At 52.6% G+C, this 57,671-nt stretch carries 36 protein-coding genes and 1 rRNA gene (1 of these 37 running past the window's edge); 19 read left to right on the top strand and 18 right to left on the bottom strand.

Annotated features, from left to right (window positions below; all coding sequences use genetic code 11):
* The 10 genes from QNM19_RS13985 to QNM19_RS13940 all read left to right on the top strand — a co-directional run.
* Window positions 1-661, top strand: the 3' portion of a protein-coding gene (locus QNM19_RS13985) for an HAD hydrolase family protein (RefSeq protein ID WP_049866290.1). The gene continues 119 nt to the left of window position 1, outside the view; the window shows 661 of its 780 coding nt (coding positions 120-780); its start codon lies beyond the left edge, outside the window; its stop codon occupies window positions 659-661.
* Window positions 648-1,316, top strand: coding sequence for an HAD family hydrolase (locus QNM19_RS13980; protein ID WP_049866289.1), 669 nt, complete (start codon window positions 648-650; stop codon window positions 1,314-1,316). The genes QNM19_RS13985 and QNM19_RS13980 overlap by 14 nt, the downstream gene beginning before the upstream one ends.
* Window positions 1,309-2,517, top strand: coding sequence for a hypothetical protein (locus tag QNM19_RS13975; protein ID WP_049866288.1), 1,209 nt, complete (start codon window positions 1,309-1,311; stop codon window positions 2,515-2,517). The genes QNM19_RS13980 and QNM19_RS13975 overlap by 8 nt, the downstream gene beginning before the upstream one ends.
* The gene (locus tag QNM19_RS13970) at window positions 2,514-3,020 is read left to right on the top strand and encodes an adenine phosphoribosyltransferase (RefSeq protein WP_284026823.1); all 507 of its coding nucleotides are present in this window, start codon (window positions 2,514-2,516) and stop codon (window positions 3,018-3,020) included. Before QNM19_RS13975 ends, QNM19_RS13970 begins: the two co-directional genes overlap by 4 nt.
* 12 nt (window positions 3,021-3,032) lie before the next feature.
* Window positions 3,033-3,884: a nucleotidyltransferase family protein gene (locus QNM19_RS13965; protein WP_284026822.1), complete on the top strand. Its 852-nt coding sequence runs from the start codon at window positions 3,033-3,035 to the stop codon at window positions 3,882-3,884.
* Window positions 3,881-4,963 carry an HlyD family secretion protein gene (locus QNM19_RS13960; RefSeq protein ID WP_049865052.1) on the top strand — a complete coding sequence of 361 codons (1,083 nt, stop codon included), beginning with the start codon at window positions 3,881-3,883 and terminating at the stop codon, window positions 4,961-4,963. The genes QNM19_RS13965 and QNM19_RS13960 overlap by 4 nt, the downstream gene beginning before the upstream one ends.
* A 9-nt stretch (window positions 4,964-4,972) precedes the next feature.
* The gene (locus QNM19_RS13955; protein ID WP_049865051.1) at window positions 4,973-6,490 is read left to right on the top strand and encodes a DHA2 family efflux MFS transporter permease subunit; all 1,518 of its coding nucleotides are present in this window, start codon (window positions 4,973-4,975) and stop codon (window positions 6,488-6,490) included.
* A 171-nt stretch (window positions 6,491-6,661) separates the two neighbouring features.
* Complete coding sequence (locus QNM19_RS13950) at window positions 6,662-8,314, top strand: S41 family peptidase (RefSeq protein WP_049865050.1); 1,653 nt, start codon at window positions 6,662-6,664, stop codon at window positions 8,312-8,314.
* On the top strand, window positions 8,314-8,703 hold the full coding sequence (locus QNM19_RS13945) for a hypothetical protein (RefSeq protein WP_156202326.1): 390 nt from the start codon (window positions 8,314-8,316) through the stop codon (window positions 8,701-8,703). Before QNM19_RS13950 ends, QNM19_RS13945 begins: the two co-directional genes overlap by 1 nt.
* 92 nt (window positions 8,704-8,795) lie before the next feature.
* Window positions 8,796-9,485: a 4'-phosphopantetheinyl transferase family protein gene (locus QNM19_RS13940; RefSeq protein WP_049865048.1), complete on the top strand. Its 690-nt coding sequence runs from the start codon at window positions 8,796-8,798 to the stop codon at window positions 9,483-9,485.
* Here QNM19_RS13940 and QNM19_RS13935 read toward each other — a convergent pair.
* Window positions 9,482-11,122: a cyclic peptide export ABC transporter gene (locus QNM19_RS13935; protein ID WP_284026821.1), complete on the bottom strand. Its 1,641-nt coding sequence runs from the start codon at window positions 11,120-11,122 to the stop codon at window positions 9,482-9,484. The genes QNM19_RS13940 and QNM19_RS13935 overlap by 4 nt on opposite strands.
* Window positions 11,123-11,242: 120 nt before the next feature.
* Here QNM19_RS13935 and fhuF point away from each other — a divergent pair, with 120 nt between their 5' ends.
* The 6 genes from fhuF (at window position 11,243) to QNM19_RS13905 (ending at window position 17,885) form a co-directional block, all read left to right on the top strand.
* Entirely contained in the window at window positions 11,243-12,004 is a 762-nt protein-coding gene (fhuF, locus tag QNM19_RS13930) for a siderophore-iron reductase FhuF (protein ID WP_049865047.1), read from the top strand.
* A 78-nt stretch (window positions 12,005-12,082) separates the two neighbouring features.
* Complete coding sequence (locus tag QNM19_RS13925; protein ID WP_049865046.1) at window positions 12,083-13,321, top strand: isochorismate synthase; 1,239 nt, start codon at window positions 12,083-12,085, stop codon at window positions 13,319-13,321.
* Complete coding sequence (locus tag QNM19_RS13920) at window positions 13,318-14,919, top strand: (2,3-dihydroxybenzoyl)adenylate synthase (protein WP_049865045.1); 1,602 nt, start codon at window positions 13,318-13,320, stop codon at window positions 14,917-14,919. Before QNM19_RS13925 ends, QNM19_RS13920 begins: the two co-directional genes overlap by 4 nt.
* A 23-nt stretch (window positions 14,920-14,942) precedes the next feature.
* A complete protein-coding gene (locus QNM19_RS13915; RefSeq protein WP_049865044.1) occupies window positions 14,943-15,809 on the top strand; it encodes an isochorismatase family protein in 867 nt (288 codons plus the stop codon).
* On the top strand, window positions 15,809-17,131 hold the full coding sequence (locus QNM19_RS13910; RefSeq protein WP_049865043.1) for a condensation domain-containing protein: 1,323 nt from the start codon (window positions 15,809-15,811) through the stop codon (window positions 17,129-17,131). Before QNM19_RS13915 ends, QNM19_RS13910 begins: the two co-directional genes overlap by 1 nt.
* A complete protein-coding gene (locus QNM19_RS13905; RefSeq protein WP_284026820.1) occupies window positions 17,097-17,885 on the top strand; it encodes an SDR family oxidoreductase in 789 nt (262 codons plus the stop codon). The genes QNM19_RS13910 and QNM19_RS13905 overlap by 35 nt, the downstream gene beginning before the upstream one ends.
* A gap of 22 nt (window positions 17,886-17,907) precedes the next feature.
* Here QNM19_RS13905 and dapE read toward each other — a convergent pair whose 3' ends face one another.
* On the bottom strand, window positions 17,908-19,131 hold the full coding sequence (gene dapE / locus QNM19_RS13900; protein ID WP_284026819.1) for a succinyl-diaminopimelate desuccinylase: 1,224 nt from the start codon (window positions 19,129-19,131) through the stop codon (window positions 17,908-17,910).
* Between the two features lie 268 nt (window positions 19,132-19,399).
* Between dapE and QNM19_RS13895 the strand changes: the two genes are divergently transcribed.
* A complete protein-coding gene (locus QNM19_RS13895; RefSeq protein WP_284026818.1) occupies window positions 19,400-20,632 on the top strand; it encodes a lysine N(6)-hydroxylase/L-ornithine N(5)-oxygenase family protein in 1,233 nt (410 codons plus the stop codon).
* Window positions 20,633-20,786: 154 nt separating this feature from the next.
* Here QNM19_RS13895 and QNM19_RS13890 read toward each other — a convergent pair whose 3' ends face one another.
* The 8 genes from QNM19_RS13890 to QNM19_RS13855 form a co-directional block, all read right to left on the bottom strand.
* Entirely contained in the window at window positions 20,787-32,504 is an 11,718-nt protein-coding gene (locus QNM19_RS13890) for a non-ribosomal peptide synthetase (protein WP_284026817.1), read from the bottom strand.
* A gap of 173 nt (window positions 32,505-32,677) precedes the next feature.
* Complete coding sequence (locus tag QNM19_RS13885) at window positions 32,678-34,765, bottom strand: TonB-dependent receptor (protein WP_049864670.1); 2,088 nt, start codon at window positions 34,763-34,765, stop codon at window positions 32,678-32,680.
* A 119-nt stretch (window positions 34,766-34,884) separates the two neighbouring features.
* A complete protein-coding gene (locus tag QNM19_RS13880) occupies window positions 34,885-35,346 on the bottom strand; it encodes a GNAT family N-acetyltransferase (RefSeq protein WP_049864669.1) in 462 nt (153 codons plus the stop codon).
* A 135-nt stretch (window positions 35,347-35,481) separates the two neighbouring features.
* Entirely contained in the window at window positions 35,482-36,855 is a 1,374-nt protein-coding gene (locus QNM19_RS13875; RefSeq protein ID WP_049864668.1) for a hypothetical protein, read from the bottom strand.
* Between the two features lie 164 nt (window positions 36,856-37,019).
* Entirely contained in the window at window positions 37,020-41,414 is a 4,395-nt protein-coding gene (locus QNM19_RS13870) for a type I polyketide synthase (RefSeq protein WP_284026816.1), read from the bottom strand.
* Window positions 41,415-41,416: 2 nt separating this feature from the next.
* The gene (locus QNM19_RS13865) at window positions 41,417-46,651 is read right to left on the bottom strand and encodes a non-ribosomal peptide synthetase (RefSeq protein WP_284026815.1); all 5,235 of its coding nucleotides are present in this window, start codon (window positions 46,649-46,651) and stop codon (window positions 41,417-41,419) included.
* A gap of 106 nt (window positions 46,652-46,757) precedes the next feature.
* Window positions 46,758-46,961 (bottom strand): MbtH family protein, encoded by a 204-nt coding sequence (locus QNM19_RS13860; RefSeq protein WP_049865215.1) that lies wholly within the window; start codon window positions 46,959-46,961, stop codon window positions 46,758-46,760.
* 55 nt (window positions 46,962-47,016) lie between these two features.
* On the bottom strand, window positions 47,017-49,413 hold the full coding sequence (locus QNM19_RS13855; RefSeq protein ID WP_049865216.1) for a penicillin acylase family protein: 2,397 nt from the start codon (window positions 49,411-49,413) through the stop codon (window positions 47,017-47,019).
* A gap of 310 nt (window positions 49,414-49,723) precedes the next feature.
* On the opposite strand from QNM19_RS13855, the gene QNM19_RS13850 reads away from it, so the two are divergent.
* Window positions 49,724-50,248 (top strand): RNA polymerase sigma factor, encoded by a 525-nt coding sequence (locus tag QNM19_RS13850; RefSeq protein ID WP_010383862.1) that lies wholly within the window; start codon window positions 49,724-49,726, stop codon window positions 50,246-50,248.
* Here the strand turns inward: QNM19_RS13850 and QNM19_RS13845 are convergent.
* Window positions 50,242-50,709: a tellurite resistance TerB family protein gene (locus tag QNM19_RS13845; protein ID WP_284026814.1), complete on the bottom strand. Its 468-nt coding sequence runs from the start codon at window positions 50,707-50,709 to the stop codon at window positions 50,242-50,244. The two genes, QNM19_RS13850 and QNM19_RS13845, sit on opposite strands and share 7 nt — an antisense overlap.
* A gap of 70 nt (window positions 50,710-50,779) precedes the next feature.
* Between QNM19_RS13845 and QNM19_RS13840 the strand changes: the two genes are divergently transcribed.
* Entirely contained in the window at window positions 50,780-51,157 is a 378-nt protein-coding gene (locus tag QNM19_RS13840) for a hypothetical protein (RefSeq protein ID WP_049865221.1), read from the top strand.
* Window positions 51,158-51,199: 42 nt separating this feature from the next.
* Here the strand turns inward: QNM19_RS13840 and QNM19_RS13835 are convergent, their stop codons facing one another.
* From QNM19_RS13835 to rrf, 7 genes are all read right to left on the bottom strand, one after another.
* Window positions 51,200-51,787 (bottom strand): hypothetical protein, encoded by a 588-nt coding sequence (locus QNM19_RS13835; protein ID WP_010383865.1) that lies wholly within the window; start codon window positions 51,785-51,787, stop codon window positions 51,200-51,202.
* Between the two features lie 80 nt (window positions 51,788-51,867).
* Window positions 51,868-52,467: a 3-isopropylmalate dehydratase small subunit gene (gene leuD / locus QNM19_RS13830; RefSeq protein ID WP_010383866.1), complete on the bottom strand. Its 600-nt coding sequence runs from the start codon at window positions 52,465-52,467 to the stop codon at window positions 51,868-51,870.
* Window positions 52,464-53,867, bottom strand: a complete 1,404-nt coding sequence (gene leuC, locus QNM19_RS13825) for a 3-isopropylmalate dehydratase large subunit (protein WP_049865218.1) — start codon at window positions 53,865-53,867, stop codon at window positions 52,464-52,466. Before leuC ends, leuD begins: the two co-directional genes overlap by 4 nt.
* A 32-nt stretch (window positions 53,868-53,899) precedes the next feature.
* The gene (leuB, locus tag QNM19_RS13820) at window positions 53,900-54,976 is read right to left on the bottom strand and encodes a 3-isopropylmalate dehydrogenase (protein ID WP_049865219.1); all 1,077 of its coding nucleotides are present in this window, start codon (window positions 54,974-54,976) and stop codon (window positions 53,900-53,902) included.
* Window positions 54,973-56,520, bottom strand: a complete 1,548-nt coding sequence (leuA, locus tag QNM19_RS13815) for a 2-isopropylmalate synthase (RefSeq protein WP_049865220.1) — start codon at window positions 56,518-56,520, stop codon at window positions 54,973-54,975. The genes leuB and leuA overlap by 4 nt, the downstream gene beginning before the upstream one ends.
* A gap of 512 nt (window positions 56,521-57,032) precedes the next feature.
* Window positions 57,033-57,275 (bottom strand): hypothetical protein, encoded by a 243-nt coding sequence (locus QNM19_RS13810; protein ID WP_284026813.1) that lies wholly within the window; start codon window positions 57,273-57,275, stop codon window positions 57,033-57,035.
* A 283-nt stretch (window positions 57,276-57,558) separates the two neighbouring features.
* Window positions 57,559-57,671 (bottom strand): 5S ribosomal RNA (gene rrf / locus QNM19_RS13805); the annotation flags it as partial.

The following is a 57,671-nucleotide window of genomic DNA, read 5'->3' as shown; positions in this document are numbered from 1 at the left end:
CGACGTGATCTTTGCCACTGCCAGGCCGTTTCGAGATGTGTTACAGGTACTGCCAACCGAGCTACGTAACAATACTATCTCTTGTACCAATGGGGCTTTGCTGTTTAAGCAACACAAAGTTTATGCTGAACAACACCTCAGTAAGAACACCAGCATCCGCTTGATACATTTACTCGAGGATTTGGATGCGCCTTATATTCTGGATTGTGCTCAGGGATTTTATCTGAGTCGCACCAGCCATCCCTTTTTTGAGTACACTCAGGGGAGTTACAAAGCCCCCAAAATCTCCCAGCAAGCGGCATTGGCCCAGGGTATCAATAAAATTCAGGTGTTTGATACACAGCTCATTGAACTGCTGAACAGAGATGCTGAGCAACTCAGGATCACGATCTACCCTTATGCTGGCGTCGACTTTTTTGACATCTCTCCAACCGGATGTTGTAAATCCAACCTGTTTCAGCAGCTCAATATCGACCCGCTCAATAGTATCGCCTTTGGTAATGATTCAAACGACCTGCATCTGATCAAGCAAGCACAAGTGGGCGTCTGCATAGGGTCGCACCCGCAACTCAATCAGGCTGCCGATCTGACGCTTAAACAGGCCTGTCCGGAGCAAGCATTAATTAACATCATCAGGGAGAGAGCTTTTGAAAACCTATAAGCTAGTTACGTTCGACTTTGATGGTACCTTGTGTGACACCGCGCCTGCCATTATCAGCACTCTGCAGCAGCTGTTTCCCGGTACTGAACAGGCACACATTGACGCGCAGTTATCCGTGGGTACCCCGCTTAAATCGGTGATTGCCCGGTTACATCAGCACCCTCTGTCTGCCGCTGAGCTGGATGCACTGTGCCGTCAATATCGGGCGCTGTACAATCAGGAACACCATCAGTTACAAGTACCATTTCCTCATGCCAGAGACACCATCACAGCATTCAGACAAGCCGGTGCGCAGTGCCTGATCGTCAGCAATAAGGGCGAAGCCGCACTGAATGCCTTCGTACAGCAGTATGCATTCGCGTCGCTCTTTGACGATGTGATAGGAGAACGCGTCGGCATAGCAGGCAAGCCACAGCCGGATGTCTATGAGCAAGTGATCCGCCCAGCTTACCCAGGCATTAAACCCGAGCACATATTGCATATTGGCGACACCACAGCAGATCTGGCATTTGCTCATGCTATCGGTGCCGACAGCGCCTATCTGACCCATGGCTTTGGCGATGATGAAGCAGCCCTGGCGATGCAGCCGACCTGGTATTGCACTCACTTTGAGGAACTCACCCAACAGTTAGCATTAGGGGGAAAGCATGTTTGATTATAGCCCTGCTAAGCTGCCGTTTGTAAATCAAGCTGACAGAGTGCTGAAGCATAACCATTTCGTCAAATCGCTATTCTGGCAAAGCTGGCATGATTGCTTTGAACAGCATGCACTGCCCAAGCTACCTGAGCCGATTGCAAAGTTATGGAGACACTCCCGGGAAATATTTCAGCTTGCCTTTATCGCCCACCGTTATGGCATGATCTTTTTTGCTTCGCGACGTGAAGTCTCCGCACGGTTGGCGACAATCACAACAAAGAGCCAGCAGATCGATGAGGTTTACCAGGTTTTGTCACAGCGACAACTACTCAATACCATTTACAACCTGACCATCAATCACTTTGTTTTTAGCTGGCCCAGTAAAGCCGCGTGTGCGCAGATGATTGCACCAAACCAGTTTCAGCTCAGCAAAGAACAGGTGCTGTACTATCGCGATGACGCATTTTACAGACACAGTGAGCAGGTAAAGCGGCTCGGTGATGAGGTGGTGTATGATCTGCATGATTTTGCACACCTGGTCAGCACCCTCTGTAAGCCCACCTTATACGGTTGCTATTATCATGACTTGAGTGCCAAGATCACCAACAAGCAGTTCCGCAATATGATTTCTCTGCCGGGAAAACGCGACCTGGACAGTCAAATTGTCGCCGACGGGTTTGTCTACACCTGCCTGACCAGGCATCTGTACGACACCCTGGTGACTGAGCCATTTACAACCCCGGATGATCTGGTCGAAGCCATCGCAGAACAACTCAGCCGCTACTATCTGGCAAAGCAAACCCTCACCAGCGCGCAAGATGGCAAAACCTACCGGTTAAATGCCCCCATTGAAACCGGTCAGCTTGTGATATTGGCCCTGAATAAGCTCTATGAACACTCGGCATCAGAAGTCGAGCACTCCGTATTTATCCGCGCTGAGCAAGACAGTGGGGTACTTGAGCTCTCCCCCTCAAACCGCTTGCAGGCACTGGCCGCACCGTTAAAGTGGCTGTATCCCGAGGCGCGCAATACCATTCGTCATCGTGCCCATGCACTGTCTTACATTAAAACAGCCAAAGCGCTGATCCCCATGCGCCCGGCGGAAGCCTCAATTTTAGACCAGGTTGTGCAGTTGCTCGGTGCTGACCCCGCGGCACTGCGTACAATTTTAGAGCTGCTATCACTTAACTCCACGCTTAATAAGGAAGAATTACTATGATCTCACAACACATTGCCATCGTGCAGGACCACCCAAAACCAGGCATTAAGTTTCATGATATTACGTCGTTGTTGAGTAACGCCAATGAAAGAGACCGCGCCATCACGCAGCTCACCGAACACTTTCGGGGCAAAGTAAACTGTGTCGCAGCCATTGACGCACTGGGCTTTATCATTGGCGCTATGGTGGCAGACCGATTGAATTTAAAATTTGTGCCGATCCGAAAGCCCGGCAAACTACCGCGTGAAACCATCAGCACCGATTACAGCAGTGAATATGCACACAACAGTCTGCACATTCACAAAGACGACATTGACCAGAATGACCACATCCTGTTGATTGATGATGTGTTGGGTACGGGCGGGACCTGTCTGGCTGCCATCAAGTTGTGTGAACAACTGGGTGCACGTGTCGTGGGTACCGGCTTTTTGCTTGAACTGCCCAGCCTTGGCGGACGCCACACCCTGGAAGGCTATCACCCTGTTTGCTGTGCCCAGCTGTAACCCAGTGACACTATGACTATGTATGATCACTACACCCTGCCAGAGCAACACCAGCATTTGATCCGCACTGCAATGACACAGCGCATCGACCAGGCAAGTCCGGTGACGATTGGCGAGCTCATCGCACACATGCAATCACTGAACTGGTCGGTGTTTATCTCAGGCGGTGCACCCAGAGACTGGGTTGAAGGCCAGCAAGCACAAGACATTGATCTGTCTGTAAACACCAGCTTTGCCGACCTGTATGCGTTTTGCCTTGGTATATTTCAGTCTCATCAACTGCTCACTGACCCAGATTTTGGGTTAGTGACTGTGCTCGGCTCAGAGTACAAATTAGACATTAATATATTACGCGAAGCCGCCTTCACCATGCCCGTGCCGCCCAAAGTCGGCCTGTCTCAGTCACACCAGCATGACGAGAGCCAGTCAGCAACCACCGCTATCGCACGCCTGAAAGCTGATATCCTGTCGCGGGACTTCGCCGTCAATGCGCTCTACTATTGCTGTGACAGCGGGCACATTCTCGACCCTTCAAAGCAGGGCTTGTCTGATCTCAAACATCGCCGCTTGTCTTTTGTCATGTGTGCACAGAGGCTGGCCCACGACAATGTGGTCTGTATCAGGATTTTACAGTTCATCGCACGCGGCTTTGAACCCAATGAGGAAGTAAAAACTCTGCTTTGTACGCGGCTGGAAACCGCCGTCATGCAACAGCAAGAGTTTCAGGCATGGCTGGCAGTCTATATCGGGACGCATAAATCATACTACCCACAGTTCAAGGCCTGCGCCTATCACTATGCTGCCAGTCAAACCGTCAAAAACCGACTTCAGCACTATTTTAGCAATATGGAATCCGAGTCGTGAGTAGTCTCTCTAAACGCAATCAAGCCCTTGCGGTGTTTATTTTTATCCTGATCACTATGACCACAGTCTGGGCCGTTGCATACAGCCGACTATACCTGACCATAGACAATGCCCGGGTCAGTGCGGATTTGGTAACCATCCGTAGTGAAAGTGATGGTCGCATCGTGATGGCGAATGCGGCACTGCGCTCGGAGCGGGTGCCCAAAGGCCAGCAGATCATCGCTCTGGACGCGCGGGAAATCCGCTTGCAGATACAGGTTGCGGACGCTGAAATCGCTCAGATTGAAGCCGAAAAACAACTCAACCAGCAACGCTATGAGGTCGCCATTGCCAACAACAAAGAGCAGGCAACGCAGTTTATCTGGCAACAGGAACTGCTCAATAGGGAACTGGCACTCAAACAAGAAAGCACCCGCTTACAAATGGAGAAAACCGACAATATTCAGGATCTGGCAACCACGGCAGCGGTCTCCAGGCAGGATAAACTCACCGCCCAGTCAGCACTTCAGCAGGCGTTATTAGACATAGATATTCATCAAGCGAGAATTGCAGAACACGCCGTCAATCAGGCCTTACTCAGCAATGAAAAGCGCCAGGCCGACTTAATCTTGCATGAAATTTCCCGCTTAGAGAGTCAGAAGCAAGCCGCCCAGGCACAACGCGCACTGCTTGAATATCAATTGGAAAAATTAACCTCTTCGGCACCCTTTGATGGCGTGATTGATGAAGTCTTTGTCCGCCATGGTGAATATGTCGAAGAAGGCCAGCGTCTGTACATGATGCATGATCTCAACAGCCTGAAAGTCGAGGCCAACATTCTGGAAAGTGACCTTGGCAAAGTGCACCTGGGGCAACAAGTCGACGTGCAGTTAAGCTATCAACCCGGGCAGACGATTTCGGGGGTGATCACCCGGATTGCATCAGTCAGCAATGACAAACTGGCACTGATCCCCACCAGTCAAATGAGCAGCGATTTTGTCAGAGTAAAACAAAGGTTCACGCTGGATATCAAATTAGATAACACCACCTCAGCTATGGTCGCACCGGGCATGATGAGTACCGTGATAGTTCCACTGTAAAGGACCCTTATGTTTAACAGGCAAACCATTGCATGTATTTTTACGGTTGGACTCGGCAGCTTTTCAACCTTACTCAGCAGCACCACCATCGAGGTCGCATTTGTGCAGGTGATGGGGGAGCTGGCCATGGACCTGAGTGAAGCGCACTGGACCGTATCGTTATACATGGTGGTGATGACAATTGCGATGCTATTAACCGCGGACTTGGTGAATCGCATTGGTTGCAGATACACGTTTATCGTCAGTTTCATCATCATGATCTCAGGCTCACTGATCGGGGCTTTGGCAGATGGCCTGTTCAGCTTGTTGTGCGGCCGTGCCTTGCAGGGATTTGCGGCCGGATTGCAGGCCCCACTGGCCACCATCATATTGGGGCGCATTTTTGCCAGAGAAAAAATGGGCATTGCGATGGGCTTTTTTGGCGCGATTATGCTGTTAGCCCCTGCGCTTGGTCCGGTTATCGGCGGTTATTTAATCGATTTCATGTCGTGGCGCGGCCTGTTTGCGTTTCAAATTCCGATGGCAGCTCTGTCCCTGCTATGTGCACTGATCTTTTTAAATCCCGATAAACCACAGCAGGCAGCTTACGGTTACGACTGGGCGGGTTTGTGTATTCTGACTGGCGTACTGTCTGGCTTTTTCATCAGTTTACAGCTGGTTGAAGAGGTGGGGGTGTATGCCACTGAGTTTGCAGTAAGCTGCGGCGTCAGTGCTCTGCTGGCGCTTATGTTCTATTTTTATGAAAAAAACACCGCTCAGCCACTGGTCAATTTCGCACTGTTTAGGGACACCGTGTTTAGCGTCAATATTGTGGTGATCTGCGTGCTGGGTATTTTTCTCTTTAGCTCCATCTTAATCGTACCTCTTTACTTGCTTGAGATCAGAGGACTCAGTGCCCGTCAGGCTGGTGAAGCCCTGCTCATTCCGGGTCTTATCATGGCCTTTATGGCGCCTTTTTCAGGCTGGTTATCCGATCGCTTCCCACCCAGAGAAATTATTTTGTGTGGTCTCCTGATCAATGCATACGCCATCTGGCTCACCGCACAACAAGATGTTTCAAGTGCGATTATTGCCATTGTGGTGGCCACATCTCTATCACGTATTGGCATGTCAGTTATGCTTCCCAGCTTATATGTGAGCTCACTCAGGCACCTTGACGGACCTATGCTGGCTTATGGCTCAAGCATGATTAACTTTGCCCGACAAATAGGGGGAGCGCTGGGTGTGATGCTATTTAGCTTGTTATATGAACGCAGTAAGTACATTGCATCAGACCAGCTGTGGCAATCCGCTGGCAATGCAATGGCGTCAACAGGCTACTTAAACCTGGATGCCACGAGCAGAGAATACAGCAGGATAGAACAAGGGATCCATGCGCTGTCGGGGACTGCCGCATTTCAATCCGTCTTCTATCTGAACCTGCTGATGAATATTATCTGCCTGGGGCTGCTACTGTTAACTTACTTACCCGCCTGGCGGGCGACTTTGCGCAAGTCTCAGATCTCTGACAGCCCCGCTTCGCCCTAGCAGGCATGAGCAATAAATTGCGCAACAAAGTACCTACTCTATACTAAAAAATGGGTTAAATTGATTATTTTTGCTGCTGTTGACATTAATTAACAGTCAAACCGGTCTATCTATTGTATTGTAGAAACAGTGTTGATAGTTTTTAGCGCAATGAATACATAGGACAAAACCATGATGCAATTCAGCAACTTACACCTTGCCATCGGATTGGCTTTAACCCTCACTGCGCTCTCAGGATGCGGTGGTGGCGGTACAGAGAGCAGCAATGGCGGTGATTCAGGTACTGTGACAACGCCGGATAACAATAATAACGGCTCAGACTCAGGTGGCAGCAGCACAGAACCCAACTGGCAGGCTGGTGTGTTTCCACCTGCCACCAACTTCATCAACTACTGCGCCAACCCACGCACCGGACAGGATGAATTTAACAATAACCAGCCTTTTCCGGACAGAGCCGGGACGGTTATGCATGAAAAAATGTGGCTCCGCTCATTCAGCCATGAAACCTATTTATGGTACGACGAGCTTGCTGACAACAATCCGCAGGACTTCAGCACAGTGGCTGATTATTTTGCCCAGCTAAAGACCACCCAACGTAATCCGGATGGGTCACTGAAAGATCAGTTTCATTTTTCTAATACCTACGAAGAATATCAAAAAGAGCAACAGTCCGGTGTAACCACCAGCTATGGTATTCATTGGTCTGCTAGCAAAACGTCCTCACCGAATCGTAACTTTACCATTGCTTATATCGAGCCAAACTCGCCAGCTGCGGGCACTGGGCTGAGCAGAGGCGATCGCCTGATCAACATCGACGGCGAGGATTTTGTGGACGGCGATAACGTCACATTATTCAATGAAGCGCTATTTCCCAGTGATCCAAAAGCCTACACCTTTGCTTTTCGTTCTGTCGAGGGCGAAGAAAAATCAGCCTCTATGACCGCCGCCGACTTTGAACAAACACCGGTGCAACATACAAAAATCATATCACACGGAAACAAAACCGTTGGTTATGTGCAGTTTAACCAATTTATTCCAACGGCACAGGAGCCCCTGATTGCTGCGTTTGATACCTTTATTAACCGAGGTGTCAATGAGCTGGTGCTGGATATGCGCTATAACGGTGGTGGACTTATCCACAGTGCAGCACAGCTTGGTTATATGATCGCCGGAGATAGTTCACTCAGCCGCAATTTCGGCGTCACAACCTACAATGATAAGCGCCAGAGTGAAAACCGGATATATACTTTCGAGCCTCGCCGGATAGACTGGACCCGGGATGTATTTCTTAACGACACCACACTGCCCAGCCTGAGTCTTTCTAAAGTATACGTACTGACCACCGACGACACGGCCTCAGCCAGTGAAATGGTGATCAATGGCTTGCGCGGTATTGATATTGAGGTGATCCAGATAGGCACCACTACACGCGGTAAACCCTACGGTTTCTTACCAGCCCCTAACTGCGGCATGGTGTATTACACCATTCAGTCAAAATCAGCCAATGAAAAAGGCTTTGGCGACTATGCCAATGGCTTTACACCAACACCAGCCAGCCAGATAAACGGCGAAACCGGATTAGATGGAAGAGTGCCAGGCTGTCAGGTGAGTGATGATTTGAGCCGTGCGTTAGGTGACGAAAACGAGCAGCTACTGGCCACCGCACTGCATCATAGCGCAACCGGCACCTGCCTGGTCAATGAAGCGACGGGCGTCTCCGCCAAACCAGGTGATAATGAGCAGGCGGGTGAGCATAACACTGTGACGCTGCCGTTCAGACCACTGCGTGATGGCGCGATCCACTCTACATTGAAAGGACAGTAATGATGAAATGTTCGGGATGGTTTGCCACGTTACTGACCCTGCTGCTCAGTGGCTGCCAGTACAGCAAAGCAGCGCCTGTGTACGCAGCTTTAATTGAGCAAACCACACCGGACATGATCCGTGAAATACAACACGCCATCGTCGCCCTAAAGGGCGGCAAGGCACCCAAACTAGCCAATAACGTGTTTATGCAGCGCTCCACTTTGTTCCTTGAAAAAGGCAATATACGCGATGCCTATGGCCAGCCCATCCTCGGTAGCAGAGAAGGCGGCGTGACGGGCTTCGAATTGCAAATACGTGGCGAGCAATGCGTCTTGTTTTATCCTAAAACTGGCGAATATCGGGTATTGTCTGGCATACCTTGTGTGCCCAACCCACAACAACCGTAGCACGCTTAATTTTATTCCCGGCTTTGCCCCTGAGTGTGCTTGCAACCTTTCCCTATATCGGTAAACTGGCTGGCACTAATTGAGGGAGTCGTATGTCGTTAACACCAGTCGAACTATTTACACCCCAGCTGCCATTCGTCAGTCACAGCAGTGCTTTTCGCGTTGCCGCGTATCAGGACAACGATTTTGCCCGTTATACGCAACCATTGCCGGATAAACTCAGCCGCGCTGTCGCCAAGCGTAAAGCGGAATATCTCGCCGGGCGTCACTGTGCCAGTCAGGCACTCAAAACGCTGGGACTACCGCATACCATTGTTGCCAGTGCAGAAAGTCGTGCCCCCATATGGCCAGAGGGCATTCAGGGCACCATTACCCATACTCAGGAGCTGGCCATGGCCATGGTCAGTGATGATCCGTCAGTACAGGGATTAGGCATCGATCTGGAAAGAAAAATGTCGGATAAGCAAGAGCAGGAGCTACAAAAACAGATCCTGGCAAAAGAAGAACAGGCTGCGTTTGAGCAACTGAGTCAAGTACAGGCCTCCCCGCTCACCCTGATTTTCTCCGCCAAGGAGAGTATTTTTAAAGCGCTGTACCCAGTCGTACAACGCTTTTTTGGCTTTGAGGCCGCCTGTCTAAACGACTTCAGTCACAACCAATTACATTTTACGCTCACAGAAACACTCCATGAAACTCTGCCACAGGGCACCCAAATCAGTGTGTATTATCAACTCAACGATGAGTTGGTCCTGACCGAGTGCTGCCTGCGCGCTGGCCGTTAAGCCAGCGCCGTTTGCTGTTTTGACACGCCAGGAGGAGATACTCTGGCCGGTTCGCTGAGACACCCGTTGTCCATTTTCAGTAGTCTGTCGGCCAGGTCAAAATACTTGTCATCATGGGTGATCACCAGCACGGTTTTACCCTGAGCGCTAAGCTCTGGCAGCAGCTCGCGATAAAAGACGTCTTTAAAGACCGGGTCCTGATCTGCCGCCCATTCATCAAAGATATAAAACGGTCTGTCTTCCATGTAAGCCACCACCAACGCCAGGCGTTTGCGCTGTCCTTGTGACAGCTTCTGCGTGGTAAACGCGCCGTCTTTAATGGCCACTTTATGATGCAGGTTGAGCTTGCGGATCAAGGCATTGCCTTTGTCTTCCAACGCTTGCCCCTCACAACCTAAAACTCGATCAAAGAGGTAAAAATCACTGAAAACCGTACTAAACAACTGACGATAGTCATCAAACTGCGCCGCTTGTATTGCTTTTCCATCAACCAAAACTTGTCCCTGCTGCGCCTCAAACAGACCACACAACAGCTTGGCAAAGGTGGTTTTACCACTCCCGTTACCACCAACCAGATAGATCAGCTCGCCTTTGCGCAAGGTCAGGTTGATGGGTGTCAGGGCAAATACCTCATCACTTTGTTCATGATAATAACCGTGGCTGATGTCCGTCAGGGCCAGTTCATTAAAGTCACTCATAGCCTCATTGCTACTCGGCATCAACGCCATTTCTTCCGTTAACGTGGCAATGGTATTGGCCGAAGCTTTCGCAGCGGCGGCTTTTGGAATAGCAGCCAGCATCACTTCCAGCGGTGTCAGCATATAAAGAAATAACAGCGCAAAACCCGACATGACTTTTCCGCTATCCGCACCAGGTGTGGAAAGATAAAACAGTGCGCCACCAATAAAGGCAAACACACTGAAACCGCCCCAGGACGCCGCGTAATGATACATACTGGCGCCCTGTACACGCCGCTTTTGCAGCAAAGTGATGGTGCTGCCAATCACATCCTGGAAGAAAGTTTCACGCTTTTTACGATGCAACTTGAGCTCTTTTGCACCGGCATAAATGGCATCAAATTGGTCGTACAAAGAATCCTGAATTTTTGCCGCTTCGGTTACTTTACGAAAGGCATTGGCATTGGCCAGGCTATAACCCACGGAGCCAAGTACCAGGGTCAGCAATGCAAATAAAAACACCTGCCAGTCAAGCCAGGCCATATATACAAAGCTGCCCAACACCACCATGGCGTTACTGAGAATGTTAGGCAGACTCTGAAAAAATTCTGCTACTTTAAGGCTGTGTTCGGTCAGACACGATTTGATCTTACCCGCCCCTTGCGCTTCTACATGGCTGAATTGCGCACCGATGACATGCTCTGCAACCTCACGGCGCACTGTCGCCTGACTTTGCTGGCTGAGTTGCTCTGCGAGTAACTTAGAAGCCAGTTGCAAGCTCACCCCCAGGCAGGCCAGTACGGCAAACCAGACAAACTGCTCAGAGCGGCCATCCTGATTACTGTTAATGATTTCGTTGATCAGCGCGACCAGCGACACGCTGATCAGACCAAACAAAACACTGCTGAGTGCGGTCGCGATGAATCGCCACCAGGTATTACGGATCAATTTTGCAAGCACGGGGTCTCTCTTCTATGCTGACGTGGATTTGCTTTAGGTGGTGACGAACAGAAAGTAAAAAAATTCACCCACAAAACGTCTATGCATAGGTATTTGTAGCAAATCAACCACGAGGTACACTTGCTTCCAACATTACAGCCGTTTTTTCAGGGGCCCTTCAGGGAATATGGCGAAGCCGTCACTTTGTCACACACCCCGGACTTACCGACTCTTTCACACCAGTTTGCCGAGGCGAGCGCGTTAAAAAACACTATCACTCGCTGGGCGCTGCACGAGGGGATTGACGCCCCCCGGGCACATGCTTCCGTGTGGCATATGCGCTATTGCGTCAGAGTACTCCCGACGATGTTACTGAGCCACAGTGTGCTCAACCGGGGTCTGCCTATTGCAGCTCAGGACGTGCAGCTGTGTTTAACCACTCAGCGCCTGATGTTACGCACCTGTGGTCAGCCGTTTATCCCAGGCAGCAGCACAGGGGCCAAATATCACCCGGTGATCTTTGCCCACTTTGCCCCGCTTCATGACTTTCTCTCAACCCAGTTTGGTATCGCTGAGCGTGTACTGTGGAGCAATCTGGTGTTTCGCCTGCGCCAAATCAGCACAACCGTTGCCAATGTGCTACCGGATGCCTCTGGGCTGCAGCAGGATGTCCGTACCCTGCTACACCCTGATTGCTGGCAAGACCAACCTAACCCTCTGTTCAGAGCACAGCGCAATGAGTACATGGCTGGGGGAAAGCGTGTGCGAGGTGCCTGTTGCTTGCTGCACGCTCACCCGCAAAAAGACTATTGCAGTGACTGCCCTAAGCGCCCGGAATTCATGGCGGCACGAAAAACAGCCCGCAAGCAAATGGCCTGCAGCACTAAATCTTTTTCACAATGAGTCGTCTTGGTCACATCTCGCTGAACGCAGTTTGCATCAGCGTCGCTACAGACAAAGTTAACAGAGGAAAGTAAATCCATGCATGCTGGTCAATTATCCGAACCTACCCAAACGCACCAACTTGGCGAGTTCCGGCCCGAGCAGGACTGTTTATTTGTTTCCGGACAGTCATGCCTGATAAGTCGTGGTATGGCCAAGCGTTTTACCTTAGCCATTAATGATACCGAGGCGCTGGCAAGTCAGCTGCAACAACAATTAGATGCGCATGCAGCCAGCCACCAGGATCATGCCATCGCCTTCGGTGTGATACCGTTTTGTAAGCAACAGCAGGCTCAGTTTATCATCCCGGAGCAGGTCAGCACGCTGGATAAACAACTCTTTGCACAGTGTCTGAGTGCACAGCATACGAGTGCTCAGACACCTAATCGCTTGCAGTCCGTGCATTACAAACAAGACCGGGCACACTTTGAGCAAACCGTGCGCGATGCTAAAGCCTTATTTGCCGACGGTGAGCTGGATAAAATCGTACTCAGTAAGCAGGTTGAATTACAGTTTGAGCAACCACTGGATCAGGTTGGCGTACTCGCTCAATTACTGGCACAAAGCCCCAGTGGCTACCACTTTTCGATCCCCAGCCAGTTGCATGATGCAGAGACCAAACAAGCAGCTGGGGTATTAATGGGTGTCAGCCCTGAGCTGTTACTGCGCAAATCTGACGGACAAATTTTTAGCAACCCGCTGGCCGGTTCAATCCCCCGGGATCCTTGCCCCAGCGTCGAAGCACAGCGCCGCTCAACCCTGTTCGCATCGAAAAAAGACCGCTATGAACACGCAGTGGTATTACAGGACATGGCACAGATCCTCGGCCCGTTGTGCACCCAATTGCATATACCCGAGCAGCCCGACCTGCTTAGTACAGCCACCATGTGGCATCTGTCAACAGTTATAGAAGGCACACTCTGTGCCCCACAGCAGCCCGCAATCGCGCTGGCCAACCGTCTCCACCCCACACCGGCACTGTGCGGTAAACCCACAGCACTGGCGTACCAGCACATAGATACGCTGGAAGGTCACGGCCGCGGCTTATTTTCAGGGATCGTTGGCTGGTGTGACAACCAGGGCAATGGCGAATGGGTGGTGGTGATCCGCTGTGGTTACCTGCAAGCCAATCTGGCGACCTTATTTGCCGGTGCCGGTATTGTGGCAGCCTCCGATCCCAGTTCGGAATGGCTGGAAACCGAAGCCAAATTAAACACTATGCTGAACGCGCTGGACGTACGGCATGCCTATCACTTAGCAACGAAACACACACTATGAGTATTGAATATACCCCGTGGCCCGAAGAGCTGGCCGCCCACTACCGTGCCCAGGGCTACTGGCAGGATAAACCACTTACCAGTATTCTAGACGACCAACTGGTGCACAATGGACAAGGCATTGCCGTGGCGGATGCCAACCGGCAACTGAGCTATCAGCAACTCGATGAATATAGCACCAACCTCGCAGCCCACCTGGCCAGTCAGGGGTTACAGCAAGGCGATACCGCGCTGGTTCAACTGCCCAACTGTGTGGAGTTTTATATCAGTTACTTTGCACTGCTTAAACTTGGCGTGGCCCCGGTTTGTGCGCTGTTTAACCACCAGCGCACGGAGTTACAAAGTTATTGTGAGATCCTGCAGCCTAAGCTGCTGCTGGTTTCGTCTGCTCAGTCTTTGTTTGCTGACGAATCCTTCTCTCAGGAGCTATACAATCGCTTTGCCTGTATCAACCACATCATGGTTGACCACAGCAAGGGCAACAGCGAGCTGAAGCAAGCGTATTTGCAACCACGCAGCTTCCGTGCACCTGATCTCAATCCAGAAGATGTGGCCTTTTTCCAGCTCTCTGGCGGCAGCACCGGCACCCCGAAACTGATCCCGCGCACCCACAACGATTACCTGTATTCTGTTGTTGCCAGCCGGGATATTTGTCAACTGCATGGCGATACCCGTTATTTGTGTGCCCTGCCAGCCCCCCATAACTTCCCACTCAGCTCACCCGGCGCACTGGGCGTATTTGCAGCCGGCGGCTCAGTGATCCTGGCTTCAGACCCCAGTCCAAGTAACTGCTTTGCCTTGATTGAACGCTTTGCCATAACCCACACCGCGCTGGTACCACCTGCACTCCAGCTGTGGTTGCAACATGCATCACACAGCGACCATGACCTGAGCAGTTTGACGCTGATCCAGGTTGGTGGTGCTAAGCTCAGCCGCACCGTGGCCGAGCAGGTCAGGCCGGTGCTGGGTGCCCAACTACAGCAAGTGTTTGGCATGGCAGAAGGTCTGGTGAACTACACCCGTCATGACGATGATGACGAGCTGGTGCTGACGACCCAGGGACGTCCCATCAGCCCGGACGATGAGGTCAAAGTCGTTGATGAACACGGCCAGCCAGTCGCCCAAGGTGAAGCCGGCAGACTCATGACCCGCGGCCCGTATACCTTCCGGGGTTACTACAAGTCACCTCAGCATAACGCCAGTGCATTTGATGCAGAGGGGTTTTATGCCTCCGGCGATTTGGTCAGGCAACTGCCTTCTGGCCACCTTATTGTGGTCGGGCGAGATAAAGATCAAATCAACCGTGGCGGCGAGAAAATCGCGGCCGAAGAAGTGGAAAACCACTTGCTGGGCCATCAGCACATCGAGCAGGTTGCCATAGTTTCTATGCCCGATGCCACGCTGGGCGAGAAGAGTTGCGCCTTTGTGGTGGCCGCTGAAAAGCTCACCCCTTTGCAACTGCGCAAATACCTGCGTCAGCTGGGGATCGCCGATTTCAAAGTCCCCGATAAGTTCCAGTTTGTAACCGACCTGCCCCTGACTGCGGTAGGTAAAGTCGATAAAAAAGCCCTGCGTGCCACGTTCGACGGCCAGGCCTGATTAACAAAAGAAGCAAAAACACGATGAGTATTCCTAAGCTATCCCATTATCCGTTACCCCGTGCCGCAGAGTTACCCGAAAACCGCGTTGACTGGCAGCTCGATGCAAACCGTGCCGCCCTGCTGATCCACGATGTTCAGCACTATTTTGTCGGTTACTACGGTGATAATAACCCGCTGATTGAAACCATGATCAGCCACATTCAGCGCCTCAAGCAGTTCTGTTACGACCAAGGGATTCCGGTCTATTACACCGCCCAACCAATCAAGCAGGGCCAGCATGAACGCGGACTACTGAGCGATATGTGGGGCCCAGGCCTGCAAGACCCGGCGCAGCAGCCAATTGTCGATGCACTGGCACCGGGCGAGCAGGATGTGGTGCTGACCAAATGGCGTTACAGTGCTTTTCAGAAGTGCGACTTTGAAGCGCAACTGCGTGAGCGCAACCGTGACCAGCTGATGATAGTCGGCATCTATGGCCATATCGGGGTGATGACCACCGCGGTAGACGCCTTTATGCGTGACATTCAGCCGTTTGTGATTGCTGATGCGATTGCCGACTTCAGCCGCGATGAACACCTGATGGCGCTGAACTTTGTGGCTGGACGCTGCGGTAAAGTGGCAACAGTTGCCGAAATCCTGGGAGAAGAAACTCAGGACATCACGACATTGGAAGGCCTCAAAGCGCATATCCTGCCGCTGATTGATTGTGAGGAAGATGAATTTGATGAACATGAAAGTCTCATCGACTATGGTCTGGACTCCGTGCAAGTGATGAACCTCATTGCCCTGTGGCAGCAACAAGGCATTGAAACCAACTTCATCGAACTGGCTCAGATCCCGACACTGGCAGCCTGGGTTGAGTTGCTCGAAGAGCGTAAGGAGGACTGATGTCCAGCGCTTTGCCATTAACCGACTCGCAACAGGCGATGTGGCTGCTGCACACCATCAGCGGCCGGGGAACACTGTTTAACGTCGCCGAATGTATCGAATTCCAGGGTCAGATCTCCGCAACCATGTTACAACAGGCGCTTGCCCACGTGTGGCAAAGCAGCGATTGTCTGGCGGGGCGGTTTATCCATGACGCCAGTTTTGTGCCTCAGCTTAGCCCGAATAAGGATGTGCCACAGATCCACATTCAAACCCTGGACACCCAGCCAGAGGACGTTCAAGCTTTTGCCAATGACTTTGTTGCGCCAGCGATGGCACAAAGTTTTTCATTGCCCGATGAGGCCTTGCTAAAACTGACGCTGGTACGTACGCCAGAGCAAGACCTGCTGTTTATTGTGGGTCACCATCTGTTGCTCGACGGCTATGGGTTTGGCTTGTTTACTCAGGCACTGAATCGCAGTTATAACGCACTGCAAAAAGGCCGGGCACTGCCCAATCTGCGCTTTGGTACACAAAGCCAGTTGCTTGAATGGCAACGCAGCGAAACCTACCTGGCACGTCAGCAAGTGGCGAAAGCCACCCTGATCTCCTGGCTTGAGAATACCCCGCCCGCAAAAAGTTTTTGCACCAGTGAGGCGGATGTGACTGAGGCTAACCGCCGCCAAAGTGCGACTTTGAGCCGTGCCGACTGGCATACCATTCAATCGGCTGCCTCATTATGTCAGGCAGGTCACGCAGAATTGCTGATTGCCGCCGTGTGTGCCGCACTGGTCGCCAAATCGGGGCAGTATCATGTTACCCTGGGTATGATCATGATGAATCGCCAGCATCAGGTGGAGCTCAGTACCCCCTGTGTGCAGAGCAACGTGATGCCACTGCCACTGGCGTTGGATGCTGAGATGACCCTCAGCCAGTGCTGCCGGGTAATCAATCAGGGGATCAAATCCCTCAAAGCACTACAGACCTTCCGAGTGGAAGAGCTCAAACGCGAGCGCAACAAACAAGGCCTGAGCCCACACGTGTATGGCCCGACCGTAAACCTGTTACCGTTTTCCAGTAACCCTAAATATGGAGCGGTGACGTGCCAGTCGCATATTCTCAGCGCCGGTGCCACCGACGACATTATGTTGCAATGGCACTTGTTGCAGGACCAACCGGCTAAGCTGGATACCGACGCGAACGTCGCTCGCTATACAGATTCTGAGCAACAGCAAGTGCAAACGCAGATCTTCGCCGCAGCCCGCAGCTGGTCAGCACAACCAAACCGCACACTCAACTCGGTCATCAATGAACTGGCCGCAGGAGCTGAGCATGCCGTTTGATGCCAGACTGCAACAGGAATATCACGATCAGGTCGTGTGGATCAGTGGGGTAGGCCAGGGCATCGGCCTGGCCGCCGCACAGCGTTTTCATGCGCTGGGTGCCAAAGTAATTGGTTTCGATCGCCAGTTTAGCGATATCAGTGTGCTGCATCGTGCCGTGGAATGTGATTTGGGTGCACCAGAGCAGCTCGCTCAGCAACTGGACAAACTAGTCACGGAGGGGCTTGCCCCATACAACCTGATCAATGTCGCCGGGGTGCTGGAACTGGGCGACCTGGAGCAATTAACGCTGACTCAGTGGCAGCACTGTCAAACCGTCAACAGCACCGCAGTGTTTACTTTTTTACGTGCCTGCACGCCTCACTTTAAGCAGCAAGGTAAAGGCGCGGTGGTCACCGTGGGCTCCAACGCCGCAGATACGCCACGCCAGCAAATGGCAGCCTATTGCGCCTCCAAAGCCGCAGTGACACAGCTGACGCTCACAGCCGGGCTGGAATTGGCCAACTTTGGTGTACGTTGTAATGTGATAGCACCTGGTTCAACGCTGACACCAATGCAGACTGGCATGTGGCAGGATGAGCAGGGGGCGCAGCGGGTGATTGATGGCTTTGCAGCGCAGTATAAGCTGGGGATCCCGTTACAAAAGCTGGCTACCGCAGAAGAAGTTGCCGACAGTATTGTGTTTGTGGCATCGAGCCTGTCTTCTCATACCACCTTACAGGTGATCACCATAGATGGTGGCGCGACGTTTTAACGTCACGCCCTCATTCAAACGATTAAGTTAGCGCTTCCAGCTGCTCAACCTGAGCATCCATCAGCCGCTGTGGATCAAGGCAGAACGCCTGGATCGCCAACTGGTAAATATGTGCTAGATCAGCGATATCCTGCACGTCTGCCGATTCGTTCACCTGATGGATATTGTCGTTTCTGAGGCCAAATTCAATCACCTGAGTATGGCTGGAAGCAATGAACCGCCCATCAGACGTACCACCATCTGTGGTCAATACCGGCACCTGATCCACCACCGCCTCAATGGCATTGCAGATCAGGGCGACGAATTCATCCGCCTGATTAAAATAGGGTGCACAGGGGCGTTGCCACTCAATGTCGTAATTTAAATCCAGATCCAGCAAAATGTCATCGATCATGCGCTTTAACTCCGCCTCATTAAAGCGGCTGCTGTAACGGAAATTAAAGCAGACATCACATGCGCCCGGCACCACATTATCAACAAACTCACCACTGTTGAGCTGCGTAACCTGAAACGTGGTGCCCGGCATCTGTGGTGTGCCTTTATCCCATTCCAGCGCCAATAAACGCTGTAATAATCGCGCGGTATGATGGGTAGCATTGTCACAGTTATGTGGATAGGCCACATGGCCCTGTCGACCATAAACCCGAATATGCGCAGACAAGGATCCACGACGACCAATTTTGAGTACATCACCCAGAGTCTTGCGACTTGAGGGCTCACCAACCAGACAGTAATCCGGCAGATGATCGACCCCTTGCTGCTTAAGGTAACTCATCAGTGCTGCGGTGCCATGCTCAGCCTCCCCTTCTTCATCACAGGTGATCAGAAACATCAGGCTGCCACGTGTACACTGCGCCAGGATAGATTCAACAGCGGCAATAAAACAGGCAATCGCGCCTTTCATATCCGCAACACCACGACCATAAAGTCGGCCATCCTGAATATTGGCCGCAAAGGGTGGGCTTTGCCACAATTCCAGCGGACCTGGCGGTACCACATCCAAATGCCCGGCAAAAGCCAGTGTTTCACCCGGGCCAAACACCCGTTTAGCAACCAGATTACGGACGCCCTGACGTGTTACTTCATGGCAGTCAAACCCCAGCGACTGCAACTTGCGGACTAAAAAGCAAAAGCTGCCAGCATCATCCGGCGTAATAGATTTATAACGTACCAGCTTCTGAGTCAGTGCAATGGCCTGCTCACTTAACGTCGTACTGCGTTTCAGAGTCGTTCCGGCAACTTGCATATCCCTTTACCCATTCATTCTTAGTTATTGAAAGTACGGACAAAAATAAAACAATTGCCCCAGTTGATTAGCTAGACGAGTCAGTGGGTAAAAAATTCACATTAATTGCCAGATTTTTGCCCTGGATCAAAGCGATTATTTTCTCTGTGACTTCTCGTAAATTCCGCCGCTTCACACCTAAAGAAACGCCGCCATTCTTCGTCCTTAACAGCAAGAAACATCATTTCACGCAGCTTAATGTGTGATTAAGCTAATCAAAGGCAAAACAATGAAACTATACGACGTGATTGGGATTGGATTTGGTCCCGCCAACCTGGCCCTGGCAATCGCCCTTCAGGAACAAAACAAACTGAGCGATCGAGTCTGCTTTATCGAAAAGCAACCGGACTTTCTCTGGCATGGCGGCATGTTGCTGGATAACACGACCATGCAGATCTCCTTCTTAAAAGATCTGGTCTCGCTGCGTAACCCAACCAGTCACTTTAGTTTTATTAACTACCTGCACCACAATAAGCGTCTAGACAACTTTATTAACCTGAAAACCTTCTACCCGTCAAGACATGAATTTAACGATTACCTTGGCTGGGCAGCCAGTCATTTCCGTGATCACTGTCATTTTGGTGAGCAGGTCTGTGGTGTGGAGCCGGTGTTACTGGACGGTCAAGTTGATCACCTCAAGGTGATCAGCCGCGACAATGAAGGTCAGCAAAGTGTCCGTCTGACCAAGCACCTGGTGGTCAGCGTGGGTGGCTCGGCGAAAGTGCCAGCACCGTTCAACGCACTTCAGGATGCTGAGAACGTTTGGCACTCGTCGCAGTATCTGCACAACAAAGATAAAGTAAAAGACGGTGATCGCGTCGCCGTGATCGGGGCTGGCCAAAGTGGTGCCGAGATCTTTGCTGATCTGGCCGCGATGACCGAACAACCTGCGGTAGATATGATCATGCGCGCTGGTGCGATGAAGCCAGCCGATTCCAGCCCGTTTGTTAACGAGATCTTTGATCCCAGCTTTACTGACGTGGTATTCAGTAAATCATCTGAACAAAAAGATCGTTACTTTAACGAATTCCGCAGCACCAACTATTCGGTTGTGGATGAGCCGCTGATCGACAGTATTTACGCCAGCCTCTATCAACAGAAGTTAAACGGCACAGATCGACTGGCGATCCGCAACCGCACCAGCGTCAATGGTGCCAGTATCAATGCCCAGGGCAAAGTCGTACTGGAACTGGAAAGTGTCCACGGTGTCAGCCAGGTTGAATACGATCAGCTGGTGCTGGCCACAGGCTACCAGTACCCAAGCCGATCACCTTTGCTTGAGCAGGTGAGTGAGTGGTTGCAGCCGAATATCACGCGCCAATATCAACTCGAAACCAGCGACCAGTTCAAGCCCAAGATCTTCACCCAGGGCGTGAATGAGCAAACCCACGGGATCAGCGACTCGCTGCTGTCTATTCTGGCGGTGCGCTCTGCAGAGATTGTCGACGCACTCGAGCTATAACCTCCCTGCAAACGGGCTTCCATCGCGAAGCCCGTTTTGTTTTCTTCCCCCTCCCCTTGCGCCCCTATTGCACTGCTTCCCTTTTTGATATTCGCGTTGCCTGTCGGACATAAAAAAACCGCTATACAGCGGCTTTTAGCGATGTGCGGGAGGGTTAGTCCCGCAGTGTGAGTTTGGCTATCAGGTCGGTCTGCACCGCCTCTGCACGAATGATCTGCTGGTGATCATCCTCTGTGTGGGTCGCCGTCACTGTACTGCCCAGCATGGTTTGATAGGCCGCTGTCGCAGCAGGCTCAGCGTCCGTTGACCACCAGGCGTGCGCCCGTTCAGCCACGCCGTCCAGCGCATAGTCCGGCTGACTCTCTGTCGGCGCCATACGAGCCAGTCGATACAGCTCATACCCATCGGATAGCAGTTTGCAAAGCTCCTGCTCAGGCAGCAGTAGCAGCTCTTCATTGAACAGTTCGGCAAAGCGAGTACGATGTGCCACCAGCCAGGTTGCCAGCGTATCGGCATCCCTCAGGTCTTGCTGTAAGGCGGCAGTGAGCTCAGCCACAAACGTCTGATGCAATACGGTGTCAGCCGGCTGGGCAGCCCCACCGATCCACTCCAGTGCCCAGTCGGACCAACTCAGCTGCGCAGCGGCAAAGTCACTACACGGGTTCCAGCTGTCCACCAGGTACACCTGACGGACAGTCCGCCCCAGTGCTTTAAGCGTACGAGCCACCAGCGCCGCCAGTGCGCCACCCAGTGACCAGCCCATCAGATGGAAGGTCCCGCGCGGCTGCGCCGTCATGAGCGCCTCGGCGTAGTGCTCAGCCAGCGCAGTCAGGCCATTAATGTCTGACAGGTTCGCCGCCGGAGCGACCCCAACACAGTTAAACTGACCCGTCAGTTGCTCGGCCAGCGGGCGGTATGGTGCAGTCAGGCCATTCCCTTCATGGAAGCAATACAAGGTCTCGGCATTGTCCGTGTGTGGGTTCAGCGGCTGCAACAAGGAGCTGTCCGTATTTTGCATGGCCGCCACCAGCGCCGCCAAATCGCTCGCCTGCCACAATTGCTTCAGTGCCAGCGGTTGTTCGCTGCGTTGCTGCCACAGGCTGATCACTTTCAGTCCGGAAATGGAGTCACCACCGAGCGCGAAGAAATTATCCCGACGCCCGACCTGTGCCACACCCAGCACACTTTGCCAAATCTGTGCCATCAAGGCTTCACTTTGATTGTGTGGTGCCACATAACTGACCTCACTTTGTAGCTCGGCCTTGGGTAGCGCCTTGCGGTCTATTTTGCCATTGCTGTTCAGCGGCAAGTCGCTGAGTGTCATGATCACCGCAGGTACCATGTAATCCGGCAAACTGGCCACCAGCATGGCTTTGAGTGCGGCTTCATCAGGCTGCTTGTCCTGATGGCCACTGACATACGCCACCAGGCGCTTACCACTAGGCGTATCATCAGCCACCACCACGGCCTGGCGTACTTCCGGGCGCTTGCGCAGCAGGGTTTCAATTTCGCCCAGCTCAATCCTGAAACCACGAATTTTCACCTGATGATCGGTCCGGCCCAGGTATTCCATCAACCCCTGCTCGTTCCAGCGCACTAAATCGCCGGTGCGATATAGGCGACTGCCATCGTTGGCAAATGGGTTAGCCACAAAACGCTCGGCGGTTAGGTCAGGACGATTCAGGTAGCCCCGTGCCAGACCGATTTCTTCGGCCAGGTATAACTCACCTACCTGTCCTGGCAGCACCAGATTAAGGTGACTGTCGAGCAGCCAGGCCTGACGCTGGCCAACCAGTTCACCAATCGGCGCATAGACGGCATCAAACTCACTGCCAGGCAAAGCTTTCCAGGTCAGTGGCGTCACCACCGTTTCTGTCGGGCCGTACCCATTGATGAAGAAGTCGGGTTGCAGCACACGCTGAGCCAGCTCAAAAGTGGCCTGCGGCATGGCATCGCCACCAAAACAATAAACCCGGACCGGCGGCGGGTTGCCCACCTGCTCAACATGAGCCGCCAGTTCACGCAGGAACACCGGTGGGAAAACGGCAATAGAGACCTGCTGCTGATGCAGATTCTGATAGGTTTCGTGTAAATCCCACTGACGTTCCGGACGGATCACCACAGCCGCACCATGGGTCAATACCGTCAACCAGCGCTCATGTGCGCCATCGAAACAGAACGACATGAAGATCAGCTCGCGATCAGTTGGGCGCATTTCATAACGCCGACCAATGCCACGACAATGTGCCGCGATGGAAGCCCGACTGACCAGCACCCCTTTAGGATTACCCGTCGACCCTGAGGTATAAATCAGATACGCTCCCTGCGCCGGACATACCGTCGGCTGCTGCCATTGTTCGCTCAGTTTAATATCGGCAAACGGGTGCAAAGAAGCAGAACCGGCAATATCGTCAAGGCTGCTATCACTCACCAGGATATGGGTCATCTGGCTGTCCTTGATCATGTAGGCCAGACGTTCCTGCGGATAACTTAGATCCATCGGCACATACACAGCACCGGCTTTGAGAATGGCCAGAAATGCCAGCGGTAAATCAATGCCTCGCGCCAGGGCCACGCCAACTCGTTGCTCAGGCTTAACGCCCTGTTCGCGCAGATAATGTGCCAGCTGACTGGACTTGTCCGCCAGTGCTTTGTAGCTGTAGCTGCGACCATCACAGATCACCGCGTCAGCATCTGGCGTTAACTCAGCCAGGCGGTTGATCGTAGACACCACATCCTGGTATTGCGTTGCCCCAGGCTGAGGCACTTCACCGCCCGGCAAATAAATAGGCTCAACAGCGCCCGGATGCAACGGCGTGATGGATTCACCAAAGCCCAGCGCCTGCAATGCCTGTTGTTGTGTCCCACTGACCAGTGAAAACTCAGATAAACGCGCCTGTGGTGTCTGCAACATAGCCAGGATCAGTGTTTTGTATTGTTCCGCCAGTGCTTTTACATCCGCTTCGGCCAGCTCGCTTCCCTGATAGCTGAAGTGCAGTCGCAAGGTGTCTTCCTGAATAAAGCTGATAGTCAGCGGGAAGTTGGTTTCTTCACGGTCTTCCAGTACCTCAAAACGCGTCTGGCGTGCTTCCTGTTGCAGCATCGCCGCATCGATTGGATAGTTTTCGAATACTAACAGGGTATCAAACAGGCCTTCACGACTGAGTTCCAGTGACTGTGCTGCCAGCTTCTGAATTTCATACAAGGGCGTGAATTCATGCTCACGTACCGCCAGTGCCGTTGTTTGCTGGGTGTGCAGCCACTCATTCAGCGACTGAGCAGGGTCCACCGATGTGACCATAGGCACCGTATTGATAAACATGCCCTGGATGGCGTCATGGCCGGCCAAATCGTTCGGGCGGCCCGAGGTCGTGGCACCAAAGCACACGGTGTCGCGGCCCAGGTAACGACTGAGCAGCAGCGCCCAGGCGCCCTGCACTAAGGTATTTTGGGTGATACGAAGATCCTGACAGAACGCCACCAACTGCGTAAACTCAGCTTCTGACAGGCTCACATCAAAGCCGCCGAACTGTCCATGCTGAGGCTTAGTCAGGGAGCCACTCAGGTAGCTGGGTTCTTCCAGTGGCGCCAGTTGTTGCTGCCAGAAAGCGCGATTCTGCGCCTCATCCAGTTGCGCCAGGTAACCGATATAATCACCGTACTGGCCCGCCACCGGCGGTAAAGTTTGCCCTTCATAAGCCATCAGTACCTCACCCAGCATAGCGGCGCGGCTCCAGCCATCAGTCAGAATATGGTGCATAGTCCAGATCAAAGCGTGACGACCATCTGAGAGCGCGATGATACGCATTCTGCTTAATCCAGGGTCGTTTTGCAGATCAAACCCGCGACGCGATTCCTGTCTGGCAAATGCTTTCAGAGCCGCCTCAGAGACGGCCTGGTCACGCCAGTCCAGCGTCTGCCAGTCAAGCTCGGTTGAGCTGGCGACATATTGCAACGACATGCCATCGACATCGACAAATCCGGTTCGCAATGCATCATGGCGTTCAATGACCTGCTGCCAGGCGGCTTTGAAGCGTGCCACATCCAGACCCGAGACCATAAAGCAGCTCTGGTTAATATAGGTTTCGCCCCCCTGATAGAGGCTCTGGAATAGCATGCCCTGCTGCATTGGCGAGAGCGGATACACGTTACTGATGTGCTCATGTGCCAGCGGCAGCTTGTCTATTTGTGTCTGCGTCAGTCCACTCAGTGGCAGATCGGAAGGCGTCAGGGTGGCACGCGTGTCACCACAGTGGCCAATCAACTCAGTCAGAGCCTGCTTAAGATGCGCGGCAAATTGTGCCACCGCATGCGCTGGCAGGCGTGCAGGCACATAGCGGATCCGCAGTTGCAGCTGTCCGCCCAGTACCTGACCAAGAATAGACAGCTCGGTATCCAACACATATTCAGGGTCCAGCGTCATACCGCTGCTTTCAGCAGCCGGACGCCAGTTACCGGCTTGATCTGCGGCGCTATCGAGCTGCCCCAGATAGTTAAACTCAATCTCGCCCAGTCCCTGTGTATCCAGCGTGGCCTGCTGCTCAGCAGAGCCAAAATAGCGAAATGCACCATAGCCAATGCCTTTGTTTGGTATCGCCCGCAGCTGTTCTTTGTTGTGCTTGATGGTCTCGGCCAGCGTCTCGTGGCGTGTCAGGGTCACCGGGAACAGGCTGGTAAACCAGCCCACGGTACGACTCAGGTCAACCTGTTCACGCCAGGGTTCACGACCATGCCCTTCGAGATTAATGGTGTGCACGTCCTGCCGGGTCCAGCGGTATAAAGCCTCACTCAACGCACTGAGCAGTAAATCGTTCACCTGAGTGCGATAAGCCTGGCCTGATTCAGTCAGCAGCGCCTGGGTCAGTGCGGGATCCAGCATGACCTCGGCCTGCTCAACATCTTTATACAGGCGGCTGCCGGCAGGGTTTAACTCAGGCAGTATAGTGGGCGTTGTCGCCTGTTGCTGCCACCAGTCAAATTCCCCGGCGTGTTGCGCCGGATAACTTTGTAACTGTTTTGCCCAGAATTGTACGCTGTGGGTCTTGGCCCCCAATTCTGCTTCCGGGTGTTGCCACAGCGTCGTAAAGTCCTCAAGCAACACACGCCAGGACACCCCATCCACTACAAGGTGATGGATCACCAGCAACAGGCGAGCGCTGCCATCATCCAGGGTCAGGTGCACAGCACGCAGCAAGGGACCATCTTGCAGGTTGAGACTGCGCTGCGCCTGCTCTGCGATAAGCGTGATCTCATCCGCGCTGGCATCGCGATACCACAGGCACTGCTGCGCCATGGCCGAGTCAAAATCATGATAGCGCTGATGCCACTGGCCCGCTTCATCCTGCTGATAACGCAAGCGCAGTGCATCGTGATGGCGCAATAACGACGCTAACTGTGTCAGCAGAGTTTGCTGTGTGATCGGTGCATCCAGCTCCAGCATCACCGACTGGTTCCAGTGTGCCTGGTTAGTCATAGTGCGCGCAAAAAAGGCCTGCTGAATAGGCAACAAGGCCACCTCACCGGATACTTGTTGTTGTGCCTGCGCGTCGCCTGCAATGCGGGTCATCAGTGGCGCCAGCTTGGCAATGGTCTGATGGGTAAAAATTTGCTTGGCACTCAGGGCATAGCCCTGTTGTCGCAGCCGGGCAATGATCTGTAAGCTCAGGATAGAGTCGCCGCCCAGCGCAAAGAAGTTATCCTCGCGACCAACCGACGCCAGATTCAGCAACTGCTGCCAGATGTTTGCCAGTAGTACTTCCTGCGGCCCCTGCGGTGGCAAAGCATCAGCGCGCTGACTGCTTTGTGGTTGCGGCAAGGCACGGCGATCAATTTTACCATTGTGGGTCAAAGGCATACGTTCCAGCACCATAATCACACTGGGTACCATATAATCAGGCAGCTGCTCGGCCAGTGACGCGCTGAGCACGTCGGCCTGTGGCGTTTGTTCTGCATGTCCACTGACGTAAGCCACCAGACGCGTGGAGCCCAGCGATTCATCAGCCACCACAATGGCTTTTTCAACCCCATTATGAGCCAGTAAGCGCGCTTCTATCTCCCCAGCTTCAACCCGATAACCACGGATTTTTAACTGATGATCACAGCGGCCCATGTATTCAAGCTGACCCTGTGCATTCCAGCGCACCAAATCGCCGGTACGATACAAGCGTGAGCCATCGTCAGCAAAGGGGTTTGCTACAAAGCGCTCGGCCGTCTGGCCCGGTTGTGCCAGATAACCCCGCGCCATTTCCACCCCGCTGAGATACAGCTCGCCGGTCATGCCGTAGGGCAGCATATTGAGACTGTCATCGAGAATGACCATACTGCGCTGACCGATGGGCTGACCCAGTGGCACATACCCGCCTTGCAGCTCACTGCCCTGCGCCTGAGTCCAGGCCAGCGGCGTGATCACCGTTTCTGACGGACCATAAGCATTGACAAACTGAGTCTGCGGCAATTTTGCCATTAGCGTCTGACAGTGCTGAGCTGACCAGGCCTCACCACCCACAATACACAAACGCAGTTGCGCGGGTAAGGTGTCAAACTGTTGAATATACGCCGGCGTGAAGCCCGCCACAGTAATGCGCTGCGCAGTAATAAAGTCGTTCAACTCCTGCTCGCTGAGCAGTTTAAATTCATCCAGCACCACAGTGGCACCAACCAGCAACGGCCCCCATAGCTGTTCAATGGACGCATCAAAGCCAAATGATACCGAAATGGCACAGCGATCTTCTGCCTGGTATTGATACAAAGACTGCACCGCCGCACAGTGGCTCAACAGCGCCTGATCTGCGACCGCCACGCCTTTGGGCGTCCCGGTCGAACCAGAGGTGTAGATAACATAAGCCAGCTGCTGCGGATGACGCGACTGAGGCAGTGCACTTGCACTGTAGTGCGCGCAGAGACTGCTTTGATACACCAGCGCCGCCGGGTAGACCGAGCTCAGGGCATTGCCCACACACACAGTCAGGCTGCACTGCGCCGCGATGGTTTCAACCCGCTCTGATGGCAATTGCGCATCTACAGGGACATAACAGCCACCAGCTTTGAGTACCGCCAGAAACGCCACAACCGTATCGATATGACGGGAGAACACCACCGCCACACGCGATTCATGGCCGACGCCCTGCTCTCGCAGATACTGGGCAAACTGATTGGCACGTGATTCCAGCTCAGCATAACTCAGGGGTTGCCCATCAAAACTCAATGCTTCTTTGTCTGGGGTGCGCTGCGCCTGCTGCTGGATTTGCGTCGCAATGTCAGCGACGGGAAGACTCTGTGCCTGATATAGCGCTTGTGCAGGCGTCAGACGGTCCTGTTCCGCCTGTGGCAAAACGTTTAACCCGCCGACAGGCTGCTGTAAATCGGCCTGCATGGCCGTCAGTACATATTGCAAACCAGACAACAGAGCATCAATCCGGGCTGCACTGAATTTGTTCACCACATAATCCAGCGCCAGCTCCAGGGTGCCATCTTCACGTTCCAGTGAATTCAGCACCAGATCAAATTGTGCCACTCCCGTGGGCGCTTCCCCTTCTTGTGCACTCAGGCCAGCAAACTGACGTAGTGCGCCATCCTCGAGGCGCTGGTGGTTAAACAACACCTGAAACAGTGGCGATACGCCCAGATCACGTTCCAGCGAGAAATGGTCAAGCAGCTTTTCAAATGGCAGGTCCTGGTGCGCCTGCGCGCCGCGCAGTGCTTCATTAATCTGCGTCATGACATTGCCCAGCGCCAGCTCCGCAGAGATCTGCGCATCTATCACTAAGGTATTAATAAAGAAACCAACGATATCCTGCGTGCCGCTGTGATGACGGTTGGCCACCGGCATACCTACACGGATTGTCCGCTGGCCACTGTATTTGTGCAGCAGCACCTGCCAGGCTGTCATCAGGATATTGAACAGAGTTACGCCCTGCGAAGCCGCAAAGTCACTCAGCGTCTGACGCTGAGTACTGGACAAGCGTACCGAGCGCGTTTGATTGCGCTGACTGTCATCCTCACTATTTAAATCCGCTGGCAGTGCCAGCGGGGTGTGCTCATCACCCAGTCGAACCTGCCAGTACGCCAGTTGTTTTTGCTCTTCACCAGCGGCCAGCCAGTCGCGCTGCCAGGCAGCAAAGTCACTGTATCGCAATGTCTGCGTTACAAGGCTCAGGGTTTCACCCGCACACGCTGCTTCGTAGGCACGCACAAAGTCGGCCACAATCAGTTTCAGCGACCAGCCGTCGGAAATAATATGGTGCATCACCACCACCAGCTCATGTTGCTGTGCGGCATCGGCAATCACCCCCACCCGCAACAACGGCCCCTGAGTCAAATCAAACGGTGTCGATACCAGCTGTTGCTTAAACTCAGCGCGGCCGGCCTCAGACTCAGGTACCTGATAGCGAATATCACATCCGCCCTCTGGTAGCACCTGAGTACGCACAGTACCCGCGTCATCCTCAATAAACACAGTGCGCAGCGCTTCATGCTGAGCAAGCAGGTGGTCAAAGGCATATTGCAGCGCACTGGTATTCAGCTCGCCACTCAGATGCAACGAACCAGAAATGTGATAGGCGCTGCTGCCGGGGTCCAGTTTCCACAGGAACCATTGCCGCTCCTGCGCAAACGATAACCCCGAATACGTACTTTCCTGACGCGCAATTTCAACCACGCTTGTCACGTCCGTCAGGCTGTTGGCCAGTGCCTCAAGCGTGGGTGCATTAAGCACACTCTGAATATCCACGGCCAGCTGGCGCTTTTTACTCAGCGCAATGACTTTCAGAGCACTGATGGAATCGCCGCCCAGCGCAAAAAAGTTATCCAGTCTGCCAACCTGCTCAACGCCCAGTACGGTTTGCCAGATCTCAGCCAGCTGCTGTTGCTGCGGTGTTTGCGGTGCAAGGTACGCCACACTCCGCTGCGCATCAGGCGCCGGCAGGGCCTTGCGGTCAATTTTACCATTACTGTTCAGCGGCAGCGTGGCCAGCACCATAATTACAGCAGGCACCATATAGTCCGGCAAGCTGTCAGCCAGTGCCTGTTTCAGATCCTGACCGTCCAGTGTCGTGTCTGCGTTGGCCGATACATACGCCACCAGACGCTGAGATGCGCCGCTGCCGGCAGCCACGACGACGGCTTCACGCACTCCGTCGATGGCGTACAGTGCGGCTTCGATTTCGCCCAGCTCAATACGAAAACCACGAATTTTAACCTGATGGTCAATCCGGCCCAGGTAATCCAGCTGACCTGCTCCATTCCAGCATACTAAGTCGCCACTACGGTACATGCGGCTGCCATCGTCCATAAACGGGTCGGCAACAAAGCGCTCTGCACTGAGGTCTGGACGGTTCATATACCCCCGGGCCAGGCCGTCACCGGCAATGTACAGCTCGCCCGCCACGCCCTGAGGGCACAGGTTCAGCGCCTGATCCAGCACGTATAAACGGATCCCCGCAATTGGCGCACCAATCGGTACCGGCAAGGCCGGATCGCCATGACAGGTAAAGTGACTGACATCGACCGCCGCTTCGGTCGGACCATACAAATTATAGAGTTTGGCCTGTGGCAGTTTAATGAGCGCCTGCGCCTGCACTTCGCTGGGCAACGCTTCACCACTGCACAGAATACGACGAATACTGGTAGCTGTGTGTACCTGCTCATGACCAATAAAAGCCTGCAGCATAGAAGGCACAAAGTGTAAGGTGGTGACACCGTTCTGGTTAATAGTATCGAGCAGCTGGCTGCTGTCTTTGTGGGCACCCGGCTGGGCAATCACCAGTTCGGCGCCGTACATCAGCGGCCAGAAAAACTCCCACACAGATACATCAAAGCCAAACGGAGTTTTTTGCAACACCTTGTCGTCTGGGCCAATCGGATAAGCCGACTGCTGCCAGGCAATACGGTTGTAGATAGCACTGTGCTGGTTACCTACCCCTTTGGGTTTGCCCGTTGAGCCTGAGGTGTAAATGACATACGCCAGTTGTGTCGGGGCAATGTCATGGGCAGGTAAATGCGACGGATAATCCGCCAGCGTCACCGACGGATAGTGGACCCGCTGAACCTGCTCATCCAGGCTCTCAAAGCGGTGCAAAGAGTCGTCTCCGAGAAACAGTGCCAACCCACTGCTACTGGCAATGTAAGCGATGCGATCTTCGGGCAATGAGGGCTCCAGAGGCACATAGGCCGCACCGGCCTTCACGACCGCCACAATACTGATCACCATCTCCAGACTGCGCTCGAACACCAGCGCCACTTTGTCTTCCGCGCCAATCCCACGTTGATTTAGATAATGCGCCAGCTGGTTCGTACGCTGCTCCAACTCCTCATAGCTCAGGCTCTGCCCGGCAAAACGCAATGCCACCGCCTGCGGGGTCCGTGCGCTTTGCTCACTGATCAGGCTGGTCACGGGTTGAGTATATTCAAAGCCCTGCGGGCCTGTGCCCTGGAGCAGCAACTGTGCAACATCTTGCTGTACCAGCACAGGCTGCGTATAAACAGGTCGCTCAGGCTCGCTCAGACAGGCTTCCAGTAAAGTCTTAAGCTGGGCCAAACACTGCAACGCAAATTCCTGGCCATATAAATCACTGGCGTACACCAGATTCAGACTGGTGCCATCGCTGACATCTTCAATGACATCCAGTTGCAGGTCAAAGGGCATACCAAATCGGTACATCTGGGTATTGAGCAAGTTCAGATCGGCCACCTGACTGAACTGACGTTTGTCGCGACGCAGGTAATTGAACATCACCTGAAAGATCGGGTGCACACCGCTCTGGCGCGCCGGTTTGAGGGCACTCACCAGCTGATCGATGGGTAAGTCCTGATTGCTCTGGGCAACCCCACTCATCACCCTGTTTTTTTCCAGCAACTGCGCGAAGGTGTCCGTGTCGTCCAGTTGCAGCGGCATGACCTGAGTATTAACGAAATAACCCACCACATTCTGGGTTTCACTGCGATGACGATTGGCTATTGGCACGCCAACGCGGATCGTCTGGCTGCCACTGAGGCGGGCCAGTAGCACCTGCCATGCACTCAACAGCAGCAAATAGGGGGTGATCTGATACTGACTGGCCACAGTGCTGATCTTTTGCCACAACGTCGCGGGGATCTGCTGAGTTTCAAACGCGACTTCATATGGAGGGTTATGACGCTGCTGATTGTTGGCAGGTAAGCGCAGTGACTCATCACAGTCAGCCAAATGCTGCTGCCATACAGCCAGCTGTTCCTTATGCAGCGCAGCAAAATCCTGCTGATCTTGCCATTTAGCAAATTCCAGGAAACCTGGGACCGGCGCAGCCTCTTTGACGTCGCCCGCATACAAGGACACAAATTCATTGAGCAACTGCTGCATTGAGGTGCCATCGGTAATGATATGGTGCATGGTGACAATCAGGCTGGCATGTCCTGGTTCCTGAGCAATGGCAATGCGTAGCAAAGGGTCGCCACACAAATCAAATGGCTGCTCAACAAACTGACGGATTGGGTCCTGGCCGTTTGTAGCCGGGCTCAGCTGAGCCACGGTGATTGTCTGATACTGACCATCCAGCTGCCAGACTTGCTCATCCTGTTCAACAAACCGGATCCGTAAGGCACTGTGCTTAACCTGCAAGGCTTCGAATGCGGTCTTCACCTTGGCCACATCCAGTGTGCCCTGAAAATGCAGCGCCCCGGCCAGATTATAAGAGGCATCATGCGGCGCCAGCTTCCAGGCATACCACAAAATTTGCTGCGCGGCCGTCAACGGCACCTGCTCGCCGGGCTCAAGCTGCACCGTCAATTGACCAGATGACTCACTGGCCTGACTGATACGCTGTTGAAGTTTTTGTTGATCCTGGGCGGAAAGAGAGGACATTGCACGATTTCGTCTGGTGCGTCTTTGCTGTGACATTCTGGCTCCACTGCAGTCAGTTAAATTCTGATTTCAAAATATGACTGCTAGACGAATGTCAGAGGTAAAAATCCAGTGCGCGGGCAAAGATAGTATAAACCGGGTGAGTGCGGATAAATCGCGGCGTTAAAATCAGGTGCCCGTGCTCACAGACACCTGAATTGTGCTCTGAATTACAAGGTGTAATTAAAGGAAATACCCACAGTCTGAGGGTCGATTAGATCGCCATAACGGTATCGGCCAGTGCCAGCATCACGCTCACCATAAATCACCCCTTCCTCGTCAAAGGCGTTGTTAATGTATGCATTGACACGCCACTGCTCGGCGATATAGGCCGCAGAGAAGTGGAATTGCGTGTAATCTCCCACCATTTGCTCAGCCTTACCACCCAGTTTGCTGTAGTAATCCCCAACGAAATTACTGCGGGCCGTCAGCTGAATGTTGTCCGTTGGCCAATATTCCAAACCCAGACCCAGCGTCACATCCGCCGCCTTCGGCAGGTCTAACCCTTCCGATGCGCGGTTTTGTGCGTTGGCTTCATCAATGGTGCTGTTCAGCAGACCCAGGCTGGCCGACAGCGTTAGTTCATCATTGACGGCAAAACGCGCCTCAGTTTCCAGACCATAACTGGTAACCTGACCCAGGTTGATCACTTTATAGTCACGCGCCAGGCCACTTTCTGCGATACCATTAAACTGGTAGTCCGTGAAATCATTGTAGAATACATTGGCTGCCAGATTCATACGGCCATCCAGCACACTAGAGCGGGCGCCAAGCTCAAAGGTATCCACATACTCGGGCTTGAATATGTAGTTGCTCATGCTGCCCCAGTGGAAATCCCCCCCACCTGAACTGTAGCCCTTTCTGAAACTGGCATTCAATGTGGTATCGTCAGTCAGGTCATGTAGGAACGCCACTTTTGGCAGATAAATACGGTTATCAACATCCAGTGTAAAACCCAGACCTGTCACTGGTCCACCAAAACCATTAAATACGCGATACTGGGATTCTTCTTCAACCCGGCCACCGGCGATAAGGCGACTGCGCTCGCCCACAGCAAAGGTAAACTCACCATAAATGGCTTTTGAGTCACTGTCATCATAGCCATCGTACCAATCCTGGCGGATAAACTGCTGATCACGCTCATTGTAGTAGTAGCCGACGTAACCAGAGACGCGCTCACCGCCATCATAAGACACTTTCGCATCATAGGTGCGACCACCGTCGGCCATGCTCACATGCCAGTAGGTAGGATACTGCTCAAACACATAGTCGTAGTCTGAGTCTGAGATCATCAGCTCAAAATTAAATGCGCTGTTTATTGTATAGCGGGTGCGCAGTGACCAGCGCTCATAATCGGTGCGTTTGTCACGGGCATATGAACCAACCAGTACACGCTCACCCGTTGCCGGATCCCGGCCGTACTCACTGGTGACTAAGTGCGCGTCCAGATCCGGGCCTTCAAAGCCCCACTGACGCTCACCCGTTTCAGCGTTATCAACATAATGAAGCAGCATGTCCAGGCCGCTGACGCCTGCCGGCTGCCACTTCACTTTAATGTCGGTACGGGTGTTGTCATAGTCTTTGGGATCAAACGGGTAACCCTTATCGTAAACAAAGTTCAGATACGTTTCGCCCTCGATATGTTGCACACTGGTGCGCACCGCCAGTTGGTCTTCAATCAGTGGAATAGATACCACACCTGCGTATTCATATTGACTATCCTGATTGGCATAACCAATGCGCGTTGCGGCTTCCAGATCCGTCAGTGACGGCTCTTTAGTTTTGATGTAAACGATACCGCCAATGCTGTTACGGCCACTGTTGGAAGACTGAGGACCACGTAGTACTTCAATTTGCTCCACGTCCCACAAGCCCAAATCACCGCTCACTTTCGCAACGAATGGCTCAGCCACCCCGTCACGCATCATAGAAATACGCGGTTTAGCACCCGACGAAAACGAACTAAACCCATCAGCAACACCTTGCCCTTCCTGACCTCGGATTGAAGGCAGGCCCCCCGTGACAATCACGTTGGCAATCCCCTGTAGCGCGTTCAGATAAGAACTGTGCTGACCGTTTTTCAGCTGCTCTTCATCAATCACAGCGATCGAAGAGGTGGTGTTTTTCAGAGAGTTTTGTTTGTTTTCTCCGTATACCACGATCTGCTCAATTGATTTCAGTTCAGCGTCATCGTCAGCCATAACGGCTTGTGAAACAGCAAGGGCGAGCGGCAGCATGGCGTATTTGAGTTTGTTCATGATTTCATCCTAGTTGTATTTCCGACAACCAGACGACGCAAAAATCAGCAAATTTAGTAAAAATAATAATTATTATCAAAAAGATAATGTAACCGTCACAAACTGGGAAATAACTTTCCCTATTCCTCACTCAGGTGAACTTTCATCTCCAGCAAACAAGGACTGAATCCCGCTTTCTCATAGGCCCGAATCGCAGCCTGATTATCACTGTAAACATCCAGGTAAAAGTCACGGATCTCCTGCTGCTTACTCCAGTTCATCAGATAGGTCATGATCGCCTGATTCAGGCCCTGACCGCGATAATCAGGATCGACATACATAAAACCGAGATAACCATGACGCTCATGCACCAACTGTGCTTTCGAAACCCGATGTTGTACATATCCAGTGGCAACTATCTTGCCGTCTTGCTCTCCGACAACGAGCAAGCTGTCAGAACAGGCAAGTAGCGCTGGCAAATCATAATACCGGGCCCCCTGTGGTTTAATGGCTTTATTGAAGGGTCGCTCAGCGGCAATCACGGCTTGCTCTAACAGACTTAAGATAGGCAGGTCTTCTGGGGTTGCGATGCGGATCTGCATGATATGTCCTGTTTACTATTCATAGAGCAGGCAGCGTCTCACAAATAGGTCCCGGTGCCAATCTACAGGCAAGAAAAAAGCCACCTGGTTTGACCCGAGATGGCTTACTAACACTACAAAAAAGGTTATGGCAAATTAGTGTTCATGCTCGTCGTGCGCCGCTTCACTTTTGGCGATCCCCAGCCACACTAGCTTGCTTGGAACAATATCCAGCTCAAAGGTCTGTGACCATTCACCGGCTTCCAAATCAAATTTCTTAATCAGTTTATTCGCCGAGTCGCTGACAAATACCGCCTCTTCAGCCTGAGAGAGTGCCAGTGAAAAGCTTTGTCCGGTAACCAATGCGATCTCACTAACCATCACTTCATGCTCGGCTTCCCAGTGATGCTCAGTATCATGTTCGTGCGCTGCAAAGACATTCAGCTTACCTGCGCTATCCATGACAATAATGTGCTCACCACTGGCACTGAACCCATAGTGGCTGATGCTATGGCCATTGGTTACTTGCCACTCCAACACTTCGAACTCAGCATCATGCGTATCCAGCAAGAATAACTGATCACCAGCTTTCGCAATATACTGGTCACTATGATGATGACCTTTCAAACCGCCAACACGCTGACCTTCTGTAAAGCTCTCTGGGTTTGTGATTTTGGTTGCACTGAAGGCCTGGCCTCCTTGGGTGATCAGGGCCACACCATCAGTACAACCAAAGACGATTGTCTCTTCATTTTGTGCACTGCCGTGCAGACCCGGGCAGCTAACATCAAAAACTTTTTCACTATCAAAGTGATCACCATGCGCATGGAACAAGCCTATTTGCGAAGGCAGTATTGACTCACTGCTGCTGTCACGCAATGTGCTGATCAGGTGCTCACCGCGTGCCTGGGCTGCGCCATGCATATGAGTACTGTACTCCAGCACCGCAACTTCTGTGTTCTGTCCGCTGATGTGCGATTCATTAAAGACCGCCACGGAAGCGCTTTGCTGATTTTTCGCGTCACCATCAGAGAAGACCGCGATGCCTCCTTCACTGACCGTCACATGGGTCGGTTTCACTGACTCTAGATGGAAGGACACCGCTGCCGGTGCATCCTGGTGAGCATGGAAGTGATCGTCATGCGCTTCCTGGTATAAACCACCATCTAAGAACTCCACCATGCCATCCGTACGCTGTACAGAAATCGCATAACGGTGATTCTCTGAGCCATATAAATAATCAGGTATATGCGTCAGGCCAATAGAGTCAATCAATGCCTGATCTGAGGTTGAGTAAACATGCAGCACGTTGCTGTCAGCGCTACTGACCACCAGACGGCCTGCGACATCGGTTACACCTTCGTCGTGGTCATGCTCATCATGGTCTGCTTCTTTTTCAGACTCTGTCGCCTTGGCTTCTTCAGCGACGGCTGGCTGTGCTGTGCGTGTTACATTGTGCTCTGTACCACCACATGCAGACAACAACACGGCTGATACTGCCGCTGCCAGGACCTTTGCTCTGAAAATCATGAATACTACCTTACATCTCAACGTTATATTATAACAATATGGAAATGTTATAATATCACAAAACAGATCGCAAGCCTTGCGACCAAGTAATTCATTAAAAAATGCAAAGAGAACAGATCAGCCTAGATAAGAGTGCGGCCTCAAGGTGAGGCCGCAGGGGGAAGTTAGTGTGTTTGCAACTGAGCGACCAGCTGCTCTTCAATCATAAAGGCCAGGTTGTCTATGGTCGGGTCTTCAAAGAAGGCGGCCGGCTCCAGCTCAACTGAAAACATTTGCTTGGCCTTGGCCAGCATCTGGATCGCCACCAGCGAATCGCCGCCCAACTCCAGCATGCTGTCGAAAATACCAATCTGCTCAAAGCCCAGGTATTCGGCCCACAAGGCGACCAGTTTGTGTTCCAGTTCACTTTCTGGTGCTTCGTATTCCACCGCCAGCTCAGGACGAGCGTGACCTTTAGGCTTGTTCAGTCGCGCCAGCAGCGCCTGCTCCGTCGCCCGTGTAGCTGCACACAATTGCGACCATTCGGTACTGGCACAGTAAACCTGAGCCAGACCCAAGCTGAGTGCGGCATCAAATAACTGACACGCGGCTTTGTGGCTCAGCCCCAGACCATCAGCCAGCGTAATATTGGCCGTCATCCCAGTATTCAGCCAGGCATCCCAGTTAAGTACCTGTACGGTAAATGGGTGGTCTTGTTGTGCGACTGCATCCAGATAACTGTTGGCGCCGCAGTAATCACTTTGCGCAAATGCCCCCACGATTGATGCCAGACATGAACACAGCACCATGCGCGTCAACGGCATATCAGCAAACAGCTGCAATAGCGTTTGTGTGCCCTGCACTTTGGCCGCGGCACTTTGCTGTGCCTGCTCTGCGGAGATCTCCGTGAGCAAGCCACCGCCGGGCAGACCAGCCGCATGGATCACCTGAGTAACAGCCCCAATTTCAGCCTGCGCTTGTGTAAGCGCCGCTTGCATCTGTGCCATATCCGTGACGTCGGCGCGGATTACGGTAAGCTTGGCACCGCTTTGCTGCAACGCATGCAGTTGCTGATAACGTTCACGCAACTTCTGTGGCTGCTGCTCATCTTCGCTCAACTGTGCCCATTGTGCAGGCTCAGCCATTTGCTGACGCGTTTGCAGCACCAAGGCATGCCCTTGTCCGGCCAGATGCTTAGCCAACGCCAAACCGATACCACCCAGACCACCTGTGATTAACGTCACCCCAGGTACAGAACCAGCTACGCTTTGCGCGCTCACCTCGGCTTGCGTCAAAATAAAACGGTGTGCGCCCCGATAAGCGATTTCCTCGTCACCCTGGATCAGATCGGCCACCAGACGGTCGGTTACCTTATGACTCGGGTTGTTGGCCATCTCCTGCGTCAGCGCCAGCACCTGGCAGGTTTGTGAGGCCAGTTCCAAAGGTGCGACTCGTGTCAGCCCCAACAGAGACGCCTTTTCTGCACTGATCGTTTCATCACCCAGCACATTAAATAACTCAGTCGCGACGATACTCAGCGGACGCCCACCGAGCGACATCAGCCACTGCACCATAGGCAACAAAGTGTTGTAAGCCAAAATATCTGACGACTGAGGTAACATAAAGCGGGTGTCTACCACCTGATCAAAGTCACCCACAGCCTGACTCAGCTCACTCAGTTGCGCGCCATCTTGCAAGTTCAGACGATAAGTCTGATCGTCGATGGCTGAGAAGGTTTCTCCCTGCCAGACCTGAGTCAGCTCAGCACCCGCCTGGGTCAATGCCGCACTCAGCTGTGATACCAAAGGAATATCCGCTGCCAGCATCAGCACCCGCTTGCCAGTCAATGACGCTACGGCTTGAGGCGCAACACATTGCTGCCATTGTGGGGCATACAACTGCGCACCTTGCTGACCTGCACTGGTGCTCGCAACCGGGACTGCTGACGCGGTTACACCCGCTTCAACCCAATATTCAGTGTCGGCAAACACATATTCCGGCAGCAGATTTAACTGGCCATGTGGACGTGCTGTCAGCTGAGCAAAGTCAACCGCACAGCCGAGCTGCCATAGCTTAGCTAAGGTTTTGGCAAAGGGTGGCAACGGGGCCTTGAGGTCGCGTGCGTGAGACACCGAGTGTAATACGACCTTGTCTTCACTCACTGTTTGCTTGGCCAGTTTTTGTAAAGTGTCGCCCGGTCCGGCTTCAATCAACACATCCGCGTTTTCTGCAAGCACCTTAACGCCGGCCACAAAGTTCACCGGCTGACGAATATGGTCGAGCCAGTATTGGGCAGAGCAAGCCTGCTCTGCGGTGATCCAGGTACCACTGACGTTAGACACAAAGGGGACATTTGGCGCCTGAAGCGGCGACGCACTCAGTACTTGTTCCAGCGTACTGGCAAAGTCAGGCAAGACTGCTTCGGTCAGGTGACTGTGGAAAGCATGTGACACATGCAGACGCGTCGCAGCAATATCGGCGGCTTTTAACTCACCCTGTAAAGCCTTAATCGCCTCTCGCGTACCGGCAATCACAGTATTAGTCGGGCTGTTCAGTGCCGCAATGTCCAGCGCTTCATTGAGGTAAGGGGCAATGGCATCGCCATTGGCCATCACCGAAAGCATGGTACCCGGCGCCATGTTTTGCAGCACTTCACCGCGTGCTGCCACCAGTTTGGTTGCAACCTCTAATGTCATCACCCCAGCCAGACAGGCCGCCGCATATTCGCCAATGCTGTGACCCAGCATAGCACTGATGCGCACACCATGGGCTTCGTAGCATTTCGCCATGGCATAAGCCACGACAAATAAAGCAGGCTGAGTAATACGAGTCTGATTCAGTAGCTGATTGGCCGACAGGATCTCGCTGTCTGCAGGTGAAAATACACTGTGCAGCTCTTGCTGCAACGTGTCAGGGAAATAGCCCAACACCTCATCAAAGGCAGCCTTAAATGCCGGCACTTCGCGCAGTAACGGCTGTGCCATGGTGACATACTGAGACCCCTGCCCCGAGAACATCAGTGCCACCCGAGGCGCTGTTGCTTTATCGCCCTGCGGCTCGCGCAGCAACTGCGCAATGGCCTGTTCGGCATTTTCTGCCACACAAGCATGACGGACCGCCAGCGCACTGCGTTTATGTTGTAACTGTGCCGCCAGCTGTGCAAACTGCTCTGGTGAACGCTGCAATGTATCGGCCAGTGCCTGAGTCTGACGAACCAACGCACTTTGACTGCTGGCACTGATGGGCAGAACCTGCCATGTCGAGTCAGAGTTGTGGTGAGTGTCTTGCTGAGTGTACTCTTCGAGGATCACATGGGCGTTGGTCCCCCCCATGCCTAAGGAGCTCACCGCAGCACGACGCACGCCCTCACTGTGCCAGGGTTTTAACTCGGCATTAACGTAGAAGGGACTATTGGCAAAATCGATTTTGCTGTTCAAAGGCTGACTGTGCAGACTGGGCGGCAATTCCTGGTGACGTAACGCCTGAACGGCCTTGATAAGTCCCGTTACCCCGGCCGCGGCATCCAGGTGGCCGAGGTTGGTTTTAGCAGAACCAATCGCACAATATTGCTTTGCATCACCGGCATACGCCTGACTCAGTGCGGCAATTTCGATTGGGTCGCCCAGTTCAGTACCGGTACCATGGGCTTCAATATACCCCACACTTTGCGGGTCAATGTCAGCAAACTCCAATGCGGCCATAATGGCGTTGGCCTGACCATTGACGCTCGGTGCCGTATAACCGACCTTGTCTCGACCATCATTGTTGATGGCTGAGCCTTTGATCACCGCCAGAATGTGGTCGCCATCTTCCTGCGCTTCCGCCAGGCGCTTCAGTACCACCGCGGCACTGCCACTGCCGATCAGAATGCCATCGGCCTGCTCACCAAAAGCACTCAACTGACCGGATGGCGACAAGCTGCCACCAGCCGGGGCATGATACCCCTGATCCTGAGTCAGATTGAGCCACACGCCGCCAGCCAGGGCCGAGTCACACTCAAAGTTTTGTAACGCACGACACGCCATATGCACCGCAACCAGTGAGGTTGAGCAAGCAGTCTGAACGGTGACAGCCGGACCTTTGAGGTCTAGCTCGTAGCTCACCCGGGTAGCCAGTGAGTCTTTGTCGTTACCATTGGTGAGCGCCAGCAGGCTAGTGATATCACGTGACTGCCCTTGCAGCAGGTTTTGCATCAGGTAGGCAGGGACACCACACCCGGCATAGACGCCGGTCAGCTCACCCAGTGCCAGTCCGGCATGCGCCATCGCATGCCAGCAGGTTTGCAAAAAGTGACGCTGCTGGGGGTCCAGCTGTTCGGCTTCTTTTGGCGTGTAGCCAAAAAACTCGGCATCAAACTGTGCCAGTCCGTCAAACGGAATGCCGCGTTTCACATAATCCGGGTCGCTCAGGTCAGACTCACTCACGCCGGCACGACGCAGCGCCTCGTCGTCGTAACTTTGGACTGCGCAACGGCCGGCGCGAATATTTTGCCACAAGGCATCGACGTTATCCGCATCAGGGAAACGCCCGGCCATCCCGACGATGGCAATATCCAGTTCACTATAGTGCTGTTCTGACATGATTATGATTCTCTTACTTTACGTTTGCGGGCAGCGACGGCGCCCATGCCGCGACGCTGCCGGGCGCCACTCGGGGCGTTGTTTGTTTGTGACTGTGTTGTTTGTGACTGGTCCAGATACGCTGCCAGGCTAGCGATGCTGGGATAGGCAAATAAGTCGGTCAGTTGTAACTGGGCAAAGTGCGGCTTCAAATCGTCGAAGACCGCCATCAGCAATAGCGAATGGCCCCCCAAATCGAAGAAGTTCGCATTGCGGTCAACCTGACTGATCGCCAGATGCTTCACCCAGACCGCTTCCAGTGCCTGCTCGGTCTGATTAGCAGCAGTGCTGACTGACGGAGCCTGCGCGGGTGCTACTTTTGGTAGTTGCTGGCGCTCCAGCTTGCCGCTGGCATTGATGGGCAACTGTGCCAGTGCCACAATCTGCGCCGGGACCATGTAATCAGGTAGCTGTTCAGCCAGCGCTCGCTTGAGCCTGACTGCATAATCCGGATCGTCATGACGGTCGCTTTGTACATAGGCTATCAGGCTTAAAGCCTGCGCCTGCTGCTCGGTGATCACCACCGCCACATCCACACCCGGCAGCTGTGTCAAACGGGTCTCAATCTCACCCAATTCAACCCGGAAGCCGCGAATTTTGACCTGATGGTCGCTGCGACCATGATAATGCAGCGCACCATTTTGCCAGCTAACCAGATCACCACTGGCGTACATACGCGCGCCATTATCCGCAAATGGATCGGCGATAAAGCTGGTTGCCGTCTGTGCCGGACGCTGCCAGTACCCGCGTGCCAGGATATCTCCGCCGATATACAGCTCACCTACCTGACCTTCGGCCACAGGCTGCAGGTTGTTATCCAATACGTAGAGACGGCGCCCATTCAGGGCATGGCCCAGCGGCACAACCTCGCCCGCAATCAGCGTGCGACAATCATGAATGGCCGCCTCAACCACAATTTCTGTCGGTCCATAGGTATTCAGCAAGCGGACCTCACCCAGACCGGCTGCGCGCCAGTCCGCAATGCCCTGCTCTGACATCGCCTCACCGCCTGAATGAACCTGACGCAAATTAGGCAGTGACAATGGTGTAGTAGTCGCCATTCGCGCCCAGCTGGCAGCAATGCTGCGCCAATAGGCAGCACTGAGATCCATCACGGTAATACCGTGGCGCTGTGCTTGTTGATAAAGGGTCTCGGCATCCCACAAAGTATCACCACGTAGTACCACAGCAGCACCCACAGCCCAGCTGGGGAACACTTGTTCCACAAAGGCATCAAAGTTAATGGTGGCAAATTGCAGTACGACGTCTTGATGACTCAATGCAATGAAGGCTTTTGCCGATTCTATGTAGCTGGCCAGCGCCTGATGCTCAATCGCCACACCTTTCGCCTGACCCGTTGAACCTGAGGTGTAGTTTAAATAGGCCAGTGACCGGGCATGATGGACCACAACCGGTGCAGCGCTGTATTCATGATATTCGCTGAGTAACGCCAGTGGTGAAATACAAGGCACAGGCAAGGTGATGTCAGTCTGTTCACCCAATATTGCGGCACAACCACTGTCGTTGACCATGTGTGCCAGCTTCGTTTGCGGGAAGTTAGGGTCCAATGGCAAGTAGGCGGCATTGGCCTTTAAACAAGCTAACACCGAAGCCAGCATCAGAGGTTTACGCGCCTGCATAATCCCGACCACCTGATCTGTTAGGCCCTGACCAATCAGACCATGGGCCAGCCGGTTGGCCGTTTGCTCCAGCCACTCATAGCTATAATGTTGATCGTCAAAGATCACCGCAGTCGCATCCGGGTTGTTGGCAGCATACTCGCTGACCGATGTCAGCCACTGAGCGGCCGGCGCCGAAGCCTCCCCCCCCGTTGCTGCCACAGGTAATTGTGCCTGCTCAGCACCTAAAGACAGATTACCAATTGCCTGCTGTGCATGTTGTGGCAGCTGATTAAGCAGTTGCTGATACGCCTCGGACAAGCGTGCAATGGTGCTCTGTTGATAGAGCGCCTGATTGTACTGTAGTTCAATGCTCAGCTGACCCTGCTCATCCAGCCGTGAGTCGATACTGAGGTCAAACTGCGCCTGCTGTTGTAACGACTGCGCATCGATCGTAGTACAGTCGGCCAGCGTCAGAGTCTTAGCGACATCCTGCTCTAGATGGTTAAACATCACCTGAAACAGCGGCGTCTGCCCCAATGCACGCTGCGGATTCAGCACTTCCACCAGCTTTTCAAACGGATAATCCTGATAACGCTGTGCGTCCAGTGCCGTTTGTTTGCATGCTTCCAGCAACTGCGTAAAACTTTGCTCCGGAGAGACCGAGCCTCGGATCACCTGAGTATTGATGAAAAAGCCGACCAGATTGTGTAACTGCACAAGGTTACGGTTGGCAACCGCCACCCCAATCTGCGGCTGACGTTTGCCACTGAGGCGATAAAACAGCACCTGCAAACTACTCAGCAACAGCATAAACAGACTGGCACTTTGACTATGTGCAAGCTGTTGCAACTTGTCGGTGTGTTTGTGATCCAGGGTAAAACGCATGACACCCACTGGCGCTGTCAAATCACTTCGTCGCGCCTGCTCAGGTGCCAGCAACTCCTCATCCCCTTGGCCATCCAGTCGTTCCTGCCAGTACGCCAGCTGCGTCGCGGCGGCTTCAGAGGTCAGCCACTCCTGCTGCCACAGGGCAAAGTCACCATACTGAATGTCATTGTGTTCAGGCGCGCCGCCACCCTCGGCGTTATTACACAGTACATTGTAGTGACGTGAGATCGCCTCCAACAACAAATCGAAGCTCCAGGCATCACTGGCAATATGGTGCATGACCAGTACCAGGCGATGTGCCTGCTCAGATTCACTGATCAACGCAGCACGGAAATTTTCACCTTCGCCCAGCGCAAACGGCGTTTCATAGCAAGTGCGCTGTAATGCGTCAGCCTGTTTGCCCGCATCAGTGGCATTGCACAGATCATGAAATTGCCACTGTAAAGGCTGTGCAGCGGTGCGCTGACGCCACTGACCATCCGCCGCTTTAAAATACGCTTGTTGCAGCGCAGGCTGCTGGGCCAGCACCTGAGCACAGGCCTGCTCAAGTCGCTGCGGATCCACTTTACCGGCCAACTGCATAGTCGCACCAATGTGGTAAGCGCTGCTATTAGGCTCCAGTTGCCACAAGAATAACTGTCTTTGCTGCTGTGCGCTAAGTGGAAAATCGCTCAGCTTTTGAGGGGTGATCTGCACGCTGGGTGCATCTTTTACGTCTCTTACACGCTGGCAGAAATCGCCAAAACGATGCGCTGCGAATAAACTACTGGGGTCGAGCTGACAATCCAGCTCACTCTGGACTCGCGCCAACAATTGCGCCGCCTTGATAGAGCTGCCCCCCAGTGCAAAGAAGTCCGCATCGTCATGATTGACCGGATAACGCAGCACACTTTGCCAGCATTGCGCCAGCTGTCGGGTTTGCTCGTCCCAGTGTGCATTGCCTGGCAAAGAGCCTTGTGCCGTAAGCTGTTGCAGCTGAGTCAGGTCAAAATCACCATAGCTGGCCAGCTCATTGGCGTTGCGCAACTTCAGACAGGCACTGCGCTGAAGTTTACCACTGGAGGTTTTTGGCAAGCCCCCTTGATCTAACAGCAATACCAGCTCAGGGCAGGCAGCAAAGTGCTCAGTGATAAAGTCACGTACAATTAACGCCGTTTGCTCTGCAGGCACCTCATTGCGATAACTGTTGCTGGTTTCAATTGCCAGGCCAATGCCTTCGCCACTGTCTTCGCTGGGCACCGGAAATGCCGACACCCGACCTTTACGTACAAAGCTCAGCTCTGCCTCAATAGCCCGCTCAATATCCTGTGGATAGACGTTGTGGCCATTCATGATGATCAAGTCTTTTTGTCGACCCGAGATATATAGCTGACCGTCGAACACGTAACCAACATCACCAGTTCTCAACCAGCGATGGCCATCGAGCTCTACAAAGGTGTCCTGGGTGGCTTGTTCATTCTGCCAGTATCCCAGAGCAATACTGGGTCCTGCAGACCAGATCTCACCAATTTCACCATCATCCAGTGCGCGAAGCGACTGCGGACATGTGATCCTGAGTAGATGACCGCTGGCAACCTGGCCACAGCCAACCTGATGACAGTATGCGTCGCTGTCTCGCTGATCGCGGGCATCGACGACTTCCGCCCGGCCCGATGCCAACCCCTGATTATCAAAGGCACGGATCACAGCACCGCCACCAGCCTCTGTACCGGTCACCATCAAGGTGCCCTCGGCCAGACCATAACAAGGATAAATAGCTGATGCCTGCATCCCCTGGGGCGCAAAACGCTCCGCAAAATCCAACAGGGTATCGTGGCGAATTGGTTCTGCGCCGGAGAACGCGACGCGCCAGCTTCTCAGATCCAAATCTGCCAGCTGCTTGTCACGGATCCGCTCAAGACACAGGCGGAAAGAAAAGTCGGGACCGCCAGAGACAGTGCCGCCATATTCACCAATCAGTTGTAGCCAGCGAGCCGGACGCTCCATAAAGAAACGCGGTGAACACAACACCAACGGATAGCCGACGTAGATAGGCTGCAACAGTCCACCAATCAGTCCCATATCATGAAACAGCGGCAGCCAGCTGACCATCACATCGGATTGGGTCGTTTGCATTCGTTCGGTGATCGCCACTTCATTGGCCAGCAAATTACCATGGCTGACCATCACGCCTTTTGGTTTGGCGGTTGAACCCGAGGTATACTGTAAAAAGGCAATCTCGTCGCTGTGCGCCGGGTGGCGCGGCGCATCAGGTGCAGGCGTGTTTAATTCGTCCACTACCTGCATGATAATCCCATCCAGTGCTTCACACATACCCGCGACTGTTTCAGTAAATCGCGAAGTTGTCAGTACCAGGCGGGCGCTGGCATCTTCGGCAATCCCTACCGTACGGGCAATATGTTGTGCTTTGGTCGACTCGGGTGGAAAACTGGGAATGGCGGTCACGCCCAAATGCTGACAAGCAAGAAAACTGGTCACATACTCAATGCCGGTATCCATCAGGATCAGGGCACGATCACCCGCACTGACGTGGTGCTGCAGATGCCCTGCCAGCTGTAAACTCTGTTCATACAACGCCTGAAAACTCCAGCGTGTGTGTGCTTTTTTATCTACGCAGATCAGCGCGGTTTGTTGTGGCTGTTGTGCTGCATGGTGGGCAAGGCGATCCATTATCGTCGTGGCGGTCATGGGGTACTCCGTGAATAAACTGGCAGTGTGGCAAGGCAGTGCGGTGGATGTTAGCCGCGCACTGGCGCTGAACAGCCATTAAGCTGAACAGGCGGCGCCGGGAAACTTACTGATCCATCGCCTGGCGAAGGCTTAACGGACGCATATCAGTCCAGTGCGTATTGATGTAGGCCAGACAGGTCTCTTTGTCGCCTTCGACACCCACATCTTTCCAGCCACCGGGCACGCTTTTATAACTGGGCCACAGTGAATATTGTTCTTCATGGTTAACCAGGACCTTGAAGGTGCCATTTTCGTTATCAAAGCTCATCGTTTTCTCCAAAAATCAGACTGTCGGCATAGTGACGCGCGACAGTCCGGGTTTTTTAGTCTTTTTTCACGATCAGTTTGGTCGTGCTGAGCTTATTGATTGACACCTGCCAGGGATAGAATGGTAATTCAACCAACCCCAGCTGTGCACTGTAATGGCGACTGCTATCACTAAAGTGCGTGGAGTCACGATTGGCACTTTGCGAATAACTCAGCAGCCCACGGGCAACCGGGCCGTTATCGTCAAAGCCCACCACCATCATCCAGCTGGAACCAAAGTTTATGCCGTAGCCTTCCTCACGCAGCCCAGACCATAACGGCCGCCCATCAACCACACTGGTGAGTGGCGCCGATGGCTGTGCTGCAAAGCTGGTCAGATCCATGGTGTTATGAGTTGAAAACACGTTGAACCCACCACTTTGATGTTCAGGCCCAGCCCATGGCAAACGATCCGTGCCTTTTTGCAAATACTGGATCTCTGCAAATGGCGCATCCAGTGCAAAACCATAATGTTGCAGATCAGCCGCAGCACGGAGCAGTTTCTTCAGGATCTCAGGGTCAGATTTAATCGTGTGTGGTGTGGTGGTTGGCAACCTGGAGTCAAACGGCACAACAAAATCCAGTTCTCTGTCGAGCACACGGAAAAATTCGCGCGCCAAATGCGCCGCTTTGGATGTCATATCAAAGCGTCCATCCCACTGAGCGAACGCCGCACAGGCTGGGTCCACGTCGACCTCCAACTGTTCGTTCAACGCCCAGCGTTGACCCGCATATTGCTGACATAAGCCGGCAATGACACCGCGTTCACTGGCAAAGTAGCTGCCGTTGCCGAGCATGATATGCTCCAGTTCGTCCAGGCTGAAGCGACCATCTTGTCCCGACCCTGAGCGCAGCAACGCATAAGCGTACCGACTACGTTCAGACTGCTGCACATCAACCGGGCCATACAAAGGAGAGACATCGCGCAGCGGCTGTGCGGCATTGCTCAGCCAAAACGAATCATTGGAGTTTTGTACATAATCATAACGGCTAAGTGACGGTGCCTCGGCCAGCTCAACGGCGCCATCGAAAATCATTTCCTCACGATCGCCTGGCAACACCACCTGACCTGTGGCAGCAAAAATGGCGGCAGATTTTGGATCTGTCTGTAACCAGCTCAGGGCAGCCGCTGACAGATGAGGTACGTTGGAGTCATCGGTATAAAAAGCATTACCATATTTATCCGCTGCCAGCGTATTGTTAAAAGACAAGCCGTTAAACCGCCTTGATGCTTCGCGCAATTGCGCTACTGACTCGGCCTTGTTGTATGACAACCAATGATCTATGGCTGAGAAATTATCCAGGTTTACATCACTGACCGCATAGGCAACCCCATTCTGCCATGGGAAGCGTTCAGGATCTTCAAGTATTAAACCAAAGTGAGTGGCATACGCGGTATGCGTATGCGTTTGCATCCCTGCAGCCGTTTTCACCGCGACCTGGATCTCACGCTCATGCATGGTATGCCACTGCCCTTCATAACGATAGCGGCGAGGGTTATCCGGATCGAGTGTCAGTTCATAAAACACATGGTGTAGTGCCGTTGAGTAAGTGTGCGTCCAGGCCAGATTGCGGTTGAAGCCGATATTGACCACGCCAGGCATGCCCAGAACGGAAGCCCCCATCACATCCAGCTCGCCCGGTACGGTTGCATGATGCGTCCAGAAGCGAAAATTACCATTGAACGGAAAATGTGGATTCGCCAGCACCATACCTCGCCCATTATGACTCAGGGTTTTGCCAATCGCCCAGCCATTTGAGCCCTGTGTGAGCTGCTCAGCAGGTGTCCGAGTCAATAAGGAGGCATGTTGCGCAGGGGTTGGTTCACTATTAGGTCCTGCCTGCACAAGCTGTGGTAACAATCGACCCACACTGCCCTGCACACCCATGAGCAATACATTGGCAATCACATCCTGTGCGGTTATCGGCTTGACCCAGGGGGCGTCGCGACAGATCTCGTCCAGCTGCTCCTTACCCGCGGCGACCTCCTTAAGGTACTGATTGTATCCGGCAGCAAAGCCTTCCGCCAATACACGGGTACTCACCGATAAACTCGAATATTGCTGTGTGACGCGACCGGGCAGATCCAGAATACGATAGCCAATATCCGACAACAGGTAATAATTGTCTCCCTCATTGCGATGTGCGCCGAGATATTGCGACCGCTCTCCGCGCAACCGCAAGTAGCCATCAGCCAGCAGACAGCTATGATCTTGCGCCTGGGCATAAGCATTGCCATAGCCCAGCCCATACAAACTGTGTGCTTTGACATGAGCAACACCAAATTGGGTACGAGTCACGCTCACGGCTTCGTTGCTGTGAGAGTTTGTCAGGGCTGGGGGGAAAAGTGGGGCAGCCTGTGTGCTGCCCATAAAAATGGCGAGCCCTGCAAAGCTCAGTGTAAATGATTTCATATTAGTCCTTTTGTTTAACAATACACGAAAGCTCCTGGAAAAGAGGATTAGGAGCTTCCCCAGCTAGACGCAGGATAAAAACAAAAAACCACCCCAATGCGTTCAATCCACAACACCACATTCCCCAACGTCAGCTGGCGAGCAACTACAAACGCCATCCGTGAGGTACGCGCTAACAAGAACCTATTAAAGGTCCAATCTAGAGTAGAAAATTACTTGACTGCAAAATACAAAAGGAAATAACATAATAGTGATAACTATTATCATTCGCCATAACGGATCTAAATCAAATACACCAGGAGAACTTACCGTGCCGCAGTCGTGTGAAAAGTGGTCAAATGTCATTGCAGAAAACGAAGCCAAGCTACTTGCTTATTTGAATAACATTCTGCGTTGCCCCTATCTCGCTGAGGATGCGTTACAAGATACCTTTATTCGTTTGTCTGGTATGTCAGCCTGTCAGAACTGCCAGGTTAAAAATTCGAAGAGTTTTTGCTATCAGGTTGCCCGCAATATTGCCATCGACATGTTGCGTAAACAAAGTCGGGAAAGCCTGGTCGATATGGAGTCTGTGCACGGTGAGCACTTTGATGACGAAGAATCTAATATTGAAACCCGCTTCATTGACGCACAGCTCTCAGAAAAAGTGAATCACACTATCGCTAAGCTGTCCAAGCGCCATCAGAACGTCGTAAGTTTTTATCGTGACGGGCGATTAAAGCAAAAAGAAATTGCGCAGATGTACAGTATCTCACCTACGCTGGTCAACTTCTTGATCAAAGAAGCCATTCAGTCCTGCAAGACCGAGTTAGGCACTGCACAGCTCACTCACTGATCGGTGAGCCCAAGCTGCTCACGGGCGGTGAGTTTGGCTGAGATAAAGTCGGCATGCGCCACGTACAGCAAGCCCGCGATTTTTCTGACCATATGTTCTTCGTGAGGATCTAAACTACCGTCGGCATAGGCTACTAACCACAGTAATTCAATCACTTCTATGCGCTCAAGCTCCCCGGTATGTGCGTTCACAACTCGCACAAACCGGTGTAAATCAATCGCTTCATCTACCATAGAGATGGCTTGATCGCGAATGAGCTCGCTGGCCTGTGTTGAAATGCCACTGTGCTGGGTCAGCAACCGGGCAATCATATGGCATTCATCCGCGTGGGTTTCACCATCGGCGCGCATAATCTCCACCATCAGTGCAGCCAGTGCTGTTGTGAAGTCAGGTGCCTGTTCAGATTCAGGCTGTTGAGCCAGGTTATTTATGAACTTTCTCAGTTGTGCAAACAAGCGCACCTCCCAAATATGTTACACTTCAGCAAGACGAGGATGGATTATCAGGTTTTATATGCCACAATCAGGCTTTATGACAACACAGGTTATAAAACAAGTGCGATGCACGCTGTCAGTGGTTGCACTGACGTTACTTGCCAGTGCCTGTAGCAGCTATACGCCGCCACCTAATGGCGTCGTCGAAAAGTTGTATGACTTTGATCACAAAGTGCACTATGACCAAATTAAGTATAATGACGATCACTACTATTTACAGATAAAATCGGATAGTTATCAACACTTTTTGAAACAAAGTGTGTTTTTGCTCAGACACAGTCAACGTTTATGTCAGGGCCGTTTGCCTCAGCTGGTGGTGATCGCGGGCGTGCAAGGCTTTGACCGTTTACCGACTTATCCAAGGCCCTATGAACCCGACCTGCAAGTAGAAGTGCGTTGTGTGAAAAAGCCGTAATAATCGCACAGCTCAGTATTTACGCTGAGCTGTGCAACCCTATCAGTCCTGATAACCCCAGGGCGCTTTAGGTGCCTGAACCGGCTTAGTCAGATCAAAGTCAACTCTGAACTCACGTCCCTCTCTGACCAGGCGATAGGTAAAACGCTCATCGTAAATATACATCTGCCAGGTGTTGCCCACAGATTGCGGAATACCACGCTTCACAAACAACTCTTTTGAGTACTGATCAGCAGGAAAAGATTGCACGTTGTCGTAACCTGCATCGACAGTATGGCCACCATACATAGTCGATTCATCGTCACTACCATCTTTATGGCGGTGGTCATGCTTCAGACTCAACCCACTACCAGTCTTGGTAATGATCCAGGTGCGCGAGGCATTTTTTCCAACATGAAACGGAATTTGCAGCTCCTGGTCGTTACAACGACGCACATGCATGATCAGGCGTGCATCACTGAACGCACTGGGTCCCTGATTATCGACCGTCACTTTGCCCTCATATGCTTTGCCACAATGCTGTTTAAGTTGGTCAAAAAACGCATCATGAGTGGGAATAGAGACTAAAGGAGCCGGACGCGCCATCACAGTGCCACTAACAAGTAAAGCGGCTGCATAAACGAGTTTCATATCAATGTTCCTAAAAATAATAAAGGCCGCAGCGTAATCCACTTAGCGGCCTTTGCCAATTAAATGCGGTGATCAAACAGCTACTGCCAGGGACGCGCCGCCTGAAGTTGCTGTTCAAACTTATCTATCTGAGCATTTAATTGCTCGGTTTCACCGATAAAGTCCAGCCCACTAAGCAGTCGCGCTTTGATATCCGGGCGCACATCAAACGCAATCGGTGCAAAATGCTCACTACGCAACTGCTGCGCTGCCAGGTCAACTTCAATCTGAATATCGGCCTGACGTTCACACAAACCAAACAGACTATCCAGAGTACTCGCGGGCAGACTAATACACAGCATCTGATTATTGCCGCAGTTGTTGAAAAAGATATCGGCGAAGCTCTGTGCCAGGATCACCGTAAACCCGTATTGCTTTAGTGCCCAGGGCGCATGCTCACGCGATGACCCACAGCCAAAATTATCCCGGGTCAGCAGCACACTGGCCCCCTGATATTGGGGGGCGTTAAGGATAAACTCCGGGTCCGGATCCCCTTGATCTGTGTAGCGCCAATCATAAAAAAGCGCCTTGTCAAAGCCGTCCCGACTCGTGGATGTTAAGAATTGCTTAGGAATGATTTGATCGGTATCGACATTATTTTTATCCAGTGGTGCTAACAAACCACAGTGAAAGACGCTCATGCCTGCTCTCCTTGAATATCAGTAAAGTGACCCGCAATCGCAGCAGCCGCTGCCATCGCAGGGCTCACTAAGTGGGTTCTGCCACCGCGACCCTGACGCCCTTCAAAATTGCGATTGGACGTTGACGCGCAGCGTTTACCCATTCCGAGCCGATCATCATTCATCGCCAGGCACATTGAGCAACCCGGTTCACGCCATTCAAAGCCGGCTGCTGTAAAAATGTCCGCCAGCCCCTCGCGCTCGGCCTGCTGTTTGACTAAGCCAGAGCCCGGAACAATCAAGGCTTCGACGCCACTGGCAACCTGTTTGCCTGCCACAATCTGAGCCGCGGCACGTAAATCTTCAATACGGCTGTTAGTACAAGAGCCGATAAATACTGTATCCACTTTGGCATCGGTCAGTTTTTGGCCTGCACGAAGTCCCATGTAACGCAGTGCACTGCGCATGGCTTCTGCTTTGATCAGATCCGGTTCAATTTCCGGATCTGGAATGGCCTCATCGATCCCGATCACTTGCTCAGGGCTGGTGCCCCAGGTAACCTGAGGTTGGATCTCATCGGCACTGATGATCACTTCGCTATCGAACACAGCATCAGGGTCGGTGTGCAGAGTTTGCCAGTAGGTGATGGCCTGCTCAAAGTCTTTGCCCTGCGGTGCGAATGGGCGGCCTTTAAGATAATCATAGGTCGTCTGATCCGGTGCGATCAACCCAGCCTTCGCGCCCATTTCAATGCTCATATTGCATAGTGTCATACGCGCTTCCATCGACAAAGCTTCAATAGCCGTGCCGCAAAACTCTGCCACGAAACCCGTGCCCCCGGCCGTGCCTAGTTTGCCGATCACCGCCATGATCAGATCCTTGGCCGTGACAGTGGGTCGCAATGTCCCGGTGATCTCTATTTTCAGTGATTTTGCTTTCTTCTGCTGCAGGGTCTGAGTCGCCAACACGTGCTCCACCTCAGAGGTGCCGATCCCATGGGCCAATGCACCAAATGCACCATGCGTTGAGGTATGACTGTCACCGCAGACGATCGTTGTGCCAGGTAAGGTGATCCCCTGTTCAGGACCCATCACATGCACAATGCCCTGATTCACTGAGCTCAGATCATAAAGCTCAATCCCGAACTCCTGACAGTTCTGTGCCAATGCCTGAAGCTGGTTTTTACTGACTTCACTGGCCGCATCAATAGAGCGACTTTTGGTCGACACATTGTGATCCATAGTCGCAAAAGTTTTATGCGGGCAACGTACCGCGCGATTTTTTTCACGTAAGCCCGCAAAGGCCTGCGGCGAGGTCACTTCATGTACCAGATGCCTGTCGATATAGAGTAAATCGGTTTGTTCGTTAATACTGGCGACCACATGGGCCTGCCAGATTTTGTCGTATAATGTCTGTGCCACTTGCTACATCCTGTTGTTAATCTGAAATCCGCTTAGATCCGCTCGACAATTGCATGAGCCACATCCAACGTCGTGTAGCCCCCTTGTGGATAGATATCCGGAGTCCCCACGCCAGCTGCAACGGCTTCGGCGACGGCCTTTTCTATGCGCCTTGCCGCTTCATCCTGTGCCAGCGAGTAACGCAACATCAGAGCTGCACTGAGGATCTGCGCAATGGGGTTAGCAATGCCTTTTCCGGCAATATCTGGCGCCGATCCGCCCGCAGGTTCATACAAACCAAACCCGGATTGATTCAGGCTAGCTGACGGTAGCAAGCCCATGGAACCCGTGATCATGGCACATTCATCGGACAGAATATCGCCAAATAAGTTGTCACATAAAAGCACATCGAACTGGCCCGGTTGCTTCACCAGTTGCATTGCCGCGTTATCAATATATATATGTTCCAGCTCAACATCCGGATAGTCTTTGCTGACGTCGCACACCACTTCACGCCATAAAACACTCGACGCTAATACATTAGCTTTATCCACCGATGTGACACGATTGCTTCTCAGCCGAGCTGCTTCGAAGGCAAAGCGAGCAATGCGTTCAATTTCCTGACGACTGTAACGTTGGGTATCAAACGCCGCTTCCTCTGCGCCACTGCCTTCGCGGCCTTTATCGCCAAAATAAATGCCACCAGTTAATTCACGCACACACAGAATATCAAAGCCCTGCTGACTGATATCAGCCCGTAACGGAGAGGCAGCGCTCAGCGCCGGCAATAATTGTGCCGGGCGCAGATTACAAAACAGCCCGAAGTGCTTTCTCAGCGGCAGCAAAGAAGCCCGCTCCGGCTGCTCCTGTGGTGGTAAATGTTCCCACTTTGGCCCGCCAACTGAACCAAACAAAATCGCATCTGATGCTTCGCAGGCTGCCAAAGTTGTATCCGGCAACGCAACGCCGTATTCATCAATCGCTGCTCCACCAATCGCATGATGTTGGCGCTGTAAGCCAATACCGAATACTTCACTGACTTTATCGAGCACCAGCTCAGCGGCAGCCATCACCTCAGGTCCAATGCCATCACCGGCTAATACTGCTATCTGATAATTTGATTGACTCATCCTGCTTTCCTTTGTTGTTTCAAACTCGAGACCTTGGCGGCTCGGTGAATTAAGTTATAAACGTGGATCATGGCGTGCACAGAGGCTTCCACCACATCGGCAGCCAGCCCGGTACCGTGGTACTGGCGACCATCATATTTGGCTATCATATCGACCTGCCCCAGTGAGCTTGCCCCCTGACCGGTTGCATCCAGGTTGTACTCAACAATATCAATTGCCTTTCCGGTAATACGTTCAAGAGCCAGAAATGCCGCTTCCACCGGACCGTTACCCGTGGCAGCTTCCTGTTTGAGCTGTTCACCCATCGCAATCCCTACGGTTGCGCTGGCGATCGATTGAGAGTTCGATGACGCATTTACAAATTGCAACTGGTAAAAGTCGTCTTTATCAGTGATCTGATTGAAGTGGATCATAGCTTCCAGGTCATAGTCATATACTGTGCCCTTTTGATCTGCCAAAGCCAGAAAGCTGTCGTAGAGAGAGTCCATGTCGTAGTCAGATTGCTGATAACCCAATTCGCTCAATCGATGTTCAATCACATGACGGCCAGAGCGTGACGTCATATTTAGCTGATTATTCGGGACGCCGACAGTTTCAGGTGACATAATTTCGTAGGTATTTTGTGCCTTTAGTACCCCATCCTGGTGGATCCCGGAGCTGTGCGCAAAGGCGTTTTCGCCAACAATGGCTTTGTTCGGCTGTACCGGCATATTACAAATTTTGGCAACTTGGCGTGATGCGCGATAAATTTCTTCGCTTCGAACGTCACAACTCACTTGCAAGTGGTCTTCGCGCATTTTTAAGATCATGGCCGCTTCTTCTAATGAGCAGTTACCCGCACGCTCACCAATGCCATTAATGGTACATTCGATTTGTCTCGCACCAGCCTGAACCGCTGCGATAGAGTTTGCGACGGCCAGGCCGAGATCGTTGTGACAATGCACGCTCAGACGCGCCTTGTCGATATTCGGGACGTTGTGTCGAATATGATGGATCATTGCCGCATACTCATCAGGCGTCACATAGCCCACTGTATCGGGCAAGTTAATGGTGCTGGCACCGGCATCAATTGCTCGCTCTACAATGCGACATAAATCGTCATAAGGGGTGCGACTGGCATCTTCACACGAAAACTCAACATCATCGGTGTAATTACGTGCCAGCTTAATTGATTTCACCGCCATCTCAGTCGCATCATCCAGCGACATTCTGAGCTTATGTTCCAGGTGTAGCGGACTGGTCGCAATAAATGTATGGATACGGCTCTTCTGTGCCGGCCTCAGTGCCTCACCACAGGCTTCAATGTCTTTACTAACTGCACGTGCCAAACCACAAATGCTTGGCCCACTAATTTCTCTTGCGATCCGTTGTACGGCACGAAAGTCAGCCGGGCTTGAGACCGGGAACCCAACTTCCATCACATCTACATTTAAACGACTAATGGTATGCGCGAGCAGAATTTTATCTTCTTCCGTCAGACTGGCTTTAAGCGCCTGCTCTCCATCTCTTAATGTCGTGTCGAATATCCAAACCTTATCTTGCATACCTGATGTCCTCGTTTAAGCATAAAAAAACCCCGCACAGTGTGCGGGGTTTATCGTGTTGCTGCCCTTACGCGCAACTACGCCCCGCTCTTACAGCTAAGCAGTAAGAGGTTAAGCGATAGTGACAACGTAATAATTTGCATGTGGGCATTGGTCCTGTTGATGAATTGCCTATGTTTTAACATGGTCGAAAAGCACAGATCAAGCATATTTATTCCCAAAAACCCAGTAAAGAAGGAGTCAACTTGAAATTTTAATTTACAAAAGAAACAAAAATAAGGAGTTTAATACCCTCATTCTTTAGTCATTGGAAGGTGAAGGCCTGAGAGATAAAAACAGAGGTGATTTAAATTTATTTAAAATCGGGGCAATTATTTTAGCCAATCACGAGAGTAAGAGAAGTAATCACGTGCCGACTGACGAGAATGATCGCCAACGCGACGTGTCATTCATATTCACCATGTGGCCCGTGAGTAGCTCCCACATCAAGTGCGGGATGACGGTGGTGTGGGTTATGTCGCCGTGCCATTCTTACTCACCACGTGGCCTGTGAGTAGCTCCCACATTAAGTGCAGGATGACGATGGTGTGGGTTTTCATACTCTCCGTGTGGCCTGTGAGTAATTCCCGCATCAAGTGCGGGATGACGATGGTGTAGGTTATGTTGACGTACCACTCATACTCATCGTGTGGCCTGTGCATAGCTCCCGCATCAAGTGCGGAATGACGATTGTGTAGGTTATGTCGACGTGCCACTCATACTCATCGTGTGGCCTGTGAGTAGTTCCCGCATCAAGTGCGGGGTGACGATTGTGTGGGTTAACATGCCATTTATACTCACCGTGTGGCCTGTGAGTAGTTCCCGCATCAAGTGCGGGATGACGGGCGTGTGGGCTTTGTGATCGGGTAGTTATACAACTTTTTTAAATCGCACATAGCAAAAAACCCGCTGCATTGCTGCAACGGGTTTGACGTACATGGAAGTACTAATGTCGATGAGATTCATGGATGAATGTCTTTCATCGACCTACTTATTAGGCCCTGGCGATGTCCTACTTTCACATGGGAAACCCCACACTATCATCGGCGCTATTTCGTTTCACTACTGAGTTCGGCATGGGGTCAGGTGGTTCCAAAATGCTATGTTCACCA

This window comes from Pseudoalteromonas ardens, from assembly GCF_030125445.1.
Taxonomy (GTDB): domain Bacteria; phylum Pseudomonadota; class Gammaproteobacteria; order Enterobacterales; family Alteromonadaceae; genus Pseudoalteromonas; species Pseudoalteromonas ardens.
Note: the sequence above shows the minus strand (reverse complement) of the source record. Positions and strands in the feature narration are given on the sequence as shown.

What these genes read in the sequence shown, in the direction of transcription:
- QNM19_RS13975 (WP_049866288.1), top strand. Translation starts at nt 1,309, where the DNA reads ATGTTTGATTATAGCCCTGCTAAGCTGCCGTTTGTAAATCAAGCTGAC.
- QNM19_RS13970 (WP_284026823.1), top strand. Translation starts at nt 2,514, where the DNA reads ATGATCTCACAACACATTGCCATCGTGCAGGACCACCCAAAACCAGGC.
- QNM19_RS13965 (WP_284026822.1), top strand. Translation starts at nt 3,033, where the DNA reads ATGACTATGTATGATCACTACACCCTGCCAGAGCAACACCAGCATTTG.
- QNM19_RS13955 (WP_049865051.1), top strand. Translation starts at nt 4,973, where the DNA reads ATGTTTAACAGGCAAACCATTGCATGTATTTTTACGGTTGGACTCGGC.
- QNM19_RS13950 (WP_049865050.1), top strand. Translation starts at nt 6,662, where the DNA reads ATGATGCAATTCAGCAACTTACACCTTGCCATCGGATTGGCTTTAACC.
- QNM19_RS13945 (WP_156202326.1), top strand. Translation starts at nt 8,314, where the DNA reads ATGATGAAATGTTCGGGATGGTTTGCCACGTTACTGACCCTGCTGCTC.
- QNM19_RS13940 (WP_049865048.1), top strand. Translation starts at nt 8,796, where the DNA reads ATGTCGTTAACACCAGTCGAACTATTTACACCCCAGCTGCCATTCGTC.
- QNM19_RS13925 (WP_049865046.1), top strand. Translation starts at nt 12,083, where the DNA reads ATGCATGCTGGTCAATTATCCGAACCTACCCAAACGCACCAACTTGGC.
- QNM19_RS13920 (WP_049865045.1), top strand. Translation starts at nt 13,318, where the DNA reads ATGAGTATTGAATATACCCCGTGGCCCGAAGAGCTGGCCGCCCACTAC.
- QNM19_RS13915 (WP_049865044.1), top strand. Translation starts at nt 14,943, where the DNA reads ATGAGTATTCCTAAGCTATCCCATTATCCGTTACCCCGTGCCGCAGAG.
- QNM19_RS13910 (WP_049865043.1), top strand. Translation starts at nt 15,809, where the DNA reads ATGTCCAGCGCTTTGCCATTAACCGACTCGCAACAGGCGATGTGGCTG.
- QNM19_RS13905 (WP_284026820.1), top strand. Translation starts at nt 17,097, where the DNA reads ATGAACTGGCCGCAGGAGCTGAGCATGCCGTTTGATGCCAGACTGCAA.
- dapE (WP_284026819.1), bottom strand. Translation starts at nt 19,131, where the DNA reads ATGCAAGTTGCCGGAACGACTCTGAAACGCAGTACGACGTTAAGTGAG.
- QNM19_RS13895 (WP_284026818.1), top strand. Translation starts at nt 19,400, where the DNA reads ATGAAACTATACGACGTGATTGGGATTGGATTTGGTCCCGCCAACCTG.
- QNM19_RS13890 (WP_284026817.1), bottom strand. Translation starts at nt 32,504, where the DNA reads ATGTCACAGCAAAGACGCACCAGACGAAATCGTGCAATGTCCTCTCTT.
- QNM19_RS13885 (WP_049864670.1), bottom strand. Translation starts at nt 34,765, where the DNA reads ATGAACAAACTCAAATACGCCATGCTGCCGCTCGCCCTTGCTGTTTCA.
- QNM19_RS13880 (WP_049864669.1), bottom strand. Translation starts at nt 35,346, where the DNA reads ATGCAGATCCGCATCGCAACCCCAGAAGACCTGCCTATCTTAAGTCTG.
- QNM19_RS13875 (WP_049864668.1), bottom strand. Translation starts at nt 36,855, where the DNA reads ATGATTTTCAGAGCAAAGGTCCTGGCAGCGGCAGTATCAGCCGTGTTG.
- QNM19_RS13870 (WP_284026816.1), bottom strand. Translation starts at nt 41,414, where the DNA reads ATGTCAGAACAGCACTATAGTGAACTGGATATTGCCATCGTCGGGATG.
- QNM19_RS13865 (WP_284026815.1), bottom strand. Translation starts at nt 46,651, where the DNA reads ATGACCGCCACGACGATAATGGATCGCCTTGCCCACCATGCAGCACAA.
- QNM19_RS13860 (WP_049865215.1), bottom strand. Translation starts at nt 46,961, where the DNA reads ATGAGCTTTGATAACGAAAATGGCACCTTCAAGGTCCTGGTTAACCAT.
- QNM19_RS13855 (WP_049865216.1), bottom strand. Translation starts at nt 49,413, where the DNA reads ATGAAATCATTTACACTGAGCTTTGCAGGGCTCGCCATTTTTATGGGC.
- QNM19_RS13840 (WP_049865221.1), top strand. Translation starts at nt 50,780, where the DNA reads ATGACAACACAGGTTATAAAACAAGTGCGATGCACGCTGTCAGTGGTT.
- QNM19_RS13835 (WP_010383865.1), bottom strand. Translation starts at nt 51,787, where the DNA reads ATGAAACTCGTTTATGCAGCCGCTTTACTTGTTAGTGGCACTGTGATG.
- leuD (WP_010383866.1), bottom strand. Translation starts at nt 52,467, where the DNA reads ATGAGCGTCTTTCACTGTGGTTTGTTAGCACCACTGGATAAAAATAAT.
- leuB (WP_049865219.1), bottom strand. Translation starts at nt 54,976, where the DNA reads ATGAGTCAATCAAATTATCAGATAGCAGTATTAGCCGGTGATGGCATT.
- leuA (WP_049865220.1), bottom strand. Translation starts at nt 56,520, where the DNA reads ATGCAAGATAAGGTTTGGATATTCGACACGACATTAAGAGATGGAGAG.